The organism is Serratia sp. CY40230, assembly GCF_052168835.1.
Lineage (GTDB): Bacteria > Pseudomonadota > Gammaproteobacteria > Enterobacterales > Enterobacteriaceae > Serratia > Serratia nematodiphila.
This window is the reverse complement of record NZ_JBJNLX010000009.1, coordinates 1-54,995: the sequence shown is the minus strand read 5'-3', so window position 1 is coordinate 54,995 and position 54,995 is coordinate 1. Positions and strand designations below refer to the sequence as shown.

Genomic DNA, 54,995 nt, shown 5'->3' with positions numbered 1-54,995 from the left:
CTCGTGGCGCTGAATGGCCTGATCCAGCCGCTGCCACAGATCGACATTTTTGACCGGTTTTTTGTCGGCGGTTTTCCAACCGCGTTTCTTCCAGTTATGGATCCAGCTGGTGATGCCCTGGCGCACGTACTGGCTGTCGGTGCTGAGCGTCACGGCGCAGGGCACGGTCAGCGCTTCCAGCGCCACGATCGCCGCCATCATTTCCATGCGGTTATTGGTGGTCAGACGGAATCCTTCGCTGAAGGTTTTTTCCGTCTGCTTATAGCGTAGTATCGCGCCGTAGCCACCGGGGCCGGGGTTGCCAAGGCAGGAGCCGTCGGTGAAAATTTCTACCTGTTTGAGCATCTCTGGTAGACTCTTCCTATCAGTTTTATAAAAGCCAAGTCTGACATAAACGAGCGCTGTGAGCACTGCAATATGATCTCTACAACCACCAGACAGATTGTCCTCGATACCGAAACCACCGGTATGAACAAGCTTGGGGTGCACTACGAAGGGCACCGCATCATCGAAATCGGTGCGGTGGAGGTGATTAACCGCCGCCTGACCGGGCGCAACTTCCACGTATACATCAAGCCGGATCGGCTGGTGGATCCGGAAGCCTACGGCGTACACGGCATCAGCGACGACTTCCTGGCCGACAAGCCGACCTTCGATCAGGTTGCCGAGGAATTCCTCGACTTTATCCGCGGCGGCGAGCTGGTGATCCATAACGCGGCGTTCGATATCGGCTTTATGGATCACGAATTCCGCATGTTGCAGCAGGGCATCCCGAAGACCGAGACCTTCTGCACCATCACCGACAGCCTGTTGATGGCGCGTCGCCTGTTCCCGGGCAAGCGCAACAACCTCGATGCCTTGTGCAGCCGTTATGAGATAGACAACAGCAAGCGTACGCTGCACGGCGCATTGCTCGATGCCGAGATCCTGGCGGAAGTTTATCTGGCGATGACCGGCGGTCAGACCTCGATAGCGTTCCAGATGGAGGGGGATACCCAGCAAAATGACGCCGCGCAAGAAATACAACGCATTGTCCGCCCGGCGACGGCGATGAAAGTGGTCTACGCCAGCGACGAAGAAGTGAAGGCGCATGAGGCGCGTCTGGATCTGGTGGCGAAGAAGGGCGGTAGCTGCCTGTGGCGCGGGGCGCCGGCGGAATAACGGCGTTTTTGCGTGAAAAAACCTCACCGGATGAATCTTCGTTGAAAAACTGTGCAAACGGTTCATTTGCGGAGAAAAAGGCGTTGACGGAACCGAGAGGCGTCCGTAATATGCGCCTCGTTCCCCCGCAAGAGGGAATGGCGCGGAGCGGTAGTTCAGTTGGTTAGAATACCTGCCTGTCACGCAGGGGGTCGCGGGTTCGAGCCCCGTCCGTTCCGCCACTATTCAGAAGCCCTGAGTTAGCGATAACTCAGGGCTTCGTCGTTTCCGTTCTCTGAAAAACGGCGCGGCCCAATGAACGGGGCCGGCAGACCGGCCCCTTATTCTCAGAATAACACCGAATAGTTCAAGCCGAAGGTGCGTCCGCGGCCTTTATAGCTGTACAGCTCAGGCGATCCGTAGGTCGGGCTGTACAGGATCGGCGCGCGTTGGCCCCAAACGGTGGTGTATTCCTTGTCCAGCAAGTTTTCCACGCTGAAGCTGATTTTCCCTACCGGCAGGGTATAGCTGCCGAGGAAATCGAGGGTGTTGTAGCCATCGATTTTGCGGCCCTGGGTGGAGTTGGCCTTGGTGTAATCGCCATCGTCCGATACGTCGAAGGTTTGCTGCGACTGTAAACGCAGATTCCAGTCGCCCGGCGCCCAGCCGACATAAGCGGTGACTTTCGATGGGCTGGCGGTATCGACTACCAGCTTCTTCCATTCGCCGTTGACCTTGGTTTCGGAGCGGATAACGTTGAAGTTAGTGCCGGCGCTCCAGTCGCTGTCTTCAAAGAAATAATCCACCGCGCCTTCCAGCCCGTAGATACGGCGCTTATCCGCATTGACGTTGATGGTCATGTCGGTTTTATTGATGGCGATGCTCTTGTCGGACAGCGAATAATAGGCGGCGATCTGCGTGCGCAGGTTATCGCCGGTATAGCGCCAGCCCAGTTCGTAGGAATTGACCTTGATGCCTTCCAGCTTGGAGTCGCCGACGTTAACGCTCTTCAGCAGCCGGTAGTGGCCGCCGTTCAGCGCGTAGGTGCCGTTGCCGTAATACTTGCCCGGATCCGGGATCTCGAAACCCTGAGAGAAGTTGAACCAGGTTTGCTGACGCTCGGTCAGGTGCGCCAGCAGGCCGGCGTTGAACAGCGCATTGTTGTAGTCGGTTTTCCCGCCCGGTATAGCGTCGGCGGACGTCGCGGCGCCGGTGGCGATTGCCTGCTGCTGGTTATAACCGACGAAGTCATCAATCTTGTTTTCGGTGTACTGATAACGCACGCCGCCGCTCAGGGTGAAAATGGGGTTGATGTCGTAGCTGGCCTGCAGGAACGACGCCAGGTTGCTGGTGGTATAGCTCGGGTAGCGGCCGGTGCTGTAAGCGTTCTCCAGCGTCATGCCGCCCGACTGCTGAGCCTTCGCCAGGTTGAAGAACTGCTGGTTGGCGTTGAAGCTTTCATGCTCGGCGTCAATGCCGTAAGTCAGCGTCAGTGCGTCGACAGGTTTGCTGTTTAACGTCAGCTTGCCACCGTAGAAATCGGTTTTTTGCTGCGAAGCGCCAATGCTGCTGACGTAATAGTTCGGTGCTTTGCCCGCCAGCGTCGGGAACGGGTAGAAGGTCAACGTTTCGTCGCGGTAGTAGACCTGCGCCACCAAATCCTGGCCGAGGAAATCAGTGTTGGAATACTGCAGGTTGATGAGATGTCGTTCGGTGCCGGGGATGCGGTCGGAATTTAAGTTACCGCTGTTATATGCCTTGGCGTTGCCGGTCACCGCCGCAAAGTTCTCTCCCAGGAACAGGCCGTGATCGCCGTCGGATTGGCTTTTGTAGTATTGGGTGGTCAGCTGCAGCTGTTGATGATCGTCGATGTTGAGGGTGCCGGTGCCCATCACGTCGAGGCGATTGGAATACTGCAGGCCGGTTTGGGTATTGTCGATCAATACCTCATTGCCTTTGCCGTCATACCAGCCGCCATAGCGCTGGTAAGAAACGGACAGGCGCCCAGAGGCATTGTCGTTGCCGCCGCTGACCGCCGCCGCCACGTTCTCGTCGTGATCGTTATGGCCGCCAAAGCCGGTTTTACCGCCGACCTGCAACTCGACCTGCTGTTCCTGTTGTCCTTTTTTGGTGACGATATTGATCAGGCCGCCGGTGCTGCCGCCGCCGTACAGCGAGGTTGCGCCGGAAATCACCTCGATATGATCGATATTGAACGGATCGATCGAATCCAACTGGCGGCTGTCGCTGCGCGATGAATTCAGGCGCACGCCGTCAATCATCACCATCATCGAGCGGCCGCGCATATTCATGCCATAGTTGGTGCGGCCCTGGCCGCTGACGTCCATGCCGGGGATCAGCTGCGCCAACATGTCCTTGATCTCTTTGCCGCCCTGAACCTGCTGTTCGATCTCCTGGCTTTCGATCACCCAGGTGGTTTGCGCCATTTCCGCCGTGCTGCGGTGTGAACGGCTGGCGGAAACCACCATCTGCTCTTCGGCGCCGGCTTTCTGATCTTCTGCCCAAGCCGTTGGCGCAAGCATCGCCAGCAGACAAGGATTCAAAACCCAAAGGTGTTTGCGTTTCATCGTTATTTATTTCCCAGGTGATATTGTTATTGCGTTATTTTTGAGAATGATTCTTTTATCAATAACGTTTCTTGTTATCAATAAAATCATGATATGATTTTTTGCGATACATTAACGTAATTAATTAGTTTTATTAACATTTTACCCGCTGCACGATCGAGCAACCCACGCCGTCAACACGGCAGCCGATCGGCCATACGTTCAAGCGACAGCCGTTGCCGGAGAATCGAGAACATGTCCGCCAGCTACAGAATTTTTGATATCACCTTGAAAAGCAAAACGCTGATTTCACCTTCGCTGGTGCGCTGCGTGTTTGAAGGTGCGGATATTCATCGGATGAAGTTGGAAGCGCCGGATCAGCGCATCAAACTGCTGTTCCCGACGGCGGACGGCCAGATCCCGCAGTTGGCCAATAGCCCGGACTGGTATGGCGATTACATGGCGATCCCCAAAGAGCGGCGCCCGGTGATGCGCACTTATACGCTGCGTGCGCTGCGCCGTGAGCAGAATCAGATGGACGTCGAGTTCGTGCTGCATGGCGTGAACGGCCCGGCCTCCGCCTGGGCGACTCACGCCGAGCCGGGTGATGCCATTCAGACCGTCGCCCCCAACGCTGACTTCGACGGCGACAGCGGCGGCTACGAATGGGCGCCGCCGGCGCAGTTGCAGCAGGCGCTGTTGATCGCCGATGAAACGGCCGTGCCGGCGGCGATGGGCATTCTGGAGCAATTGGCGCAGCAGACCAATCCGCCGCGCGTGCAGGCATTCTTCGAAGTGCCGCAGGCGGGGGATTGCCTGGATTTGACCCGCTTCCCGTTCGCCGAGGTTTACTGGCTGCCGCGCGATGTGGGCCGCCAGTTGGCGCACGGCACGTTGCTGGTGGAAGCGGTGCGCCAGCGGGTGGATATTCCCGCTTCGGCGTGCGCGCAAGCGCAGTCTTTGGCGGAAAGCAGCCTGAGCGATGAGGTGTTGTGGGAGCGGGCGGCGGGCGGCAACGCTTTCTATGCCTGGGTGGCGGCCGAGTCTTCGGCGGTGAAAACCCTGCGGCGTTACCTGATTGGCGAACGCGATCTGGACCGCGCTACCGTTAACTTTATGGCCTATTGGTGCTGAATGCGCGGCTTTTTACCGCCATCGCCGTGGCGGCGCACTGGCCGGTCGGCATGCTGTTTGTGCGTGGCGCTGGCGATCCAGACCTATTGCCTGATGATCGCCGGCTGGGAGGTAAGATGAGGATATGAGAATTCCTAAGATGACGCGTTACGACGATAGAAGCTCAGGGCGATGGCCAATCCGGCCAGCAGCCCGGCGCAGGTGCGGTTTAGCCAGCGCAGAGCGCAGCCGGAAAATATACGCATAGCATGGTGGCCGCCAAGCGCGTAGAGACTCATCAGAACGATATCGATCAGGGCCGTCACCAGAGCGAGAATGACGTATTGCAGCGCTATGTCGCCCGCTGGTTGGATGAACTGCGGCAGAAAGGCGGAAAAGAACAGCAGTCCTTTGGGGTTGGAGAGTGCGACCAGCAGCGAGCGCATAAACGCGGCGCGGCCGTTGCGGGCACCGGGCATCGCGTTCTGTGCTGCCTGCGGGGTGCCAAGCGGCGCACGCCACAGTTGGCAGGCTAGATAGAACAAATAAGCGGCGCCGGCCCATTTGACCAGCGTGAAAAGCAGTTCGGAAGCTTGCAGTATTGCCCCCAAGCCGCAGCCGACGGCACCGATCAACAGCAGGTCGGACAGCGCCGCACCGGCAATGCCGCAGGCGGCGACGCGTTTACCTTTGGTGGCGCCGTTATTGAGCGCCAACAGCATGGTTGGGCCCGGTGTAATGGTGACCGCCGCGACGGCCACGATATAGAGCAAGAGTGTCGTCATATCCATATCACTTCTCCTTGCGTTATCGGCTAAGGTACCGGGAATTCAGTCAAGACGCAGAAAGCTGTCGGCGTCGCGCCAGGCCGGGAAGGCGCTGCGGTAACTCTGCAGGCTTTCCAGCGACAGCTCGGCGTCCAGCCGCGTGGCCGCGCCGGGCTCCGCATCCGCCAGGATCTCGCCCTGCGGGCTGATGATCAGGCTGTCTCCGCTGTAGTTCAGGCCGTTGGAATCTTCGCCCACCCGGTTGCAGCCCGCCACATACACCTGATTTTCAATCGCCCGCGCCGCCAGCAGCGTTTGCCAATGGCGGCTGCGCGGCGCCGGCCAGTTGGCGACGTACAGCGCCAGATCGTAATCCTGCTGATAGCGCGCCCAGACCGGGAAACGCAGGTCGTAGCAGATCTGCGGCAGGATGCGCCAGCCGCGCCACTCGAAGATTTCACGCCGGTTGCCGGCCTGGTAGTGCAGGTGTTCGCCGGCCATGCGGAACAGATGGCGTTTGTCATAGGCGTGTACCTGGCCGCCCGGCTCCACCAGCAGGAAGCGATTGACCGCCCCCTCGTCAGTTTTCAGCGCCACGCTGCCGCCGATCAACGCGTGGCTTTTCACCGCCCAGCCGTGCAGCCAGTCGATCACCTGCTGTTCGGGCAGGGCGCTCTCGCCAGCATCCATGGCAAAACCGGTGGTGAACATTTCCGGCAAGACGATGAGATCGCGCCCGACGATCGGCGCCAGCAACGCGTCGAAGGCGGCCAGGTTAGCAAGGCCGTCGCGCCAGACCAGCGGTTGCTGCAACAGGGTAATTTTTAAAGTCGACATAACCGCTCCGCAGCTGCATCCAGCGTGGCGTCCTGCTTAGCGAAGCACAGCCGGATCAATTTATGAGGGAAAGGATCGGCACAGAAGACCGACAGCGGAATGGCCGCCACGCCCACGTGCTCAGTTAACCAACGGCAGAACGCCACATCGTCCAGATCGGAGATGGCGCTGTAGTCCGCCAGCAAGAAGTATGTACCGGCGCAGGGTAAAATTTCCAGTCGGCTGCTCGCCAGCGCCTGCACAAAGCGATCGCGCTTGGCGCGATAGAACGCCGGCAGCTGTCGCCAGTGCTCCGGTTCGGTGCGCAGGCTATCCGCCAGCGCCAACTGCGCCGGAGTATTGACCGAAAAGGTCAGGTATTGATGCACCTTGCGCACCTCGGCGCTCAGCGCGGCGGGCGCCACGCAGTAACCCACTTTCCAGCCGGTCATGTGGAAGGTTTTGCCGAAAGAGGAGACCGCGATCGCGCGTTGGCGCAGCTGCGGGTGGGCCAATACGCTGGCGTGGCCGCCTTTGGCGAAGCAGATATGTTCGTAAACCTCGTCGCTGAGCACGTAGATTTCGCGTTCGGCGATGGCGTGCCACAGCTGCTGCAGGTCTTCCGCCTGCCAGGCGGTGGCGGACGGATTGTGCGGCGTGTTGACGATCACCAGGCGGGTGCGCGGCGACAGCGCGGTGGTGAACCGTTGCCAATCCACGGCAAACGCGGGCGGCTGCAGGGCGAGGCGTTTGAGTTCGCCGCCGGCCAGCGTCACCGCCGGCGCGTAGCTGTCGTAGCTCGGATCGAAACAGACCACCTCATCGCCGGGGCGCACCAGCGCGGTGATGGCGGCGAACAGCGCTTCGGTAGCGCCGGCGGTGACGGTCACTTCGGCGGTGGCGTCCGGCTGCCAGCCATACAGCTCGGCAGTTTTGTCGGCGATGGCTTCGCGCAGCGCCGCCACGCCGGTCATCGGTGCATACTGGTTGGCGCCCTGGGCGACATGCCAGGCCAGGCGTGCTTTCAGGTAGTCCGGCCCGTCGAAATCGGGGAAGCCCTGCGACAGGTTGATCGCCTGATGCTGCTGCGCCAGCGCGCTCATCTGGGTGAAGATGGTGGTGCCCAGGGCAGGCAGTTTACTTTCGGGAATCAATGCGGAAGTGCTCATAGCAGGTGAATACTCCAGGCGCTTATATTGCCGTCAATATAACACGATGCTAGTATTTGGCAATCAAGACGCTTAGATGGCTAAATGCGAAAAAGTGCTTAGCCTGTCGCGCAGCCGGCTAAGCCTCACCTGCTGACCGCTATACCGAACGGGAAACGATAACAATGACGGAGAATCCGCAACTTACCGCATTACTGGCGGCCTGCCACTGGATTGGTGGCAAAGGCTGGTGTCCGGCGACCGGCGGCAACATGTCGCTGCGCCTCGACGAACGCCAGTGCCTGGTCACCGAATCCGGCAAAGACAAAGGCAGCCTGAGCGCCGCCGATTTTCTGCAGGTGGATATTGCTGACAATCATGTGCCGAGCGGCCGTACGCCATCGGCGGAAACCGGGCTGCATACGCTGCTCTATCGCTTGTACCCGCACCTTGGCGCGGTGCTGCATACCCATTCCGTCAACGCCACCGTGTTGTCGCGGGTGGAACGCGGCGATGCGTTGGTGCTGCAGGGGTACGAAATGCAAAAGTCGCTCGCTGGCCAGCGCAGCCACCTGGACAGCGTGGCGATCCCCATTTTCGATAACGATCAGGACATCCCCCGGCTGGCGGCGCGCGTCGCGGCCTATGCCGAGGTCACGCCGCTGCAGTACGGTTTTCTGGTGCGCGGCCACGGTCTCTATTGCTGGGGAAGCCAGGTGGCGGAAGCCCGCCGCCATCTCGAAGGGCTGGAATTCCTGTTCCAGTGTGAACTGCAACGTCGCTTGCTGGAGGCGAAATGATCCGCGCTATCGTGACCGATATTGAAGGCACCACCAGCGATATTCGCTTCGTGCATCAGGTGCTGTTTCCCTATGCCCGTGAACGGCTGGCGGATTTTGTTCGCCGTCACGCCACGGAGAGCGAAGTCGCCGCGCCGCTGGCGGCGCTGCGCGCTGAAATTGACCAGCCACAGGCGGATCTCGACGCGCTGATCGCCGCGCTGTACCGCTTTATGGATGAAGACCGCAAATCCACCGCGCTCAAGGCGCTGCAGGGCATCATCTGGCGTAGCGGCTATCGCGAAGGGGATTTCCGCGGGCATCTGTACCCGGAGGTCGCCGGGCAGCTAGCCGCCTGGCAGCGTCAGGGGCTGAAGCTTTACGTCTATTCCTCCGGTTCGGTGGAGGCGCAGAAGCTGCTGTTCGGCCACAGCGACGCCGGCGATCTGCAGCCGCTGTTTAGCGGCTATTTCGACACGCACGTCGGCGCCAAGCGTGAAACCGCGTCGTACCGCAACATTGCGCAGGCTATCGGCATCGCGCCCGACGAACTGCTGTTCCTGTCCGATATCCACCAGGAGCTGGACGCGGCGCAGGCCGCCGGCTGGCATACCTGCCAGCTGATCCGCGATGAGGCGGACGCACAGAGCCGGCATCCGCAGGTCAGCCGTTTTGATCACATCGATTTAGGGGAGTTTGTCTCATGAGTGGATTGACCATTTTCAGTGATACAGCGCCGCAGCAGCCGCTGTGGCAGAGCCGCGACGCGCAGGAAATCCAGCGCCAGCTGGCGCAGATCGGCGTGCGCTTTGAGCGTTGGCAGGCGGATCGCGAGCTGGGCGACAATCCGCAGCCGGAGGCAGTGATCGCCGCCTACCAGCATGAGATCGACCGGCTGGTGGCGGAAAAGGGCTACCAGAGCTGGGACGTGATCAGCATGCGACCGGACCACGAACAGCGCCACGCGCTGCGTGAAAAATTCCTGTCCGAACATACGCACGGCGAAGATGAAGTGCGCTTTTTCGTTGAAGGGGCGGGGCTGTTTTGCCTGCATCTGGACGGCAAGATCTTCCAGATCCTGTGCGAAAAGAACGATCTGATCTCAGTGCCGGCCAACACCCGTCACTGGTTCGATATGGGCTCGGCGCCGCACTTTACCGCGATCCGGGTGTTCGACAACCCGGAAGGCTGGGTGGCGCATTTCACCGGCGACAAGATCGCCGATGCCTATCCGCGTCTGGACTGATCGTTAACCGGCGGGCGTTAACCCAGCGTCCGCCGGAAAATCCCCGCTTCAACCTGTTGCGGCGTGATCACGCCGCTGTCGAACACCCACCCGCTGATGAGTTTTGCCGGCGTGACGTCAAACGCCGGATTGCAGACCGGCGCATCGGCCGGCGCCCACTGGCAGGCGCCGAAGCTGCCTGAAACGCCGGTGACTTCGGCCGCCGCGCGCTGCTCGATCGGGATGGCGGCGCCGTCCGGACAGTGCGGATCGTGGGTGGTATGCGGGGCAGCCACGTAGAATGGAATGTCATGGTAGTGCGCCAGCACCGCCAGGCTGTAAGTGCCAATCTTGTTGGCGACGTCGCCGTTGGCGGCGATGCGATCCGCGCCGACCCACACCGCATCGACCTGGCCCTGCGCCATCAGGCTGGCGGCCATCGAATCGCAGATCAGGCGATAGGGAATGCCCAGCTCGCCCAGTTCCCAGGCGGTCAGACGGCCGCCCTGCAGCAGCGGCCGGGTTTCATCGACCCATACCTGTTGCACCTTGCCCTGCTGGTGGGCGCGCAGCAGCACGCCGATGGCGGTGCCGACGCCGGCGGTGGCCAACCCGCCGGTATTGCAGTGGGTCAGCAGGCGGCTGCCGGGCTTGACCAGCCCAGCGCCGCGATCGGCGATGCGATCGCACAGCAGGCGATCTTCCTCCACCAACCGCAGCGCTTCGTTCACCATCGCCGGCGCCCAGTCAGGCTCCGCCAGCGCCAGCTTCATGCGATCCAGATTGTTCATCAGGTTGACCGCCGTCGGGCGGGCGGCGCGCAGCGTGTGCAGCGCCTGCTCCAGCTCGGCGCGCGGCAGACCGCGTTCCGCCAGCAGCGCCAACAACAGGCTGGCGGACAGCCCGATCAGCGGTGCGCCGCGCACCCGCAGGCTGTGAATGTGCCCGACCAACTCCTCCACGCTGTCGCAAGCGCGCCACCGCTTTTCCTGCGGCAGGGCTTGCTGATCGAGGATCCAAAGGCGGTTGTCCCGCAGGGTCAAACTGGTGGTGTTAAGCGCTTGCATCGGCGGTTAATTCCTTGTTGCGAGGTTATTGCATCTGAAACGCTATTCTGCCAACATGACTTCCAGATGTATAGACGTCCAAATGCTTTTACGTCTAAATAAACAGAATCGCTGGGGGCAGCGAGAGAGAACAGAGGGGTTGGGGAATGTCGCTTTATCGTACGTTTACGGCTGCCGATGCCGTTGAATACGCCCGCCAATACGGGCAGGTGGCCGAACCGCAGGCGCTGGTCAGCGCCGACGAGATCGGCGACGGCAACCTGAACCTGGTGTTCAAGATCCGCGATCGCGAAGGCGTGAGCCGGGTGATCGTCAAACAGGCGTTGCCGTACGTGCGCTGCGTGGGCGAATCCTGGCCGCTGACGCTGGATCGGGCGCGCATCGAAGCGGAAACGCTGTTGATCCACGGCGGTTTCTGTCCGCGACATACGGTAAAAGTCCTGCACCACGATCCCGAGTTGGCGGTGATGGTGCAAGAAGATCTCTCCGATCATCGCATCTGGCGCAGCGAACTGGTGCAGGGGAACTATCATCCGCTGGCGGCCGGTCAGCTGGCGGAATACCTGGCGCAGACGCTGTTCCACACCTCCGATTTTTATCAGCCGGCGCAGCAGAAAAAAGCGGAAGTCAGCCGCTTCACCAACCCCGAGCTGTGCCAGATCACCGAAGATCTGTTCTTTACCGATCCCTATATCGACCATGAGCGCAATCAGTTCGAGGCGGTGCTGTTGCCGCAGGTGCAGGCGCTGCGCGAGGATGCGCCGCTGAAGCTGGCGGTCGCCGGCCTGAAACACCGCTTCCTCAGCAAGGCGGAGGCGTTGTTGCACGGGGATATCCACAGCGGTTCAATTTTCGTGGCGGAAGGGCGATTGAAAGCGATCGACGCTGAATTTGGTTTCTACGGCCCGATCGGTTTTGATGTCGGCACTGCGTTAGGCAACCTGCTGCTCAACTATTGCGGCCAGCCTGGGCTGTTCGGGCCGCGCGACGCCGCCGCCGGGCGCGAGCAGCGTCTGCAGGATGTGCGCGAGCTGTGGCTGATCTTTGCCGATCGTTTCCTGGCGCTGTGCCATCAGCAAAGCCGCGATGCGGCGCTGGCGACGCCGGGTTACGCCGAGCAGTTCCTGCAGCAGGTCTGGACTGATGCGGTAGGGTACTGCGGTACCGAGCTGATTCGGCGCACTATCGGCCTGGCGCACGTCGCCGATCTGGACAGCATCGCCGACGCCGACATGCGCCTCGGCTGTCAGCGTCATGCGCTGGGCTTGGGGCGCGCGCTGATCGTCAATGCGCCGCAGATCGAGCATATCGACGCGCTGTTGGCGCGCATTCGTCAGCAAGGCTGAAGAGCCCGACAGTAATGAGGCAAACCCGGCTGCGGCCGGGTTTTTTTTAATAACTTATTGGCATCAGTAACAGAATAGATAAATTGTTTTTAACTAAAAAGGTATTTTCACTCGCGTCTTATTTGTAAATTTAATTATATTTTATGACCGTTGGTTACATGTCTTTAATATTAACGTCACCCATAAGGATAGTGCTTATTTATCTGGCTTTCATGACGGTAATTAAAATAAAAAACGCCATCCGTTCTTTTTTTGATCGTTTTATTGTGGGAGTGGGAAGATGAAAAAAGACTTTTTATCGATAAAAACTATCACGTCGCCGTTACTTTTTTAGGAAATGGGATAGCTCATGCTTGGGTTTGAATAAAGCAGCGGGTTGATTATCTCAACATTACCTCCTAGATTATTCGAGTGTCGGACAATCGTAAATAAATAACGCAAGGTTATTAACTATAAGTAACCTTTGGCCTCACTTTGTCTGATTATTTCTATCGAGATCGGAGTGCTCCATGCAATTAACGCCAAGAGAAATCGAAAAGCTGATGGTCTATACCCTGGCTGACGTCGCATTAAAACGAAAATCCAGAGGGATAAAGCTTAATTATCCCGAGGCGGTGGCCATTATTACCACCGCGGCGCTGGAGGGCGCCCGCGAGGGAAAAACGCTGGAAGAAGTCATGAACGACACGCGGCAGGTTTTGAGCCGCGATGACGTCATGGACGGCGTGGCGGACTTGATCCCGCATGTGCAGGTCGAGGCGATATTCAGCGACGGCAGCCGCCTGGTGACGGTGCACGATCCTATTCAATAAGCGCCGATGGCCTTCCTGAATCCCATGGACGAATCTTATCAGCACAGGTATTCCGATGAAAAAGCATGACAAAGAAAAGCACGTGCCGCCAGGCGGCTATATCCTGTCCGAAAGTCCCATCACCTTCAATGAAGATCGCGAGACGGTTATTTTAACGGTGCGCAATACCGGCGACAGGCCTATTCAGGTCGGCTCACACTTTCATTTCTTCGAAGCCAACAAAGCGCTGCAGTTCGATCGCGCCGCCGCCTTTGGCAAACGGTTAAATATCACCGCCACGACGGCGATCCGTTTTGAACCCGGCGATGAAATCGAGGTGCCGCTTATTGCCATCGGCGGCAAGCAAACGGTTTATGGTTTTAATAATCTGGTGGACGGTTGGGCGGGCGACAGCCCGGTGGCCGCTGGTGAAAGAGTAAAGAAAACTATAGATGTAAAGCGAGCTATTGAGCTGGGTTATAAAAACCGCGACCAGGCGCCCATCAAGACGGACGAGGAATAAAGCATGCCAACGATCTCCAGGCAGGAATATGCCGGGCTGTTCGGCCCGACCACCGGCGATAAAATTCGCTTGGGCGATACGCAACTGTTTATTGAAATAGAAAAAGATCTGCGCGGTTACGGTGAGGAATCGGTCTACGGCGGCGGTAAGTCGCTGCGCGACGGCATGGGCGCCGATAACCGATTAACCAGCGATAATGTGTTAGATCTGGTCATTACCAATGTGACCATTCTGGACGCCCGGCAAGGGGTGATCAAGGCGGACGTCGGCATTAAAAACGGCCTGATCGCCGGCATTGGCAAAAGCGGTAACCCGGCGATGATGAACGGCGTCACGCCCGGCATGGTGGTGGGGGTCAGCACCGACGCCATCTCGGGCGAACACCTGATCCTGACCGCCGCCGGCATCGATACGCACATTCATTTCATTTCGCCGCAGCAGGCCGCACATGCGCTCTCCAACGGCGTGACGACCTTCTTCGGCGGCGGCGTCGGGCCGACCGACGGTTCCAACGGCACCACGGTGACCGCCGGGCCCTGGCATATCCACCGCATGCTGCGCGCCTTCGAGAACATGCCGGTCAACGTGGGAATGCTCGGCAAGGGGCACGCTTCGCACGCTGCGCCGCTGGTCGAACAGATCGCCGCCGGCGTGGCCGGGCTGAAGGTGCATGAGGACTGGGGCGCCACCAACTCCGCGCTGCGCCACGCGCTGCGGGTGGCCGACGACATGGATATTCAGGTGGCGGTGCATACCGACAGCCTGAACGAGGGCGGCTACGTCGAGGACACCATCGACGCCTTCGAAGGGCGCACTATCCACACCTTCCACACCGAAGGCGCCGGCGGCGGGCACTCGCCGGATATCATCAAGGTTGCCGCGCAGATGAACGTCTTGCCGAGCTCCACCAACCCCACGCTGCCGTTCGGCATCAACAGTCAGGCCGAACTGTTCGACATGATCATGGTGTGCCACAACCTCAACCCCAATGTGCCGGCCGACGTGGCGTTTTCTGAAAGCCGGGTGCGGCCGGAAACCATCGCCGCGGAAAACGTGCTGCACGACATGGGCGTGCTGTCGATGTTTTCCAGCGACTCCCAGGCGATGGGGCGGGTTGGCGAAAACTGGCTGCGGGTGATGCAGACGGCGCACGCGATGAAAGCCGCGCGCGGCAAGCTGCCGGAAGATGCGGCGGAACACGATAACTTCCGCGTGCTGCGCTACGTGGCGAAGATCACCATCAACCCGGCGATCGCGCAGGGCATCAGCCACGTGCTGGGTTCGGTCGAGGTCGGCAAGATGGCCGATCTGGTGTTGTGGGAGCCGCGCTTCTTCGGCGCCAAGCCGAAGCTGGTGATCAAGGGCGGGATGATTAACTGGGCGGTGATGGGCGATCCCAACGCGTCGTTGCCAACGCCGCAGCCCACGTTCTACCGACCGATGTTCGGCGCCATGGGCAAATCGCTGCAGGAAACCTGCGTCACCTTCGTCTCCGGCGCGGCGTTGCACGACGGCATCAAAGAAAAACTGGGGCTGGAGCGGCAGGTGATGGCAGTGCATAACTGCCGCGCGATCTCCAAGCAGGACATGGTGCGCAATGCGGAAACGCCGCACATCGAGGTGGACCCCGAAACCTTCGCCGTCAAGGTCAACGGCGAACACGCCACGGTGAAACCGATCGCCACCGCCGTGCTTAATCAACGCTACTTCTTCAGCTAGGAACCGCCGCTCATGATCGTGATTGAAAAGATACTCGGCAATATCAAACGGGATGCCGACTGGCGTGAGCGCTTGCAACACGCCTCGCTGGACGTGCTGGCGCTTTCGCAGTGGGAGGCGCAGAAAAGCCGCTGCCGCAAAACCACCCGCGATGGTCAGGATCTCGGCATTTCCCTCGATCGTCACCAGGTGCTGGCCGACGGCGATGTGCTGCTTTGGGACGAAGCGAACCGCAGCGCGGTGGTGGTGCAGATGAACCTGCGCGACGTGATGGTGATCCACCTGCAGTCGCTGTTGGCGACCGATATGGCGACGGTGCTGAAGACCGCGTTCGAATTGGGGCATGCGCTGGGCAATCAGCACTGGAAGTCAGTCATCAAGGGCGATCGCATCTTTATTCCGCTCACGGTGGCGACCAAGGTGATGGATTCGGTGATGAAAACCCACGGCTTTCATGCGCTGCCTTATTCGTTCGTGAAGGGTGAAAGCATTTTGCCGCATCTGACCCAGCCGGAAGCGCGCCTGCTGTTCGGCGGCGCGGAGGATTCCGCCACCCATGTGCATGTCGATAGCCCGTTTCTCGGCCAGCATGTGATCACGCTGAAATGAACGCCGTTCAGCTGATTCGCATCCTGCAATTTGCCGATTCGGTGCTGCCGGTGGGGGCGTTTGCCTTTTCCAATGGCGTCGAGTCGGCGATCCAGGCCGGCATCGTGCGCGATGTCGACACGCTGAAATCGTTCACCCGCACCGCTTTGCAACAGGCGGCGGGCGGCGACGGCCGGGCGGTCGCGGCGGCCTGCCGGGCGCTGCAGGGGGGCGATCGCGAGGCGGTTATCGGGCACGACTGGGCGCTGTTCAACCGCAAGCTGAATGAAGAAGGCCGCAGCATGGTGGTGAGGATGGGAAAGAAGCTGGCGGAAATGACAGCGGCCATTTGTGATGAGCCCCAGGTGGTCTGGTGGCTTGAGCAGATCAAAACCGGCCGCGCCGCCGGCACCTATCCGGTGACGCAGGCGGTAGTGATGACGGCGCTGGGCGCGGGGCCGCGCGAGGTGGCGGTGATGCACCAGTACGGCGTGGCGATGACCATTCTCAGCGCCGCCATGCGCCTGATGCGCGTCACCCATATCGACACCCAACGCATCCTGTTTCAACTCAACCGGGACATCGACGTTTTTTGTGACGAAGCCGAACGCGGCGGCGTTGAACAAATGGCCTCTTACGCACCGGTGACCGACGTCCTGGCCGCGCTGCATGTCGGCGCATTTACCCGACTGTTCAGCAACTAATGACAAAGGAACGAGCAGAGTGAAGAAAATTACCCGCATTGGCATCGGCGGCCCGGTAGGCTCGGGCAAGACCGCGATTATCGAAGTCATTACGCCGCGCCTGATCGAACGGGGCATCAGCCCGTTAATCATCACCAACGACATCGTCACTACCGAAGACGCCAAACAGGTCAAGCGCACGCTCAAGGGGATCCTCGACGAGGAGAAAATTCTGGGCGTGGAAACCGGCGCCTGCCCGCATACCGCGGTGCGCGAGGATCCGAGCATGAATATCGCCGCGGTGGAGGAGATGGAGGCCCGTTTCCCGGACAGCGACGTGGTGATGATCGAGAGCGGCGGCGATAACCTGACGTTGACCTTCAGCCCGGCGCTGGCGGACTTCTACATCTACGTTATCGACGTCGCCGAAGGGGAAAAGATCCCGCGCAAAAACGGCCCGGGCCTGGTGCAGGCCGACATTCTGGTGATCAACAAAATCGATTTGGCGCCGTACGTCGGCGCCAGCCTGGCGGTGATGGAGCACGATACGCGCGTGGTGCGCGGCGAGCGGCCTTATATCCTCACCAACTGCAAAACCGGCGAAGGCATCGACGAACTGGTGGACATGATCATGCGTGATTTCCTGTTCACCCACGCGCCGTCGGCGGCGGTATGACGGCGGTCAGCGAAGCGGCGAGGCGCGTTGCGCAGCTCGGCGCCGACGCGCCGGAGTTGGCCGACTATCAGGATGAGCCGCCGCAGATGGCCAGCGGCGGCGTGGGCAAAACCGGCTATCTGCGGCTGGGGTTCGCGCTGAACGGGCATCGCAGCGTGCTGCGGCAAATGGAGCGGCGGGTGCCGTTTCTGGTGCAGCGGGCGCTGTATTGGGACGAGGCGCTGCCGCAGATGCCGTGCGTATTCGTCATCTCCACCTCGGGCTGCATCTTGCAGGGCGATCGCCTGACGCTCGAGGTGCAGGTTGCTCCCCGGGCCTGCGGGCATGTCACCACTCAATCGGCGACCAAGATCCACGCCATGGAAAATAACTACGCGGCGCAGATGCAGACGCTGACGCTCGAAGAGGGCAGCTATCTGGAGATGATGCCCGATCCGGTGATCCCTCACTGCGGCTCGCGCTTCATTACCGATACCCGCATTACGCTGCACCCCACGGCGACGCTGCTCTATGGCGAGATCCTGATGTCGGGGCGCAAACACCATCAGGCGGATCGCGGTTTCAGATTCGACGTTTACTCTTCGCGCATCAGCGCCTGTTGCCCTGAGGGCAACACGCTGTTTGTCGAGCGCTATGTGCTGGAACCGCATAAACACCCGCTGAACGGGGTCGGCGTGATGGGGCCGTTCGATGTGTTCGGCAATGTGATCCTGCTGACGCCGCCCGAGCATCATCAGCGGATCCTCGATCGCATCGCGCCCCGCTATGACGAGGCTGAGGGGATCGCCAGCGGCGTCAGCCGGTTGCCCAATGAGTGCGGGCTGATCTTTAAGGCATTGGGCAAAGAGGCGCGCCAGGTGAAGGCGGCGATTCGCGCTTTCTGGCGCGTCGCCCGGGAGGAAATTCTGGGCGTGACGCTGCCCGAGCCTTTTATCTGGCGCTAGTCTGCAGCGGGAAGCGGTCATGACGACAAAGTGGAGTTGGGCGGCGTTGTGCGCCCGCAGCCGAATAGCGGCGGTGACGGATGCGGTGCTGCGCGGCTGTTCGCAGGTGATGTTTCAAAATAACCCGTTGACCGGATTATTGTTTTTCATCGCCATTTTCGTGGGCGCCTGGGAAGAGGGGCTGCCGCAGGTGGCCTTTGGCTGCCTGCTGGGCACGGCGGCGGCGACGCTCAGCGCGGCGTGGTTGGTGGACGATCGCGCAGCGTTACGCACCGGTCTCTATGGCTACAACGGCTGCCTGGTCGGCGCCGCGCTGCCGACCTTTTTGCTGCCCTCTGTCTGGCTGTGGATCGGCGTGATCTTCAGCAGCGCGATCTCGGTGATCGTCACCGTCGGCCTCAATCGGCTGCTGCGTACCTGGAAGATCGCGGCGCTGACCGCGCCTTTCGTGCTGACCACCTGGACGGTGCTGCTGGCCAGCTACCCGTTCAGCCATCTGCGGCATGTGCGGTTGCCGCCGGCGGCCATCCCGGCCGACGGCGCGATGTTCAACCCGCATCCCGAGCTGGCGGAGGTGTTGAGCGGCGCGTTGCACGGCGTCTCCCAGGTCTTTTTGTGCAGCAGCGTGAGCGGCGGCGTGCTGCTGTTGCTCGGGCTGGCGGTTTCGTCGCCGCGCGCGATGGCGCTGGGTTTTTTCGGCGCCTTGCTGGCGGTGATCACCGCGCTGGCAATTGGCGCCGATCCGCAGGCGGTCTTCGCCGGGCTATATGCTTTCAGCGCGGTGCTGACGGCGGTGGCGCTGGGTTCCGTCTTCAACCCGCCCGGCCGGCGGGTGCTTATCTATACGCTGCTCGGCGTGATTTTCACGGTGCTGGTGCAGGGGGCTTTCAATACCTTGCTGGCATTCGCTGGGGATGCCGTCGTTGACCATGCCGTTCGTGATCGCGTCCTGGCTGTTTTTGAGCGCCAATCCGGCGGTGATCGCGGCGCTAATCCATTGATTTCAACATAACGAGAAAACGGGAGTGTGGGTATGGCGGTAATTTCCGAAGGATTGCATGGCGCGGCCCGGCGGCGGGCGGTATCCCTGCTGCTGGGGCTGGTGGCGGTCAACGTCGTTGTCTGGCTGCTGGCGCTGGCGGTGTTCAAAGACAATGCGGCGCTGATGGGCACCGCCTTGCTGGCCTACAGTTTTGGTCTGCGCCATGCGGTGGATGCCGATCACATCGCCGCGATCGACAACGTGACCCGCAAGCTGATGCAACATGGCAAAACGCCGGTGGCGGTCGGCACCTTCTTCTCGCTCGGCCACTCGACCATCGTGGTGCTGGCCTCGGCCGCCATTGCCGCCACGGCGATGATGTTCAGCCGACAGATGGGCTGGTTTCACGAAACCGGCGGTTTGATCGGCACGCTGGTGTCCGCGCTGTTTCTGCTGACGGTGGCCTTTATCAACCTGCTGGTGCTGATCTCCGTGTGGCGCGCTTTCAGGCAGGTGAAGTCGGGCGAGCTGCCTGCGCATCAATCGCTGGATCTGTTGATGAGCGGCGGCGGTGCGCTGGCACGCTGCTTCCGCCCGCTGTTCAGGCTGGTGAATCAGAGCTGGCACATGTACCTGGTGGGCTTCTTGTTTGGCCTGGGCTTCGACACCGCCACTGAGGTCGGGTTGCTGGGGATTTCGGCCGCCGGCGCCGGCCACGGCATGAACCTGTGGAGCATCATGCTGTTCCCGGCGCTGTTTGCCGCCGGCATGGCGCTGATCGACTCTATCGACAACTTCGTGATGATTGGCGCTTACGGCTGGGCGTTCTCCAAACCGATCCGCAAACTGTACTACAACATGACCATCACGGCGGCGTCGGTGATCATCGCGGTGTTTATCGGCGGCATCGAAGCGCTCGGACTTATCGCCGACAAGCTGGAGCTGTCCGGCCCTCTGTGGGACGCCGTGGCGCGGCTCAACGATCATCTGGGGGAGATGGGTTATTGGGTGATCGCCGTGTTCATTTTCTGCTGGCTGGTGTCGGTGGTGAATTACCGCCTGCACGGCTATGACAAGCTGACGGTCAGCGGCTGAAAAGGCGGGTGCTCGTGGATCCTGCCTGACATCATCAGCCAACGGGCGGGGCGAACCCCGCCGTTGGGTTGCCTTACCGTTCGGATTCGTAAGCCAAAGTGGCCGCAACCTCCGAGTCTCCCAACCTGATGCGCAGTTCGCACAGCGAACCGCGGGTGAGCCAGATGAACGCGATCAGCGTCATACAGACGATCACCAGCTTAAGCACGACCCGTTTTTGCTGCATTTTTGACCTCCCTATCCTTGCCTTGCGGCGGGTAAGAGGCTAACCTGATGTTGCTGGGCATCAGAGTGGCCTCGGGTTGATAATATCGACTCGGGGCCTTTCTCTTTCTCTCCTTTGCCAAGGCGCCGGACAGAAAGATCCAGAGCACCCGCTGCGCAGTCTACCCGAACTTCCTTCCCGTTAAATCCGCCGCTGCGCCAACCTGCGGCGCGGTGCGCAGTTTGTCATGAAAGCAAAAGAAAAAGGGGCGATGATGATCGCCCCTTGGATACGTGAAGTGAACCTTAAGCCGCTTCGGTCTGCTGCTGGCGCTTAGACTGCGCCGCCGGCTTCTCCGGCTTGGCGGCCGCCAGCGCGTCCGGCGCGAAGTCGTCCACGTTGATGGAGCGCAGGCGGCTCTCTTCGGCTTTCACCAGGATCTTCGCCTCGTCGGCGCTGATCTTGCCTTCTTCCAGCGCGCGCTCCGCCAAACGATCCAGACGGGTGAACGGCAGGTTTTTGCCGACCGCCTTGCACAGGCGTTCGTGAATCGGCTCGGCGGCCATCACGTCGGCCAGCGCCGCTTCCAGCAGGCCGATTGGGTTATGCTCGCTCGGCGTCAGGTACTGGCCGCGCCCCAGACGGCTGCGGGTGGCGGAAGGCACCTGCAGGATCTTGGCCAGCTGATGATCCAGGCGATCGGACGGTGCGGTATGCACGCGGCCGAACGGGAAGACCACGAAGCGCAGCGCGCCGGCGATAAAGCGGTTCGGGAAGTTGCGCAGCAGATCATCCAGCGCCTGTTCGGCTTTATGCAGGCTGTCTTGTACGCCCCAATGCACCAGCGGCAGATCTTCTTTCTGACGGCCTTCGTCGTCAAAGCGTTTCAGCACGGCGGAAGCCAGGTACATCTGGCTGAGGATATCCCCCAGGCGAGCGGAGATGCGCTCGCGGCGCTTCAGGCTGCCGCCCAGAACGCCCATGGAAACGTCCGACAGCAACGCCAGGTTGGCGCTCAGGCGGTTCAACTGCTGATAGTAACGACGGGTCGCGTCCTTGGTCGGCGTGGCGCTGGTGCGGCCGTTGGTCAGGCCCAGCCAGAAGCTGCGTACCTTGTTGCTGCCGACGTGGCCCAGGTGGCCGAACAGCGATTTATCGAAGGCGTTCAGATCGTTGTTCTGCGCCGCCGCCATTTCATCCAGCACATAAGGATGGCAGCGGATCGCGCCCTGGCCGAAGATCATCATGGTGCGGGTCAGGATGTTCGCGCCTTCCACCGTGATGGCGATCGGTGCGCCCTGATAAGCGCGAGCCAGGAAGTTGGATTCGCCCAGCATGATGCCTTTACCGCCGGCGATGTCCATGGCGTCAACGATCGACTGCTGGCCGCGGTGCGTACAGTGGTATTTGACGATGGCCGACAGCACGGCCGGTTTCTCGCCCTGCACCAGTGCATAGGTGATCAGCGAAGCGGCGGCGTCCATCACATAGGTATTGCCGGCGATGCGCGCCAACGGTTCTTCGATCCCTTCCATCTTGCCGATGGAGATCTTGAACTGACGGCGAATGTGCGCGTAGGCGCCGGTCGCCAGGGCGATGGATTTCAGGCTGCCGGTGGAGTTGGACGGCAGGGTGATGCCGCGACCGACCGACAGACATTCAACCAGCATGCGCCAGCCCTGGCCGGCCATTTTCGGGCCGCCGATGATGTAATCGATCGGCACGAACACGTCGGTGCCGCGGGTCGGGCCGTTCTGGAACGGCACGTTCAGCGGGAAGTGGCGGTTGCCGATTTCCACGCCCGGCGTGCTGGTCGGGATCAGCGCACAGGTGATGCCCGGGGATTCGTTGTCGCTCAGCAGGCGGTTCGGGTCATGCAGTTTGAATGCCAAACCCAGCACGGTGGCGACCGGCGCCAGCGTGATGTAGCGCTTGTTCCAGGTCAGGCGCATGCCCAGCACCTGCTTGCCTTGCCATTCGCCCATGCACACGGTGCCCACGTCCGGGATCGCGCCGGCATCGGAACCCGCTTCCGGGCTGGTCAGCGCGAAGCAAGGGATCTCGTCGCCGCGCGCCAGGCCCGGCAGGTAGTGGTTTTTCTGTTCTTCGGTACCGTAGTGCTGCAGCAGTTCGCCCGGGCCGAGGGAGTTTGGCACGCCGACGGTGATCGCCAGGATGCCGGAAACGCCGGCCAGTTTTTGCAGCACCATCGCCTGAGCGTAAGGGGAGAATTCCAGGCCGCCGTACTCTTTCTTGATGATCATCGCGAAGAAGCGGTGTTCTTTCAGGTACGCCCAGAGTTCAGGCGGCAGATCGGCCAGTTCATGGGTGATCTGGAAGTCGTTGGCCATGCGGCAGGCTTCTTCCACCGGGCCGTCGATAAACGCCTGCTCTTCTTCCGTCAGGCGCGGTTTCGGGTAGCTGTGCAGCTTGTTCCAGTCCGGCGCACCGCGGAACAGATCGCCTTCCCACCAGGTGGTGCCCGCGTCGATCGCTTCCTTCTCGGTGGTGGACATCGGCGGCATCACCTTGCGGAAGGCGCGCAGCGCCGGCGCGGAGAGCAGAGAGCGACGCACAGAGGAAAGGTTCAGCGGCAGCAGCACGATCGCCAGCGGCAGCAACAGCCAGAAGCTCCACAGGCCGATCGCGCCCATGGCGGCGGTGTACGCCACCAGGATCAGGCTGCTGAGGGTAAGGTTCACTCGGTGGTAGAACACCACGCCGAGGAGCGCCAGTAAAACGACAATACTAAGAACCATCATAAGAAGCTCCGAAGTAGTAAGAGGTCTGACCTGTTGTGTGTATGTAATAGGTTTTAGTACAAGGCAGAATTTTTATCAATGCGTTTACAGTTTAATTACAACTCAGGTCACAAACTGACAGCACCAATCATCAAAAACCTCTCCGCTTCCTTAACCGGCGCGCTGTTTGGCTGAGAATGCTTCTCGCTGTTTCCGCGATCCGGTACACTGCGGAGCGGAAGATTTGACGATAACAAGAGGTTCCTCATGTACCACGACCTTATTCGCAGTGAACTGAACGAAGCGGCTGATACCCTGGCGAAATTTATCAATGACGACGCCAACATCGACGCCATCCAACGCGCGGCGGTGCTGCTGGCGGATTCCTTCAAAGCCGGCGGTAAAGTGATTTCCTGCGGCAACGGCGGTTCCCATTGCGACGCGATGCACTTCGCCGAAGAGCTGACCGGCCGCTACCGCGAAAACCGCCCGGGCTACCCGGCGATTGCCATCTCGGACGTGAGCCACCTGTCCTGCGTCAGCAACGACTTCGGCTATGAGTATGTGTTCTCGCGCTATGTGGAAGCGGTGGGCCGCGAAGGCGACGTGCTGCTGGGCATTTCCACCTCCGGCAACTCCGGCAACATCATCAAGGCCATCGACGCGGCGCGCGCCAAGGGGATGAAAGTGATCACCCTGACCGGCAAGGACGGCGGCAAGATGGCGGGTTCCGCCGATGTGGAAATTCGCGTGCCGCACTTCGGCTACGCCGATCGCATTCAGGAGATCCACATTAAAGCGATTCACATCTTGATTCAGCTGATCGAAAAAGAGATGGTTAAGGCGTAATAGCCTTCGGGGGGCTGCAGCTCCCCATGAATAAGACTGCGGGCGCCGCATATATGCCGTGCCCGCACAGCCTGTGTCAGTGTGGTTAAGGAGTGCTGGCGATGTGTGAACTGCTCGGGATGAGCGCAAACGTACCGACCGATATCTGCTTCAGCTTTACCGGCCTGGTACAGCGCGGCGGCCGCACCGGGCCGCATAAGGATGGCTGGGGCATTACCTTCTATGAAGGGAACGGCTGCCGTACATTCAAGGATCCGCAGCCGAGCTTCAACTCGCCGATCGCCCGCCTGGTGCAGGACTACCCGATCAAGTCTTGCGCGGTGGTGTCCCATATTCGCCAGGCCAACCGCGGCGAAGTGGCGCTGGAAAACACCCATCCGTTCACCCGTGAACTGTGGGGCCGCAACTGGACCTACGCGCACAACGGCCAATTGAAAGGCTATCGCCAGCTGGATACCGGCACGTTCCGCCCGGTCGGCCAGACCGACAGCGAATATGCGTTCTGCTGGCTGCTGCACCAGCTGGCGCTGAAATATCCGCGCACCCCGAGCCAGTGGCCGGCGGTATTCCGCTACATTGGCCTGTTGGCGAGCCAGCTGCGCAAGAAAGGGGTATTCAATATGCTGTTGTCGGACGGGCGCTTCGTGATGGCGTATTGCTCCACCAACCTGTATTGGATCACGCGCCGCGCGCCGTTCGGCAAGGCGACGCTGCTTGATCAGGACGTGGAGATTGATTTTCAGCAGCAGACCACACCGAACGATGTGGTCACGGTGATCGCCACCCAACCGCTGACCGCCAACGAAACCTGGCACAAGATTGAGCCAGGCGAGTTCGCGTTATTTCACTTCGGTGAGCGGCTTGTTCTGAGCGAAGGGGTTGGTGTTGGGCGTCGGGCTGGCTGACGCGTACTGCGTCATCATACCGCCGCTGCTCATCAACGGTTGACCCAAGACGTACTGGCCATTGACCACGCCCATTGTCGGCGGTTGGCGGTTCTTCGCGAAGTAATCGTAGCCCGGCTTCAGCTGGCGCCAGAAGGCGATATAGCTGGATGACGCATGGCGTTTCAGGTTCTGTTCGGTCATGCGGAACGGATAGATGCTGATGTCGACGCGGCTTTGGCCATAGGCGAAGGCGGCTTCGACGTAGCGATAGATTTCATCCATATAGGTGTTGGTCATCGCGTAACAGCCGATCGATTTACATTCGCCGTGGATCATCAGATAAGCGCCGGAATAGCCCTGCGACTTATCGTAATCGTTAGGGAAACCGATATTGATCGCCCGATAATACTTGCTGTCGGGTTTCAGATGGCGCGCGTCAACGCTATAAAAGCCTTCAGGACTTTTAAAGTCGCCTTCACGACGTTTAGGACCCAGCCCGCCGGAGAAATTACAGATCGGGAACGTGTTGACCAGGCGGAATTCATTGCCCATTCTGGCATACAATTCCAGCTTGCGTTCCTCTTTGAAGATCTGAATATAGACCGGCGAACCCAATAATTGCTGTTTAACTACCGGCGCTTCGGGTACCTGCTCGCTGGCGCTGCAGGCCGTGATCATCGGCATAGAAACAAGCATCGCAAACAACAGCGCGATTTTGCTCATTATAATTCCTGCTTATATTTATCTGCCGGCGCAATCAACCTGGCCAGCATGCCACTGATTATTGTTTTTACTGCTGCAAAACACCGCCAGATTACCAGCGCGTTTATTTTTAGCAATACGTGATATGTATAAAAAAACGACAAAGCTCGATAAAAGTGAAATGACCGGCAGATTTTAACGATAAGTAGTGAAAAACAGGCGAAATTTAATTGCGTTTGCTTGACCCAAGTCACGACGGAACGCAGAACAATGTTGCGAACAATGTTAATATTCCCTCTTCAATTTAACGCGCGGTAGCGATTGAAGCGGCAGGGGTCATGGCATATAACCCGGCCGTTTTGGTGGTTATTTGGCTACAGGCCGTTAACACATCGATTATCACGCAAACAACGGAAAGGGGGGAATCAAGGGAATGCGCGTTACCCCATATATTCACTGCGAGAAAGTTCATGTTGGGCGTGCCGCCATGCGCACTGCCCGGCAATCCTGGCATCGTCCGCACCCGCCTCTGGGGCCGGTCAGACGTGTAAACCAAACTACATCGTATAAATCCTATGATTAAGATCAGAAAAGGGTTAGATCTGCCGATAGCCGGGGCTCCGGTTCAGGCGATCCAAGACGGCCCGAACATTCAGCATGTCGCCCTGCTTGGGGAAGAGTATGTCGGAATGCGCCCCTCCATGCTGGTGCAGGAAGGCGATACCGTTAAGAAAGGCCAGGCGTTGTTCGAAGACAAGAAAAACCCCGGGGTTTTCTTCACGGCTCCCGCCAGCGGCCGCATCGCCGCGATTAACCGCGGCGAGCGGCGCGTATTGCAATCGGTGGTGATTGCGCTGGAAAACGGCGGCGACGATCAGCTCGAGTTCGCGCACTACCCGCTGGGTGAACTGGCCCAGCTGCCGCGCGAGCAGGTCGAGAGCGAACTGATCGCCAGCGGCCTGTGGACCGCGCTGCGCACCCGCCCGTTCAGCAAGACGCCGGCTCCCGGCAGCGAACCGCGCGCCATTTTCGTCACCGCCATGGACACCCAGCCGTTGGCCGCCGATCCGCAGGTGATCATCGCCGAGCAGCAGGCGGCGTTCAACGCCGGGCTGGTGGTGTTGGCGCGCCTGACGGCGGGCAAGGTGCACGTGTGCCATGCCGCCGGCGCTTCGGTTGGCCAGCAGAGCGGCCCGCAGATCGCCTACAGTGAATTTGCCGGCCCGCATCCCGCCGGGCTGGCGGGCACCCACATTCACTTCCTCGAACCGGTCAGCCTGAAGAAAACCGTTTGGCACATCGGCTACCAGGACGCGATCGCCATCGGCACCCTGTTCACCACCGGCAAGCTCGATACCCGCCGTGTGGTGGCGCTGGCCGGGCCGCAGGTGGCGCAGCCGGCGCTGCTGCGCACCCGCCTGGGGGCCAGCCTCGATGAGCTGACCGCCGGCCGCCTGAAAGGCGGCGAGAATCGGGTGATCTCCGGTTCGGTGCTGAACGGCATGCACGCCGCCGGGCCGAACGCCTGGCTCGGCCGCTTCCACTCGCAGGTGTCGGTGCTGGAAGAAGGGCGCGACAAAGAGCTGTTCGGTTGGATCGTGCCCTCGCCGAACAAGTTCTCCATTACCCGCACCACGCTGGGCCACTTCCTGAAGAACAAACTGTTCGCCTTCTCAACCACCACCAACGGCGGCGAGCGCGCCATGGTGCCGATCGGCAACTACGAGCGGGTGATGCCGCTGGATATTTTGCCGACGCTGCTGCTGCGCGATCTGCTGGCGGGCGACAGCGACAGCGCGCAGGCGCTGGGTTGTCTGGAGCTGGACGAGGAAGATCTGGCGCTGTGCACCTTCGTTTGCCCTGGCAAGTATGAGTACGCGCCGGTGCTGCGCGAGGTGCTGACCAAGATTGAGCAGGAAGGATAACCGATGGGCCTGAAGAATTATTTCGAGAAGATAGAGCATCACTTCACGCCGGGCGGCAAACTGGAAAAGTGGTACCCGTTGTATGAAGCGACCACCACGGTGTTTTACACCCCCGGCACGGTGACGCGCGGCGCTTCGCACGTGCGCGACGCCATCGATTTGAAACGCATGATGATCCTGGTGTGGCTGGCGGTGTTCCCGGCGATGTTCTGGGGCATGTACAACGTCGGCCAGCAGGCCATCCCGGCGCTGCACCATCTGTACAGCGGCGACGCGCTGCAACAGGTGCTGGCGGGCGACTGGCATTATCGCCTGGCGCAGTGGCTCGGCGCCTCGCTGGCGGCCGACGCCGGCTGGGTCAGCAAGATGGTGCTGGGCGCCTGTTACTTCCTGCCGATCTACGCCGTGGTGTTCGTCGTCGGCGGCTTCTGGGAAGTGCTGTTCGCCATTATCCGCAAGCATGAGGTCAACGAAGGCTTCTTCGTCACGTCCATCCTGTTCGCGCTGATCGTGCCGCCGACCCTGCCGCTGTGGCAGGCCGCGCTGGGCATCACCTTCGGCGTGGTGGTGGCCAAAGAGATCTTCGGCGGCACCGGGCGCAACTTCCTCAACCCGGCGTTGGCCGGCCGCGCCTTCCTGTTCTTCGCCTATCCGGCGCAGATCTCCGGCGATCTGGTGTGGACTTCCGCGGACGGTTTCTCCGGCGCGACACCGCTGGCGCAGTGGAGCGCGGGCGGGGCGCACAGCCTGAGCAACGTCGCCACCGGCCAGTCCATCAGCTGGATGGACGCTTTCCTCGGCAATATTCCCGGCTCGATCGGTGAGGTGTCCACGCTGATGATCCTGATCGGCGGGGCGATTATCCTGTTCGGCCGCGTGGCCTCCTGGCGCATCGTCGCCGGCGTAATGCTCGGCATGGTGGCTTCCGCCCTGTTGTTCAATGCCATCGGTTCGGACACCAACCCGATGTTCGCCATGCCGTGGTACTGGCATCTGGTGCTGGGCGGCTTCGCCTTCGGCATGATCTTTATGGCGACCGACCCGGTTTCCGCCTCCTTCACCAATAAGGGGAAATGGTGGTACGGCATTCTGATCGGCGTGATGTGCGTGCTGATTAGAGTAGTCAACCCCGCCTATCCGGAAGGCATGATGCTGGCGATCCTGTTCGCCAACCTGTTCGCGCCGCTGTTCGATTACCTGGTGGTGCAGGCCAACATCAAGCGGAGAAAAGCCCGTGGCGAATGAAGCGAAAAATGACGGCATCGGTAAAACGCTGCTGGTAGTGCTGCTGCTGTGTCTGGTGTGTTCAGTGGTGGTGGCGGGCTCCGCCGTCGGCCTGAAGTCCAAACAGCAGGAGCAAAAGCTGCTCGACAAGCAGCGCAATATTCTCGACGTAGCCGGCCTGTTGCAGCCGAAAATGGAGAGCGAGCAGGTCAAGCGCCTGTACAGCGAGCGCATCGAACCGCGCCTGGTGGATCTGAACAGCGGCGAGTTTGTCGCCGGCAAGGCGGCGGCGTTCGATCTGGGCGCCGCGCTGCGCGACGACGCCAAAAGCGTGGCGCTGGCGGCGGGCGACGATCCGGCCGGCATTAAGCGCCGCAGCAACCAGGCGGAAATCTATCTAGTGCGCGATGAAAGCGGCCAGGTGAACAAGATTGTGCTGCCGGTATACGGCACCGGCCTATGGTCGATGATGTACGCCTTCGTGGCGCTGGATAACGACGGCAACACGGTCAAGGGCATCACCTACTACGACCAGGGGGAAACCCCGGGGCTGGGCGGTGAGGTCGAGAACCCGTCCTGGCGCCAGCAGTGGGTCGGCAAGCAGCTGTTCGACGATAACGGCCAGCCGGCGATCCGCGTGGTGAAAGGCGGCGCGCGTCAGGGGGACGTACACGGGGTGGATGGCCTGTCCGGCGCCACGCTGACCTCCAACGGCGTGCAGCATACGTTTGATTTCTGGTTGGGCGAGCACGGCTTCGGCCCGTTCCTGAAAAAAGTTCGTGAAGGGGCGTTGAAAAATGGCTGATTCCAAAGAGATAAAGCGGGTCCTGCTGGGGCCGCTGTTCGACAATAACCCGATCGCCCTGCAGGTGCTGGGCGTCTGTTCGGCGCTGGCGGTGACCACCAAGCTGGAGACGGCGGTGGTGATGACCATTGCGGTGACGCTGGTGACCGCGTTCTCCAGCTTCTTCATCTCGCTGATCCGTCACCATATTCCCAACAGCGTGCGCATCATCGTGCAGATGGCGATCATCGCCTCGCTGGTGATCGTGGTCGATCAGCTGCTGCGCGCCTATGCGTTCGAGATCTCCAAGCAGCTGTCGGTGTTCGTTGGCCTTATCATCACCAACTGCATCGTGATGGGGCGCGCCGAGGCCTACGCCATGAAGTCGCCGCCGATCGAGAGCTTTATGGACGGCATCGGCAACGGGCTGGGCTACGGGGTGATCCTGGTGCTGGTCGGTTTCCTGCGCGAGCTGATCGGCTCCGGCAAGCTGTTTGGCGTGCCGGTGCTGGAAACGGTGCAGAACGGCGGTTGGTATCAGCCGAACGGCCTGTTCCTGCTGGCGCCGAGCGCGTTCTTCATCATCGGCCTGCTGATCTGGGTGCTGCGCACCCTGAAGCCGGCGCAGATCGAAAAGGAGTAAAGGCCGATGGAACACTATATCAGCCTGTTTGTGCGCGCGGTGTTCGTCGAGAACATGGCGCTGGCGTTCTTCCTCGGGATGTGTACCTTCCTGGCGGTCTCGAAGAAGGTCTCGACCGCCTTTGGCCTGGGCATCGCTGTGACCATCGTGCTCGGCATTTCGGTGCCGGTGAACAACCTGGTCTACAACCTGATCCTGCGCGACGGTGCGCTGGTGGAAGGCGTCGATCTGAGCTTCCTCAACTTCATCACCTTCATCGGCGTGATCGCGGCGCTGGTGCAGATTTTGGAGATGATCCTCGATCGCTTCTTCCCGTCGCTGTATAACGCGCTCGGCATCTTCCTGCCGCTCATCACCGTGAACTGCGCCATCTTCGGCGGCGTGTCCTTCATGGTGCAGCGCGACTACAACTTCGCCGAATCGGTGGTGTACGGCATCGGTTCCGGCACCGGCTGGATGCTGGCGATCGTCGCCATGGCGGGGATCCGCGAAAAACTCAAGTATGCCAACGTGCCGGCAGGGCTGCGCGGTCTGGGCATTACCTTTATCACCACCGGACTGATGGCGCTGGGCTTCATGTCCTTCTCCGGTGTTCAGTTGTAAAGGCGGGAAGAATTTATGGAAATTATTTTAGGCGTAGCGATGTTCACCGCCATCGTGATGGTGCTGGTGTTGCTGATCCTGTTCGCCAAATCGAAGCTGGTGAACACCGGCGACATCGCGGTGGAAATCAACGGCGATCTGGATAAGAGCTTCCATGCGCCGGCGGGCGACAAGCTGCTCAACGTGCTCTCCAGCCAGGGGATCTTCGTCTCCTCGGCCTGCGGCGGCGGCGGCTCCTGCGGTCAGTGCCGGGTGGTGATCAAAGAGGGCGGCGGCGATATCCTGCCGACCGAGCTCTCGCACATCAACAAGCGCGAAGCGAAAGAGGGTTGCCGCCTGGCGTGCCAGGTGAACGTGAAGCAGAACCTGAAGATCGAGCTGCCGGAAGAGATCTTCGGCGTGAAGAAATGGGAATGCGAAGTTATCTCCAACGATAACAAAGCCACCTTTATCAAAGAGCTGAAGCTGAAGATCCCCGATGGGGAAGACGTGCCGTTCCGCGCGGGCGGTTTCATCCAGATCGAAGCGCCGGCGCACGACATCAGCTACGCCGACTTCGACGTGCCGCAGGAGTATCGCGGCGACTGGGACAAGTTCAACCTGTTCCGCTACCGTTCGACGGTGAACGACACCACGGTGCGCGCCTACTCGATGGCCAACTACCCGGAAGAGAAGGGCATCATCATGCTCAACGTGCGTATTGCCACGCCGCCGCCGAACAATCCGGACGTGCCGCCGGGCATCATGTCTTCCTATATCTGGTCGCTGAAGCCGGGCGACAAGGTGACCATCTCCGGGCCGTTCGGCGAGTTCTTCGCCAAGGACACCGACGCCGAAATGATCTTTATCGGCGGCGGCGCGGGCATGGCGCCGATGCGCTCGCACATCTTCGATCAGCTCAAGCGTCTGAACTCGAAGCGCAAGATCACTTTCTGGTACGGCGCGCGTTCGCTGCGCGAGATGTTCTATGAAGACGACTTCAACCAGCTGCAGGCGGAGAACGACAACTTCACCTGGCACGTGGCGCTGTCGGATCCGCAGCCGGAAGATAACTGGACCGGCTACACCGGCTTTATCCATAATGTTCTGCTGGAGAACTACCTGAAGAACCACCCGGCGCCGGAAGACTGCGAGTTTTACATGTGCGGGCCGCCGATGATGAACGCCGCGGTGATCAAGATGCTCAAAGATCTGGGCGTCGAAGACGAAAATATCATGCTGGATGACTTTGGTGGCTAAATTGCGCGCATTGGCGACGAAGAACTGGCTGACGGGCGTGGCGCTGAGCGCCACCCTGCTGCTGACCGGCTGCGGGCCGGAACAGGTGGATCTGTCGGGTAAAACCATGGGCACCTCGTATTCGATCCGTTACGTGACCGGCGACGATACGCCGTCGGCGCGCGAGATGCAGGCGGAGATCGACAAACGGCTGGAACAGGTGAACGATCAGATGTCCACCTACCGGCCGGATTCCGAGCTAAGCCGCTTCAACGCCAGCCGCGACATTGACCGGCCGTTCCCGGTTTCGCCGGCCACCGCCGAAGTGGTGCGCGAAGCGCTGCGCATCAACCGCGTCACCGATGGCGCGCTGGACGTGACCGTCGGGCCGCTGGTCAACCTATGGGGTTTCGGCCCGGAAGGGCGGCCGGACAAAGTGCCGAGCGAGGTGGAACTGGAGCACCGCCGCGCCTGGACCGGCGCCGACAAGCTGTCGGTGCAGGGCAGCGCGCTGGTGAAAAGCATCCCCGAGCTGTATGTCGATCTGTCGTCGATCGCCAAAGGATATGGCGTGGACGTGGTGGCGGAGTATCTGCAATCGCAACACGTGAAAGACTACATGGTGGATATCGGCGGTGAAGTTCGTACCCGCGGGCGCAACGGCGAGCAAAAGCCGTGGCGCATTGCCATCGAGCGCCCGACCGCCAGCGCGCAGCAGCAGGCGCAGCTGGTGATCCAGCCGGGGGAGATGTCGATCGCCACCTCGGGTGACTATCGCAACTACTTCGAACAGGACGGGGTGCGCTATTCGCACACCATCGATCCGGTCACCGGGCGGCCGATCCATCATCGGCTGGTGTCGATCACCGTGCTGAGCCCGACCTGCATGACCGCCGACGGCCTGTCCACCGGCCTGAACGTGATGGGGCCAGAGCGCGGCATGGCGCTGGCCAACCTGCTCGGTATCCCGGTGTTCATGATCGTGAAAACCGCCGACGGGTTTGAGGAGCGTTATTCGGACGCGTTCAAACCCTATCTGAAAAAGCGTTCGTGAGGTTGCTATGTTGACGGTATTCGCCGCTACCTTCGTGTTGTTCCTGCTGATCGTCGGCGGGATGTCGCTGGGTTACGTGTTCAAACGCAAAAGCCTGCAGGGCAGCTGCGGCGGCATCACCGCGCTGGGCATGGAGAAAGTCTGCGACTGCCCGGAGCCTTGCGATGCGCGCAAAAAGCGCGAAGCCAAAGCGGCGCAGCGGCGCGAGCAGTTGGACAAGCACCGCATTCTGTAGCGAAGCGAAAACCCGGCCTTGGCCGGGTTTTTTTATTTCGCCTTGCGGAAGCTTTTCGCCTCGGCCGGCGAGTTGACCATCACGCCGTCGGCCCCCAGCGCCAGCGCCTGCTGATACTCCTGCGGCGTGTTGACGCCGAACAGAATGATGTGCGCCGGGCCCTGCGAGCGGAAACAGTCCATCGATTCTTTATCCCAGGTCAGAAACGCCTTCGAGCGCCCTTCGCCGAGGGTGTACTTCTCTACCACTTCCACCTCACGCTTCAGCTCCTGCCCGTACCAGCGCGGCTGCCGGTTGTCCGGTTTGACATCGCACTGGTGCGCCATGGTGACGTTGGCCAGCAGCGTGCGGGTCTCGTCGCGGCTTTCAAAGCGCGGGATGGCCGGCGGCAGCGCCTGCAGGTATTTGGCGTCGGTTGAGTAGACGCGGGTGCGGTTCAGGCTGTCGGTGCTTTCCAGCGTCGCCTGCAGCGCCTGGCCAAACTGCGCCGGATCGGCGTCCGGGGATTTGATGTCCAGATAGAAGGTGACGTGCGGGAACGCCTTTAGCACCTCGTCCAGCCGCGGAATGCCGATGCCCTGGCCGCGGAACGGGTGCGTATCCCCCCTGGCGAAGGCCCAGCCGGCGTCGGTCTCGGCCAGCTGCGCGGCGGTATAGGCAGAGACCGGGCCCTGCCGGTTGGTCAGCGCCTTCAGATCCGAGGGGCGATACAGCACGATGACGCCGTCTTTGGATTCTTGCAGGGTGATCCAAATGGCGTCGGCGCCGTTTTTCAGCGCGGTTTCGATGGCGATGCGGGTGTTCTCCGGCGCATCGGCGGTGCCGCCGCGGTGGGCGACGATCGCCGGCGCGTGACCGGCAGCGCTGGCCGCCAGCGCGCTCAGCGACAGCGCGGAAGCCAGCAGCCAATGAGAAAATCTGATCATGTAGGGTACCTTGTCGTTATCGTTGTGGTGAGCCGCACGGGATAGCGGAAATCATACTATTGAAAAATTAAGCTTTTTTAACAACGCGGAAATATCTGGCGGAAACGGCGCTTTCATCGAACCCTGCGGCCTTGAGCTTTCGGTATCTAACTGTATACTTATACAGTGTTACTGGAGGGTGCGATGCGTAAAATCATTCATGTCGATATGGACTGCTTCTTCGCAGCGGTGGAAATGCGCGACGATCCCAGCCTGCGCGATATCCCGTTGGCGATTGGCGGCAGCGCCGATCGGCGCGGGGTGATCAGCACCGCCAACTACCCGGCGCGGCGCTACGGCGTGCACAGCGCCATGTCCACGGCGATGGCGCTCAAGCTGTGCCCGCATCTCACCCTGCTGCCGGGGCGCATGGCGGCCTATAAAGAGGCTTCGCTGCACATCCGTGAAATCTTCGCCCGCTATACTCCGTTGATCGAGCCACTGTCGCTCGATGAAGCCTATCTCGACGTGACCGACAGCCCGCAATGCAACGGCTCGGCGACGCTGATCGCCCAGGAGATCCGCCAGGCGATCGCCGACGAGCTGAACCTGACCGCGTCGGCCGGCGTCGCGCCGATCAAGTTTCTCGCCAAGATCGCCTCCGAGATGAACAAGCCGAACGGGCAATACGTGATCACCCCGGCGCAGGTGCCGGCGTTTTTGCAGCAGCTGCCGCTCAGCAAGATCCCCGGCGTCGGCAAGGTGACCGCCAAACGGCTGGAGGAAGTGGGGCTTATCACCTGCGCCGACGTGCAGCAATACGATTTGGCGCAGCTGCTCAAGCGCTTCGGCAAGTTCGGCCGGGTGCTGTGGGAGCGGTGCCAGGGCATCGATCGGCGCGAAATCTCGGCGGAGCGGCTGCGTAAATCGGTGGGCGTGGAGCGCACGCTGGCGGAGGACATTCACGACTGGGAAGATTGCGAAACGCTGATTATCGACAAACTCTACCCCGAGCTGGAGATGCGGCTGCGTAAGGTGAAGCCGGATCTGCACATCGCCCGGCAGGGCGTGAAGCTGAAGTTTCAGGATTTTCAGCAAACCACCCAGGAGCACGTGTTCCCGGTGCTGAACCGGCAGGATTTGCTGGCGGTGGCGCGGCAGGCGTGGCGCGAACGGCGTGAAGGGCGCGGCGTGCGGCTGGTGGGGCTGCACGTGACGCTGCTCGATCCGCAGCTGGAGCGGCAGCTGGCGCTGCCTTGGGAATAAAAAAGCCGGCGATCGCCGGCTTTTTGCGTTAAGCGCGCAGATTACGCGCGCTCAGGGATCGCTTTCAGCAGCGAGGTCAGCAGCTTCCAGTACAGACCGACGCTTTCGATATGCACCTGCTCATCCGGCGAGTGCGGGCCGGTGATGGTTGGCCCGATCGATACCATGTCCATGTTTGGATACGGCTTTTTGAACAGACCGCATTCCAGGCCGGCGTGGATCACCATGATGTTCGGCGTCTTGTTGAACAGATCCTGATACAGCTCGCGCACCAGGTGCATCACCGGCGAGTCAGCGTCCGGCTGCCAGCCCGGGTAGCCGCCCTTCGGCGCCACCTTGGCGCCGGCCAGCTGGCCCAGCGCGGTCAGCATCTCGACCACGTAATCTTTGCCGCTGTCGATCAGAGAGCGGATCAGGCAGATGATTTCCGCTTCGTTTTCGCTGGTGGTGACCACGCCGACGTTCAGCGAGGTTTCCACTACGCCTTTGACCGCGTCGCTCATGCGGATCACGCCGTTCGGCGTGCCGTTCAGCAGCGCCAGGAAGCGTTGCTGGCTGTCGGCGCTCAGCGCCTGCGAAGCGCTGGTGGCCGGCTCCAGCAGCACGGTGATGTTCTTCTCTTTGGCGGAGAGTTCGTTCTGCAGCACCGCCAGGAACTCCTGGCTCAGCGCTTTCAGCGCGTCGGCTTTGTCCGCCGGCACCGCAACCACCGCGGAGGCTTCACGCGGGATGGCGTTGCGCAGGGTGCCGCCGTTCAGATCCAGCACGCGCAGGTTCAGCGCCGCCGCATGGGCGAACAGGAAGCGCGCCAGCAGTTTGTTGGCGTTGCCCAGACCGACGTGGATCTCAGCGCCGGAGTGGCCGCCTTTCAGGCCCTTGAGGGTCAGCTTCAGGGTTTGATAACCGGCCGGCACCGCTTCGCGCTGCAGCGGCAGGGTGGTGATGAAGTCGATACCGCCGGCGCAACCCATGTAGATTTCGCCTTCTTCTTCGGAATCGGTATTGATCAGGATGTCTGCCTGCAGCCAGTTCGGCTGCAGCCCGAAGGCACCGTCCATGCCGGCTTCTTCGGTCATGGTCAGCAGCACTTCCAGCGGGCCGTGCTCAACGCTGTCGTCGGCCAGCACCGCCAGGGCGGAGGCCATGCCGATGCCGTTGTCGGCACCCAGCGTGGTGCCGCGCGCTTTCACCCACTCGCCGGCGATATAAGGCTGGATCGGATCCTTGGCGAAGTCGTGCACGGTGTCGTTATTCTTTTGCGGCACCATGTCCAGGTGCGCCTGCAGCGCCACCGGCTTGCGGTTTTCCATGCCTTTGGTGGCCGGTTTGCGCAGCAGGATATTGCCGACCTGATCGCGCTCGGCGTGCAGGTTCTTCTCTTTGGCCCAGGTGAGGATGTGCTGCGCCAGCGCTTCTTCATGATAAGAAGGGTGCGGGATAGAACAGATCTTGGCGAAAATATCCCACAGCGGCTGTGGCGAAAGCTGAGACAATTCAGACACTATAAGTCTCCTGTGACGGCAGGCTCCGACAGGACGGGCGTGCCGCGCGGTTGAGGTGAGCGGGTATCTGTGCGTCGTGGCACGATCGTTAGAGAATATCACTTTATTTCCGGCGGCGCGCGCCCCGTATTGTGCGGTTTAAGCGCTTGATCACACGGCTTTGCGGCGGGAACGTTCGCTTTTTCAGCATCAATCACCGAAAAGCCGCGCGGCGGAAATCGCGAGGTTTTCCTCGGTACAGCTGGAATTCAACGCGGCCAGTCTCTATAATCTCGCGCAACCTTTTTTCCCCTGAACTATAAAGTAAGCCGCTTCACCAGCCGGCTGGGACACGATTCTATGAGCGAAAAATACGTTGTTACCTGGGATATGCTGCAAATACATGCACGCAAGCTGGCGCACCGCCTGCTGCCTGCCGACAAATGGACCGGCATCATTGCCGTCAGTCGCGGCGGCCTGGTGCCGGCGGGCCTGCTGGCGCGCGAACTGGGCATTCGCTATGTGGATACCGTCTGCATTTCCAGCTACGACCATGACAACCAGCGCGAAATGAAAGTGCTCAAGCGCGCCGAAGGCGACGGTGAAGGCTTCATCGTGGTGGACGATCTGGTGGATACCGGCGGCACCGCAAAAGCGATCCGCGACATGTACCCGAAAGCGCATTTCGTCACCATCTTCGCCAAGCCGGCGGGCCGTCCGCTGGTGGACGACTATGTGATCGACATCCCGCAGGACACCTGGATCGAACAGCCGTGGGACATGGGCGTCAGCTTCGTTCCCCCTATCGGCGGTCGCTAAGCCCAGCCAGTTCCAAGCCAACGCCCGGTTATGCCGGGCGTTTGTTTAAGGATAAACGTGATGGCGTTGTCAGGCTTACCGAAGGCAAGATATAAAAAATAAGGAAAATTAATTTATTGATTTTCGGCCGTTGACCACAAGGAGGAAAAACCACGCTTTTTCCTTCTTTGTCAGCCGCCTGACGCCCGGTTATGCCGGGCGTTTGCGTTATCTTGGTTTATCCCGCCAGAGTTAGGTACACTACCTCCAGTTAAGTAGGCCTGTTGCGGCCTATCGCCAGATTTACGGAGGCTGTTGTTACCATGGCACAGGCCAACCTTTCTGAAATTCTTTTCAAGCCCAAATTCAAACACCCTGAAACCTCGACGCTGGTGCTGCGCGCGCGCAACAAAGTGAGCGCCGCCATGCATTCCGCATTGGAAGGCGATACCACCGGCAGCTGGTACCGCATGCTGAACCCGCTGCTGTGGGCCTGGCGCGGCGTCAGCCCGATCGAAATCCACGAAGTGCTGGCGCGCATCGCCGCCTCCGACGCCGAGCGCAGCAACCCGCAGCGGCTGGATACCGTGGTGGGCTACCGCAACGGCAACTGGATTTACGAGTGGATCCATCAGGGCATGCAGTGGCAACAGCGGGCGACGGAGCAGCAGGATCCGCTGCTCGGCGGCGAGTACTGGCTGAAGGCCGCGAGCCTGTACAGCATCGCCGGCTACCCGCACCTGAAGGGCGACGAACTGGCCGAACAGGCGGAGATGCTGGCTAACCGCGCGTACGAAGAGGCGGCGCTGCTGCTGCCGTATCAGCTGAAAGAGCTGGAGTTTCGCATCGAAGGCGGCGGCAGCGTCACCGGGTTCCTGCACATGCCGGAGAAGGGCGAGGCGCCGTTCCCGACGGTGCTGATGTGCGGCAGCCTCGATACGCTGCAGACCGACTATCATCGCCTGTTCCGCGACTACCTGGCGCCGCACGGCATCGCCATGCTGACGCTCGACATGCCGTCGATCGGTTCTTCCTGCAAATGGAAGCTGACGCAGGACTCCAGCTACCTGCACCAGCAGGTGCTGATCCAGCTGGCCTCGGTGCCGTGGGTGGACCATCAGCGGGTGAGCGCCTTCGGCTTCCGCTTCGGCGCCAACGTGGCGGTGCGATTGGCCTACCTGGAGCCGCAGCGGCTGCGCGGCGTGGCCTGCCTGGGGCCGGTGGTGCATCGCCTGCTGTGCGACAGCAGCACCCAGTTGAACGTGCCGGACATGTATATGGACGTGCTGGCCAGCCGCATGGGCATGGCTAACGCCTCGGACAACGTGCTGAAGGTGGAGCTGAACAGCTACTCGCTGAAAATGCAGGGGCTGCTGGGGCGCCGCTGCCCGACGCCGATGATCTCCGGCTACTGGGAGCGCGATACGCTCAGCCCGAAAGAAGAGTCGCAGCTGATCGTCACCTCTTCGGTGAGCGGCAAGCTGATCGCCATCCCGCGCACCCCGGTTTACGACAGCTTCCACCGGGCGTTGCTGCAGATGTCCGGTTGGCTGAAGGATAAAATGCGTTAATTAGTTGCTAAATTTTAACAATTTGTTAAAAAGAGTGGTCTACATTGAGGAGGTTAGAGAATGACGTTACCGAGTGGTCACCCTAAAAGCCGACTAATGAAACGTTTTGCCAGCTTGGGGCCGTACCTGCGTGAAGGGCAATGTGAGAACGACCGGTTTTTCTTTGATTGTTTGGCCGTCTGCGTCAATGTAAAGCCCGCTCCGGAGAAGCGTGAGTTCTGGGGCTGGTGGATGGAGCTGCAGGCGGAAGAGGCGCGCTTCACCTATTCGTACCAATTCGGCCTGTTCGACAAGGAAGGCAACTGGACGACGCAAAACATTAAGGATGATGAAGTGAACGCCAAGCTGGAAGACACCCTGCGCGACTTCCATCGCCGCCTGGGCGAGCTGCTGGCGACCATGGAGCTGGGGCTGGAACCCGCGGATGATTTCAAAGAAAAACTGATCAAACTCTCCGCCTGACCCCGTTTGACCACGTATTGTGCTGATTTCGCGTTGTGCCTGTTGGCATAACGCGTCTCTCCTGTTACAAAGACCTTTGCACTCTTCTTCTCATCATTATACACGGCAGAAATACTATGAACGGCAGCCAGACATTGGTTGTGAAATTGGGCACCAGCGTGTTGACCGGCGGATCGCTGCGTCTGAACCGCGCCCACATCGTCGAATTGGTGCGCCAGTGCGCGCAGCAACACGCCGCGGGCCACCGCATCGTCATCGTCACCTCCGGCGCCATCGCCGCCGGGCGCGAGCACCTGGGCTATCCCGAGCTGCCCGCCACCATCGCCTCCAAACAGCTGCTGGCGGCGGTGGGGCAGAGCCGGCTGATCCAGCTGTGGGAACAGCTGTTCTCCATTTACGGCATCCACGTCGGGCAGATGCTGCTGACGCGCGCCGATCTGGAAGACCGCGAGCGCTTCCTCAACGCGCGCGACACCATGACGGCGCTGCTGGACAACCGCATCGTGCCGGTAATCAATGAGAACGACGCCGTCGCCACCGCCGAAATCAAAGTGGGCGACAACGATAACCTGTCGGCGCTGGCGGCCATTCTGGCCGGGGCCGACAAACTGCTGCTGCTGACCGATCAGCAGGGCCTCTACACCGCCGATCCGCGCAACAACCCGCAGGCCGAACTGATCCGTGAAGTGCACGGCATCGACGACGCGCTGCGCGCCATCGCCGGCGACAGCGTCTCCGGTCTGGGCACCGGCGGCATGGGCACCAAGCTGCAGGCGGCCGACGTGGCCTGCCGCGCCGGCATCGACGTGGTGATCGCCGCGGGCAGCAAGCCGGGCGTGGTGGCGGACGTGATCGAAGGCAAACCGGTGGGCACCCGTTTCCACGCGCTGGAAACCCCGCTGGAAAACCGCAAGCGCTGGATCTTCGGCGCGCCGCCGGCCGGTGAGATCACCGTCGACGACGGCGCGGTGGAAGCGATGATGGCGCGCGGCAGCTCGCTGCTGCCGAAAGGCATCCGCGAAGTGAAAGGCGACTTCTCGCGCGGTGAAGTGATCCGCATCCGCAACCTGGCGGGGCGCGATCTGGCGCACGGTGTCAGCCGCTACAACAGCGATGCGATGCGCATGATCGCCGGGCACCACTCGCAGGAAATCACTGAAATCCTCGGTTATGAATACGGTCCGGTGGCAGTGCACCGCGACGATATGATTGTCAGTTAAGGAGTGAGCATGCTGGAGCAGATGGGGAAGGCCGCTAAGCAGGCCTCCTGGCAGCTGGCGGTGCTGAGCACGGCGAAGAAGAATCAGGTGCTGTCGGTGATGGCCGACAGGCTGGAAGCCAACAGCGAAGCGATCCTGTTGGCGAACGAACAAGACATGGCGCAGGCGCGCGCCACCGGCATGAGCGAAGCGCTGCTCGATCGCCTGCTGTTGACCCCGGCGCGGCTGGCGGCGATCGCCAACGACGTGCGCCAGGTGTGCCGCCTGAACGATCCGGTCGGCCACGTGTTGGACGGTAACCTGCTGGACAGCGGGCTGAAGCTGGAGCGCCGCCGGGTGCCGCTCGGCGTGATCGGCGTGATTTACGAGGCGCGCCCGAACGTCACCATCGACGTCGCCAGCCTGTGCCTGAAAACCGGCAACGCGGTGATCCTGCGCGGCGGTAAAGAGACGCACAACACCAACCAGGCGACGGTAAAAGTGATCCAGCAGGCGCTGGAACAGTGCGGCCTGCCGGCGGCGGCGGTGCAGGCGATCGACAGCCCGGATCGTGCGCTGGTGAACGAACTGCTGCGCCTGGATCGCTATGTCGACATGCTGATCCCGCGCGGAGGCGCCGGTCTGCACAAGCTGTGCCGCGAGCAATCGACCATCCCGGTGATCACCGGCGGCATCGGCGTGTGCCATACCTACGTGGATGCCGACGTTGATTTCGACAAGGCGCTGACGGTGATTGAAAACGCCAAGATCCAGCGCCCGAGCGCCTGTAACTCGCTGGAGACGCTGCTGGTGAACCGCAGCATCGCCGCCGAGTTCCTGCCGGCGCTGAGCGCCAAAATGGCGGCGGTGGGCGTGACGCTGCACGCGGCGGAAAATGCGCTGCCGCTGCTGCAGGGCGGCCCGGCGACGGTGGTGCCGGTGAATGCGGAGGATTACGACGACGAATGGCTGTCGCTGGATCTGAACGTGCTGCTGGTGGACGATATCGATCAGGCCATCGACCACATCCGCACCCACGGCACCAACCACTCCGACGCGATCCTCACCCGTTCGCTGAGCAGCGCCGAGCACTTCGTGCGCGCGGTGGACTCCTCGGCGGTGTACGTCAACGCCAGCACCCGCTTCACCGACGGCGGCCAGTTCGGCCTGGGCGCAGAAGTGGCGGTGAGCACCCAGAAACTGCACGCCCGCGGGCCGATGGGCCTGGACGCGCTGACCACCTACAAGTGGATCGGCTACGGCGACGATCTGGTGCGCAGCTAAGGCCGGATTGCGGTCATAAAGAGGTCAGGGCGCAGCGTGCTGCGCCCTGATTGTTTTTGGGGAAGGTTGAGTGTGCCGCAGTGTGGTTGCTTGCAAAACGACCAAACGCCCCGGCGGCTATTGACTCATTTCGCGCGCAGGTCTACCTTGTTCAACGCACATCCGGCTTGCCCCGCAGGCTTGGCTCGATGCCGATATAGCTCAGTTGGTAGAGCAGCGCATTCGTAATGCGAAGGTCGTAGGTTCGACTCCTATTATCGGCACCACCTCACTTTTTAACTTTCCCTTTCGTACACACCGTCACCGACTCTGCCGTAACGCTAAAGCCTATTAATCTGGTGCATGATGCAATACCTGGGCTTGTGTACCATAAACCGCACAACACACAAACGTCGTAAACGGGAATATGCGTTGCTACGTTGGGACCTCACCGTCTTTTTCTTCTCTGAGAATAAAGGCATTGACGCGATTAATTCATTTAAACAAGTGAGGTTGTTATGTGTGAAGATTTAATTTCAAGAACGAAGTGTTTTGTCTTTAATGGTCAAAGATACAGAGTCTTTATCTCTCACCGCAGGGGGATTGGCGGTAATTTGAACCCGCTGTATCTTTTGGATGCTAACTCCCAGTTTTCGGTCGTGACGGAACGTAACAACAGAAAACGCGATGGGGATATTCTTTATATCGGCATTGGCTATCAAGACGGGGTGGATATCTTGAAGGCAAGAACCCGTGATTATACGGTTCCCTCAGGAGAGAAAGAGTTTGCGGAGGGGGGCGGAGCGGCAGCGTTTTATCAATTTATTGCCGCATGCGTTAAACCATGGATCGAAGCGCATTATCCTGTCAACGTAGACCAGCAAACGCTGGCAGGCCACTCGCACGGTGGTCATTTTGTGTTGTATACCCTGTTTAATCATCCTGATGCATTTCAAAATTATTTAGCGGCCAGCCCATCCATTTGGTGGGGCAATGGGGCGTTGATTCCTGACGGCAAGTTAACCATTGATGAGCATGTCAATCAGGTCACGCTGATGGTGGGAGAGTATGAAGAAAAACTTCATCCCCAAAGTAATGAAACAGAGAAAATGCAGATCCTTAGAATGAACGCCACGCCTAAGCTGCGAGCCAGAAATCTGGCGGAGAAGTTGATCGGTAATGAACAGCGCTGTAGCTTTGTTTTTTGCACCGGGCGGCGCCATCCCGGCGTTATTAAGGATTATGCACAGGTGGCAAACCTGATCGCTGGGCATCGTCCCCAGTATGACGGGCTTTAGAATAGACATCGCGTTATTCAAGATCGATTTTATCGCTGTTAGTCCGGGTTGACGCTGCGAATCCTATCAATGCGAGTCACCTAGATTGCCAGTGGGAAGTCACCAGGGAAAATAAAATAGTCGACAGGGATATGGCCCCCTAAGAGGCAACACGCTTAGCGCGGCGTCAACGGCTGGCGTGATAGTCATGAATGCATGCGAATTATTTACTTTAAAAACAAAAAGATATTAAAGTGTTGAGCCTGCGCCACAGGAGTATTCCTCCTCTTGCCGTACGTCTTTTGCCTGCCTTTCCCCGGTTAAACAACCGTTTAATTAATCACTGTTATAATTACCCCTGTTGAGCCTTGATGGGTGAATGTTTTCCTCCTCAAGCATTGCGATGCGGCGCTCTGTGGAGCGGCATCCGTTTTTGGACATGCCGGTGGTTCGGTGAGAAGTTAGGAGAAGTGCACTATGAGCAGAAAAGACAAGCTCGCGGCGGCCCTGCTGGCCATCTTCCTGGGTGGGCTGGGCATTCACAAGTTTTACCTGGGCATGAAGTGGTGGGGACTGTTCTACCTGCTGTTCTGCTGGACGGGGATCCCGGCGATTGTCGGCTTTATCGAAGGTATTATTTATCTGTTCCAATCGGAAGAGAAATTCAACCAGAAATACAATCCTGGTCTGATTTAATGCTTTTCTAACGGCGCCTCCTGTTAAGGAAAGCGCCGTTTTTCATTCCGTTACTGTTTCTTCATCATCATCTTGCCGCGCATCTCTTTGCTCATCATTTTATTCGAGCTGGAGATGACGCAGTTATATTGCTTGCCTTGGTTAATGACCATAAAGGTGCTGACCGGATCTTTAAAATTCTTGTCGATGGTGAAATAAATATACGCCTGTGGCAGCGCAGCTGGTTTAAAGGCGCCGAAGGCATACACATCCGCCAGGCCCAGCGCGGAGAGATCGACCGTCAGCTCCATCGGTTTCATGGAATCCGGCGATGGGAACATCGATTTGGCCGACATCATCATGGTGCTGCTGTTGATGGTGTAATCGGTTTTAACCTTCATGCCCATATATTTCGATTCCGGCATGGAGAGTTCTTTTTTGCAGGCGGCGTCGTGCTGCTGCGCCGGGCTGCCGTTTTCCATCACGGCGTGCACATGTTCCAGCGTCACTTCCGCGTTGCCGGTGGTAGGTTGCGCATCGGCCGCGTAAGCCGCGCCGCTGAAGGCGGCCACAGAGGTAAAGATAATGCCCGTAACGATTTTCATTGTCGGTCTCCGGAATGCTAATAATGATATTAATTGCGGTGTGTAGCCTATTGGCTTGATAAAACGCAAAGTGACCCGTTCCATGGAGATAAAGCCTCCTCGGAATATTGTTGATAAAATATTTCCTCGCCCGCTAAAAAACGGACTTTTTTAATTGCTGTCAGTGTCTTTGTCCAACTGCATATAAATAGTCTGTCTAAACATAGTCAATGTTTGGAATATGCACAAATTATTGCAGTTTTTTTTCTTTGTTTGTGCCTTTTGCTTTTAGGCTGAGAGAAATATCCCATGCGATACAGTGTGTTGTGTTTTTAACGTGAGATTTTATATGAGGCGTTATTTATGTGAGTGGTATGATCACATAAACGATGCGATAAGTGATTATATATTGCCAGGCTTATTATTGACGTTATTAAAGAATAACGCGGCGAGAGCCGCGTTTATCGATCGTTCAATAACGGCGGTATTTCCTGGTAAAAAAAGTCGATCAGCGCTTTTACCGCTGGTGGCACTCCGCGGCGCGAGGGATAAAGCAGCACCAGCTCGCCGTTTTGCGGATGCCACCCGCGCAGCACCTCTTGCAAATCGCCACGCGCAAGCGCCTGGCGGCAGGCGTAATAGGGAATGCCGCAGATGCCTTGCCCATCAAGGGCGGCGCGCAGGATCACCTGCAAATTATCGCTGCTTAAGCGGGGTGAGAAGGGCACGGTGACCACGGCGTTTTGCGGCCCGTAGAGCCGCCAGCTCGGTGCCCCCTGTTGTGGCGGGTAAAGCAAACAGGGCATATCGCTCAGCTGTTGTGGTGTTGACGGCGCGCCGTGTCGCGCCAGCCATGCCGGGCTGGCGGCCAACAGCCATTTGGCGGTGCCGAGTCGCCGCTGGATAAGCCCTGCGGCCTCGTTGGCGATGCCAAGCCCGCGGACAGTGAAGTCCAATCCTTCCTCCAACAGATCTATCCGCCGGGCGGTGACGTGCGTTTCTACGTTCACTTTGGGAAAGCGCGCCATAAATGCCGGCAGGAGCGGAGCGATCACTTCGTCCGCCAACAGCGGCGACGCGCTGAAGCGCACGGTGCCGTTCGGTTCCGCCAGCGTGCGCAGCGCCGTCTGCTGCGCCTGATGCGCTTGCTGCATCATGGCGACGCAGTGCAGATAGACCTCGCGGCCCACCTCTGTGAGCTGAATACGCCGCGAGGTTCTTTGCAGCAACCGCAGGTTGAGTTGATGTTCCAACTGCGCCACCTGGCGGCTCAGGCGAGAGGTCGGGATGCCCAGCGCTGTGCCGGCAGCGGTAAAACCTTTGTGCTCAACCACCTGAGTGAAAAAATACATGGCGTTGAGATCGAGTGGAAACACCTTCATCACACACTCCATCATGATCATTTTTGCAATGATAGCTTCTATTATCGCCTATTTAACCCTGATCGATGCAGTTTTATCCTGCAGGCACACCATTGTTGAAACGAGGATAAACATCATGAAAAACCTTTACCGCACTTTGGCTCTGGCCATCGCCATGGCCGGGGCGGCGCAACCGGCCTTCGCGGCGCCGGCAGCGCCACAGCCGCATACTCAGGCACAGCCGGCGTCCGGCCCCTTGCAGCTGTTGGATCGCCACAACTCGGTGCTGCTGTTGGTTGACCATCAGATCGGTCTGATCACCGGCGTGCGCGACATGGAGAGCGCAACGCTGAAACATAACGTCGTGGCGCTCGCCAAGGCGGCCCAGGTGATGGGCATTCCGGTGATCGTGACCTCGACCGGCGCCAACGGTCCTTTCGGGCCGATCATTCCGGAACTTAAGGCTGCGTTGCCGGGGGTGAACATTATCGATCGCCACAGCGTCAACGCCTGGGACGACGCGAACGTGCGCAAAGCGGTTGAGGCCACCGGCCGCAAAAAGATCGTGATCGCCGGCGTATCGCTGGAAGTGTGCGCCGGCTTCCCGGCGATCACGGCCAAAGCGGCAGGATACGACACCTATGTGGTGATCGACGCTTCCGGCACGTTCAATCAGTCCAAGCATGAGGCGGGCATGGCGCGGCTGGTACAGGCCGGGGTGATACCGACGGATTACGGCACGGTGGGCGTGGAATGGTTGGGAGATAACGGCGATGCCAAAGCCGGCGAGCTGTACGGCGCGCTGGATATGCCGGCCACGACGCTGGTGAATCAGCTGTTCCAGGCCAAAGGCAAATAGAGCCTGGAGTGATAGCGATATTTTTTTCAATCCTTCCAACCGCCTGCGCTAGAATCAGGCGGTTTTCTCTTGGAAAAGGATATCGCCATGGCCGCCTGGACCCTTTTGATCGTCGGTTGGGTTTTGATTTGGCAGGATCACCCGATTGTCGGCGTGCTGTGCATCGCGCTGTTTGCCGTGCTGCAATGGGCGAAGTATGCCGCTAAAGGCGCGCAAGACCCCGAAGAGGCGGCAGAGTGGCGCAAGACCGACTGGCGTTCGCAGCCGATTGAAATGGCGCACGCCGGTGACTGTGACCGGCAGATAGGCGGCGTGGGGGAGTTGGGCATGGGCGGCCCCAGTTTTTGGACGCTGCTGCTGCGCGACGGGGCGATGGTGCATGGCGCCTGTGCCGAGCCGCAGGACGTGGACGGCGGCAGGTTGCGCCTGATCCCGACCCGCAGCCGCGAGGGAAAGGGGCTGACGGTGTACGAGCCTGCCGCCCGGGGGATGTACGCGCTGCCTGCGCTGACCGATCGTGAGCAGGGAGCCTTGGCCGCCGGTTCCGCCGAGGCGCTGGCGCGGCTGCGGGCGAAGTGTCGGCAGGTGGAGGCCACGCCGTTGCGGCAGGTGCGCGGTCTGTGGGTGCCGCAGTGGATAGAGGAACCGGCGGATCGTCTGGAGATCACCTTGCCCAGCGGCCGCGCGCTGGCGGCGCGTTTGATGTTGCCGCCCGATCTGCGCTATGCAGACGATCCCGCCGCGTTGCTGCACGCACCGCCTTATGCGTTGTGGCTGGATAACCGGCCGACCGATCGCTTCGTGTGCGATCTCGAACGCGTGGCGGAATCCCCGGCGGGTGATGCCTTCAGCGTCGGCGGTTGCCAGTTCCGCGGCGAGCATATCGTGGATGGCCTGTACCACCTCTATTTCGCCGGCGAGTGGTTCTGCCTGCTCTCTTATGCGCACAAACCTGCAGGTGGGCGTGGTTCAGACACCACCTTTTTCGTTGAACGGGTCGAGCCGCAAGACGGCGGCGTGTTCGTGATTGAATGGGATGCCTACAGCGTGGGGCCCGACGGGCGTGAGCCGCGCGTGCCGGCCCCGCCGGTCTTGGTTATCGCGGTGAGCTGGCAGGAAGCGCCGCTGCAGCTGCCCACGGCCAATAACCGCGTGACCGTGCGCCTGCCCAACGCTACGGCGTAATGCAACATGGTGAGCTCGCCGGCCTGCAAGGCGCGCGTTAATGCTCACATTTTGATTCGCTTAAGGGCGTTTCTTCCTGATCTTGCCGGGAGACTCGCCAAAATAGGTTTTACACACGCGATTGAAGTGTGAAACATCGACAAAGCCTGCCCGTTTGGCGATATCTGCGATGGAGAGTTCGTCAAATTCTTCGGTATTGAGCATACGTAATGCGGAGTTGGCGCGGTAGTTGATTAACGCCTGGCCGAAACTGGTGCCTTGATTGGCCATCACGCGGTGTAATGTTCTGGTTGAAATGCCGACCTCTCGCGCGATATCCGTTGCGGTCAGAACTAAATTCATGTGTCTTTGATGCAGACTTTCCACGATTTTCTGATAATTTCTATCGCGGCTAAATTTGCGGGACAAGGCATCCTCGCTAACCAAATCGTGATAGAGCAGCGAGAGCAGCATGCCGATTTGATCCAATATCATTGGCGGTTGAAAGTCGATTGTGCTCAGATAAGGCGGAGAAATCTGTTCCAGATAGGCGGCTAATACTTTCCCCCAGCCTGAAAGTTCGCTCAGGTTTTGTTCGATCATTTTTTCGGGATTGGCGACCCAGGTGTTGAGCCATTCAGCAGGCAACGCCAGCGTGCGATTAAGGAAACCCTCCGGCAAAAGTGAAATATATTCCTTACGCGTATCGAGCAAGATTGCGCTTCCCGCAGGCACGGTGATCTCTTGGCCGTATCGATTGATAAATCGCCATGTGGCGCCGGCATACACGAGGTGGTATTCGTCGCTGGCGCTACGTAGAATATTCTTTCTGTCGCGCTGTGAGCGTTTGGCTGAACCATTAATGTCAGTAATGGAGAATTGTCCGGCCTTGAGCGTTGACAGATGGCACCAGAAGCGGGAGTGATCGTCGATGGTGGTTGTAACGCTGATCAGGCTTTGTTTCAGCAGGCGATCAAATTCACTCAGCCGCTCTTCTGCAAGCATGCCGGCAGTTGACCAGTTAAATAAGGAGGACTTGTCCTTTCGCATTGCACCGCTCTCCATTTTACGTTGTCCGTTAACGTTTATTTTTCTCACATTGCCTAAAAATGACTGTCTGACTGGGAATGTTCCTATTGTCTTCTATTAAAGTTGCAGCCCTTTTCCTCTGTGCCGTAAGTCATCATCCTATAATGATAAGAGATAGGTTCCTTCTTAAGATGTAAATATCATAAATTATAGTTGATTGCATCGCTTGAACGGGGATTTATCAGATGATGTTTCTGATGTCATTAAATTCTCTTATGTAATACAAAGGGGATTGTTTTAAGGGGCTTAAGTAAACCGCCGTGATGATAATTTTTTCAACCGGAATTTGCTTTGGATGCCACTCAATTGGCTGTGAGTGACAGGTTGCGGGGTAATTTGACAGCACATTCTTTTTCTGCCATTGGTTATTTGTGCAATGAAGTTAATTAAATGAGGAGGGAGAAGATGTCTGACGAATTTAACGGAAAGATCAGCGAGCGCGTCGTTCGAGAAATTATTATTTGGATTGATAATAACTTAGGTGGGGATTTGAGTATTGATGCCATATCCAGAAAGTCAGGTTATTCTAAATGGCATCTGCAGCGAGTGTTTAAAATGCGAGCCGGTATCAATCTGGGCGGTTATGTCAGGGAGAGAAGGGCGCTCTTTGCGTACTATGCTTTGACGGAAACAGATATACCAATAATTGATATTGCTTTTATGTTAGGTTTCAATAGTCAGCAGGCATTTAGCCGAGTGATTGATAAAACATTCACGCTTTCACCTGGTGTTATTCGTCGGCTAAGCAGAAACGGCACGGTTTCTTTTCCGGCATTGATTAATAACAGCTATTGTTCAACGACCTCCATGAATCCCGCCATGCGGGTCTCTGTCATGGAGGGAATGCGTAAATTATTAATATAGTTAAATTCTAATTTTAATTGGCGTCTGGTGATTGCCCCTTTTGCTTTTGATGCCTTGTCACTTTGAGCAAAAAAAATGGCACGTTTAACCCTATTAAAAAGGCCGCTCTCCATTAGACTGAAAACAGTGGAATGCACATGGCGATCATGGAAAGGTAAGAATTTTATTTTTAAATGTTTTTTCAGTTTTCACCGGGTTTTAAGAGCTGAGAGCCCCCCTGGTTATATAAGGAAACGTTGATTTCTTTTAAGATTTTTTTACAAGACAAGCCAATTTTGTTTCAGGGGGGAGGTAAATGATTGATGGAGTGGCTTATTTAATCAGCCTTTTGTTAATATTCCGATTTTGTGTCTTCAATTTGCTTCTCTGCTGAAAGAGACTAAAATTTATTCTATGCTTTTTCATCTTTCAGCTGGTCTTAGCGCTGTAGTTCTATACCCGGTCCGTTCAGTCCATTTAAAGGAGTGAGATATGTCAAAGAAATATGTTCGCCTTGATAAAAATGATGCCGCTGTGCTATTGGTCGACCATCAAACGGGGTTGCTTTCTCTTGTTCGTGATATCGATCCCGATAAATTTAAAAATAATGTCCTGGCTGTGGCTAATTTAGCAAAGTATTTCAAGCTGCCTACGGTGTTAACAACCAGTTTTGAAGTTGGCCCGAACGGCCCGTTAGTGCCGGAGCTAAAAGAGATCCATCCTGATGCTCCGTTTATTCCTCGCCCTGGGAATATCAACGCTTGGGATAATGAAGATTTTGTTAAAGCCGTCAAAGCTACCGGTAAAAAGCAATTGATTATCGCCGGGGTCGTTACGGAGGTTTGCGTCGCATTCCCTGCGCTGTCGGCGCTGGAAGAAGGCTTTGATGTATTCGTCGTGACTGATGCATCAGGCACCTTCAATGAACTTACGCGTGACTCCGCATGGGACAGAATGTCTCAGGCTGGCGCGCAGTTAATGACCTGGTTTGGCGTTGCCTGTGAATTGCACCGTGATTGGCGTAATGATATTGAAGGATTGGGCGCGCTGTTCTCAGCACATATCCCAGATTACAGAAATCTGATTACCAGCTTTAATAAAATGAGCGAGAAGTAATCTTCTAACGCTCTTTTTTGCATATATTTGGCATGATGCATGTGTTGCATTGCATCATGCTAGTGTTTTTTCCCTTATCGCAGAGCTCTGTGATTGAGCTTAAATCGACAGGCCTTTTTTCTTTATATTCATCCATAAAAGTTTCTGGGCATAGGATGGGAAATTATGAATAACAAATTCAGTGTGATGTTCAACGCGATTGCCATATCTCTGATGACCTGCGGTATGGCCTATGCGGCGGATGCTTCTCACTCGCCGAAAGGGGAACAAGCGGTTGTTCAAACGGCAGAACCTTTCAAGGCCCATGTTTTGATTAATGGGCTTGATGCGCCCTGGGACATGATTTGGGGGCCGGATGGCGACCTCTGGGTGACGGAGCGCAAGGCTGCGTCAATCGTTCGTATCAACCCGCAAACGGGTGAAAAGCAGGTGGCGATCAAGATTGACGGCGTGCATGTCGGGCCGCAGCATGAAGGGGTATTGGGGCTGGCGCTGTCCCCGAACTTCATGAAGCCGGGAGGGGATAACTATGTCTACGCCTCCTATACCTATATGAATGGCAATGACGAGCACGCAAAAATCGTCCGTTTCGAGTATGACGAGAAAACCAAAAAACTGGGGAATGAGAAAGAAATTCTGGCGGGTTTCCCAGCTGGCAACGATCATAACGGCGGGCGCCTGCGTTTTGGGCCTGACGGCAAGTTGTATTACACGATCGGCGAGCAGGGCCACAACCAGGGTGCCAATTTCTGCAAGAAAATTGACGCTCAGCGAATCCCGACCGAAGCCGAGCTGGCTAAAAAAGATTATTCCTCTTACGCCGGTAAAGTCATTCGCTTAAATGTCGACGGCACTGTTCCAAGTGATAATCCGGTGATTCACGGGATAAAAAGCCATCTTTTCACCTACGGTCACCGTAATCCGCAAGGTCTCGTTTTCGTCGGCAATACGCTGTACGCCACAGAACAAGGGCCTTCATCCGACGATGAATTGAATATCCTCGAAGCCGGCGGCAACTATGGCTGGCCTCATGTCGCAGGCTATCGCGACGATCAAGCATATGTTTACGCGAACTACTCCGAGGCTAAAAATTGCCCGTCTCTGCAATGGGATCCGAACCATATCCCGGCGGGCGTACCGATCCAGAAAGAGACCGAATGGAGCGCACCTGATTTCAAAGCGCCGTTGAAAACCTTCTTTACCGTAAGAGAAGGGTTTACTTATAACAACGCCAGTTGTCAGGGCGATTCATCCTATATGTGTTGGCCGACAATCGCGCCTTCCAGCATTGCGTATTATCCTGAGAATGGCGTGATAAAAGCTTGGCGCAACTCGGTTATTATCACTTCCATGAAAATGGGGGCATTGTACCGAGTGCCGTTAAATGCGGATAAGAAGGATGTGCAGGGGGATGTGATTAAATATTTCCACACCGCGAATCGTTACCGTACGGTGTTGGTGAGCCCTGATACGCGGAAAATCTATGTAGCGACAGATAATTTTGGCAACGTTATGGATGAAACCAACCATCCTACGCACGATCACAGCAACCCCGGTTCGATTCTGGTCTTTGAATATACCGGGCAGTAGTAGTGAATAAGGGAGATATCTGATGATATCTCCCTGACTTGAGCCGGAATAGCACGGATTTTTTGGCTTAGCTGCCGTTACTTTACATAAAGAGGGTAAACATCATGCTGTTATGGCAAAAACCTGAGTTTGTTGACCTGCGTCTGGGGCTGGAAGTGACGCTGTACATTTCCAACCGTTAATCGCCCGTCTGCCCGCCTTTCGCGCGGGCATTTCTTTCCCTCTTTTTCTGGTTCAGACATGCAGATAAAAGTTCTCGGCTCCGCGGCGGGCGGCGGCTTTCCCCAGTGGAATTGCAACTGCGACAACTGCCGGGGCGTTCGCAGCCACAGCATCAGCGCCATGCGCCGCACGCAGTCTTCCATCGCCGTCAGCGACGACGGTAAAAACTGGGTGCTGTGCAACGTTTCACCGGATATTTGCCATCAGCTGCTGGCCTCGCCCGAATTGAACAATCCCGACGTGCTGCGCGGCACCGGTATCGGCGCGATCGTGCTGACCGACAGCCAGATCGATCACAGCGCGGGCTTGCTCAATTTGCGTGAGGGGTGCCCGCACCACGTCTGGTGCACGCCTGAAGTGCATGACGATCTCAGCACCGGCTTCCCGGTGTTTCCCATGCTCTCTCACTGGAGCGGCGGGTTGATTCACCACCCGGTGACGCCCGGCGAACCGTTCCGCACGGCGGTCTGCCCAAACGTGCGCTTCACCGCCATTCCGCTGCTCAGCAACGCGCCGCCCTATTCGCCGTACCGCGATCGCCCGCTGCCGGGCCACAATGTGGCGCTGTTCATCGAAGATATCGCGCGCGGGGTCGGCCTGCTGTATGCGCCGGGCCTCGGTGAACCGGACGAAGCACTGATGCCCTGGCTGCGCCGCGCCGACTGCCTGCTGATCGACGGCACGCTGTGGCGCGACAACGAGCTGGCCAACGCCGGCGTGGGGCGCAATACCGGCAAAGACATGGGGCACCTGGCGCTGGCGGAAGAGCACGGGCTGGCGGCCCTGCTCAGCGCCTTGCCCGCCAAACGCAAGATCCTGATCCACATTAACAATACCAACCCGATCCTCAATGAAGACTCGGCAGAGCGGCAAAGTCTGACCGCCGCCGGCATCGAAGTGAGCTGGGACGGCATGAACATCGAACTGTAGGGAATCGCCATGACGCAACCACTCCCACTGACTCCGCAGGAATTTGAAGCGGCGCTGCGCGCCAAAGGCGCTTATTACCACATTCACCACCCGTATCACATCGCGATGCACAACGGCGAAGCGACGCGTGAGCAGATCCAGGGCTGGGTGGCCAACCGCTTCTACTACCAGACCAGCATTCCGATCAAGGATGCGGCGATCATGGCCAACTGCCCGCAGCCGGACACCCGCCGTAAATGGGTGCAGCGCATCCTGGATCATGACGGCTACGGCGGCAGCGAAGGCGGCATCGAGGCCTGGCTGCGCCTCGGCGAGGCCGTCGGCCTGCAGCGCGACGCCCTGCTTTCTGAACAGCTGGTGCTGCCCGGCGTGCGCTTTGCGGTGGACGCCTACGTCAACTTCGCGCGCCGCGCCTGCTGGCAGGAAGCCGCCTGCAGCTCGCTGACCGAACTGTTCGCGCCGCAGATCCACCAGTCGCGCCTCGACAGCTGGCCGCAACACTACCCGTGGATCGACGCCGCCGGTTACGACTATTTCCGCAGCCGCCTCGGCCAGGCCAACCGCGACGTGGAACACGGCCTGGCGCTGGCGCTGGACTATTGCGATACCGTTGAAAAGCAGCAGCGCATGCTGGAGATCCTGCAGTTCAAGCTGGACATTCTGTGGAGCATGCTGGACGCCATGAGCATGGCCTACACCCTGAACCGCCCGCCTTACCACAGCGTGACCGCCGCGCGGGTCTGGCACAACCAGAGGCTGGTGTAATGACGCTGAACCCTGAACATACCCCGGTCTTCCGCCGTGGCTACCGCCTGCAATGGGAGCCGGTGCAAAACAGCCACGTGATCCTCTACCCGGAAGGCATGGCCAAACTGAACGACAGCGCCGCCGCCATCTTGCAGCTGGTCGACGGCCACACCACGCTGAACGGCATCATTGCCCAGCTGAACGCCCGCTTCCCCGGCGCCGACGGCTTGGCGGACGACGTGCTGGAGTTTTTCCAGCGCGCCTACGAACAAAAATGGGTGACCTTCCGTGACTGAACCATGTGCGCCGGCGGTGAATCCGCCCCTCTGGCTGCTGGCGGAGCTGACCTACCGCTGCCCGCTGCAGTGTCCGTACTGCTCCAACCCGCTCGATTTTGCCGCGCAGGAAAAAGAGCTGACCACCGCGCAGTGGATCGAGGTGTTTCGCCAGGCGCGGGCGATGGGCAGCGTGCAGCTCGGCTTCTCCGGCGGCGAGCCGCTGGTGCGTAAAGACCTGCCCGAGCTGATCGCCGCCGCGCGCGATCTCGGGTTTTA

The 54,995-nt window shown here is 59.1% G+C and carries 56 protein-coding genes, 2 tRNA genes and 1 pseudogene (1 of these 59 running past the window's edge); 45 read left to right on the top strand and 14 right to left on the bottom strand.

Annotated features, from left to right (window positions below; translation table 11 throughout):
* Positions 1 to 345, bottom strand: partial view of a ribonuclease HI gene (gene rnhA, locus ACJ8IJ_RS23405; protein WP_442518943.1) — the 5' portion only. The gene continues 123 nt to the left of window position 1, outside the view; only the first 345 of its 468 coding nucleotides appear in the window; its start codon is at positions 343 to 345; its stop codon lies off the left edge, out of view.
* A gap of 72 nt (positions 346 to 417) precedes the next feature.
* Here rnhA and dnaQ point away from each other — a divergent pair, with 72 nt between their 5' ends.
* Both dnaQ and ACJ8IJ_RS23395 read left to right on the top strand, forming a co-directional pair.
* Complete coding sequence (dnaQ, locus tag ACJ8IJ_RS23400; RefSeq protein WP_004930195.1) at positions 418 to 1,161, top strand: DNA polymerase III subunit epsilon; 744 nt, start codon at positions 418 to 420, stop codon at positions 1,159 to 1,161.
* Between the two features lie 144 nt (positions 1,162 to 1,305).
* A tRNA-Asp gene (locus ACJ8IJ_RS23395) sits at positions 1,306 to 1,382 on the top strand.
* Positions 1,383 to 1,487: 105 nt separating this feature from the next.
* Here ACJ8IJ_RS23395 and ACJ8IJ_RS23390 read toward each other — a convergent pair.
* Positions 1,488 to 3,728, bottom strand: a complete 2,241-nt coding sequence (locus ACJ8IJ_RS23390; RefSeq protein ID WP_049189025.1) for a TonB-dependent siderophore receptor — start codon at positions 3,726 to 3,728, stop codon at positions 1,488 to 1,490.
* A 234-nt stretch (positions 3,729 to 3,962) separates the two neighbouring features.
* Here ACJ8IJ_RS23390 and ACJ8IJ_RS23385 point away from each other — a divergent pair, with 234 nt between their 5' ends.
* Positions 3,963 to 4,841: a siderophore-interacting protein gene (locus ACJ8IJ_RS23385; protein ID WP_442518944.1), complete on the top strand. Its 879-nt coding sequence runs from the start codon at positions 3,963 to 3,965 to the stop codon at positions 4,839 to 4,841.
* 134 nt (positions 4,842 to 4,975) lie between these two features.
* On the opposite strand, the gene ACJ8IJ_RS23380 is transcribed toward ACJ8IJ_RS23385, so the two are convergent.
* From ACJ8IJ_RS23380 to ACJ8IJ_RS23370, 3 genes are read right to left on the bottom strand one after another with little or no spacing between them, the layout of a single operon-like run.
* Positions 4,976 to 5,611 carry a LysE family translocator gene (locus ACJ8IJ_RS23380; RefSeq protein ID WP_442518945.1) on the bottom strand — a complete coding sequence of 212 codons (636 nt, stop codon included), beginning with the start codon at positions 5,609 to 5,611 and terminating at the stop codon, positions 4,976 to 4,978.
* 39 nt (positions 5,612 to 5,650) lie between these two features.
* A complete protein-coding gene (locus ACJ8IJ_RS23375; RefSeq protein WP_442518946.1) occupies positions 5,651 to 6,424 on the bottom strand; it encodes an amidohydrolase in 774 nt (257 codons plus the stop codon).
* A complete protein-coding gene (locus ACJ8IJ_RS23370; RefSeq protein ID WP_442518956.1) occupies positions 6,412 to 7,557 on the bottom strand; it encodes a pyridoxal phosphate-dependent aminotransferase in 1,146 nt (381 codons plus the stop codon). Before ACJ8IJ_RS23370 ends, ACJ8IJ_RS23375 begins: the two co-directional genes overlap by 13 nt.
* Positions 7,558 to 7,736: 179 nt before the next feature.
* Here ACJ8IJ_RS23370 and ACJ8IJ_RS23365 point away from each other — a divergent pair, with 179 nt between their 5' ends.
* From ACJ8IJ_RS23365 to ACJ8IJ_RS23355, 3 genes are read left to right on the top strand one after another with little or no spacing between them, the layout of a single operon-like run.
* Positions 7,737 to 8,351, top strand: coding sequence for a methylthioribulose 1-phosphate dehydratase (locus ACJ8IJ_RS23365; RefSeq protein WP_004930206.1), 615 nt, complete (start codon positions 7,737 to 7,739; stop codon positions 8,349 to 8,351).
* Entirely contained in the window at positions 8,348 to 9,037 is a 690-nt protein-coding gene (gene mtnC / locus ACJ8IJ_RS23360; protein WP_048326840.1) for an acireductone synthase, read from the top strand. The genes ACJ8IJ_RS23365 and mtnC overlap by 4 nt, the downstream gene beginning before the upstream one ends.
* Positions 9,034 to 9,576 carry a 1,2-dihydroxy-3-keto-5-methylthiopentene dioxygenase gene (locus ACJ8IJ_RS23355; RefSeq protein ID WP_049189023.1) on the top strand — a complete coding sequence of 181 codons (543 nt, stop codon included), beginning with the start codon at positions 9,034 to 9,036 and terminating at the stop codon, positions 9,574 to 9,576. Before mtnC ends, ACJ8IJ_RS23355 begins: the two co-directional genes overlap by 4 nt.
* Positions 9,577 to 9,593: 17 nt before the next feature.
* Here ACJ8IJ_RS23355 and mtnA read toward each other — a convergent pair whose 3' ends face one another.
* The gene (mtnA, locus tag ACJ8IJ_RS23350) at positions 9,594 to 10,622 is read right to left on the bottom strand and encodes an S-methyl-5-thioribose-1-phosphate isomerase (RefSeq protein WP_442518947.1); all 1,029 of its coding nucleotides are present in this window, start codon (positions 10,620 to 10,622) and stop codon (positions 9,594 to 9,596) included.
* A gap of 146 nt (positions 10,623 to 10,768) precedes the next feature.
* On the opposite strand from mtnA, the gene mtnK reads away from it, so the two are divergent.
* The 10 genes and pseudogenes from mtnK (at position 10,769) to ACJ8IJ_RS23300 (ending at position 19,969) form a co-directional block, all read left to right on the top strand.
* Entirely contained in the window at positions 10,769 to 11,968 is a 1,200-nt protein-coding gene (gene mtnK / locus ACJ8IJ_RS23345; RefSeq protein WP_442518948.1) for an S-methyl-5-thioribose kinase, read from the top strand.
* Between the two features lie 509 nt (positions 11,969 to 12,477).
* Complete coding sequence (locus ACJ8IJ_RS23340) at positions 12,478 to 12,780, top strand: urease subunit gamma (protein WP_025160087.1); 303 nt, start codon at positions 12,478 to 12,480, stop codon at positions 12,778 to 12,780.
* Positions 12,781 to 12,835: 55 nt separating this feature from the next.
* Positions 12,836 to 13,282 (top strand): urease subunit beta, encoded by a 447-nt coding sequence (locus tag ACJ8IJ_RS23335; protein WP_197753974.1) that lies wholly within the window; start codon positions 12,836 to 12,838, stop codon positions 13,280 to 13,282.
* Between the two features lie 3 nt (positions 13,283 to 13,285).
* Complete coding sequence (locus tag ACJ8IJ_RS23330) at positions 13,286 to 15,001, top strand: urease subunit alpha (protein WP_042783732.1); 1,716 nt, start codon at positions 13,286 to 13,288, stop codon at positions 14,999 to 15,001.
* Between the two features lie 12 nt (positions 15,002 to 15,013).
* A complete protein-coding gene (gene ureE, locus ACJ8IJ_RS23325) occupies positions 15,014 to 15,610 on the top strand; it encodes a hypothetical protein (RefSeq protein ID WP_049189018.1) in 597 nt (198 codons plus the stop codon).
* On the top strand, positions 15,607 to 16,293 hold the full coding sequence (locus ACJ8IJ_RS23320; RefSeq protein WP_042783734.1) for an urease accessory protein UreF: 687 nt from the start codon (positions 15,607 to 15,609) through the stop codon (positions 16,291 to 16,293). Before ureE ends, ACJ8IJ_RS23320 begins: the two co-directional genes overlap by 4 nt.
* On the top strand, positions 16,259 to 16,948 hold the full coding sequence (gene ureG / locus ACJ8IJ_RS23315; protein WP_049189017.1) for an urease accessory protein UreG: 690 nt from the start codon (positions 16,259 to 16,261) through the stop codon (positions 16,946 to 16,948). The genes ACJ8IJ_RS23320 and ureG overlap by 35 nt, the downstream gene beginning before the upstream one ends.
* Positions 16,945 to 17,892, top strand: coding sequence for an urease accessory protein UreD (locus tag ACJ8IJ_RS23310; RefSeq protein ID WP_442518949.1), 948 nt, complete (start codon positions 16,945 to 16,947; stop codon positions 17,890 to 17,892). The genes ureG and ACJ8IJ_RS23310 overlap by 4 nt, the downstream gene beginning before the upstream one ends.
* 19 nt (positions 17,893 to 17,911) lie before the next feature.
* A pseudogene (yut, locus tag ACJ8IJ_RS23305) lies at positions 17,912 to 18,893 on the top strand (urea transporter).
* Between the two features lie 32 nt (positions 18,894 to 18,925).
* Complete coding sequence (locus ACJ8IJ_RS23300) at positions 18,926 to 19,969, top strand: HoxN/HupN/NixA family nickel/cobalt transporter (RefSeq protein ID WP_442518950.1); 1,044 nt, start codon at positions 18,926 to 18,928, stop codon at positions 19,967 to 19,969.
* A gap of 73 nt (positions 19,970 to 20,042) precedes the next feature.
* On the opposite strand, the gene ACJ8IJ_RS23295 is transcribed toward ACJ8IJ_RS23300, so the two are convergent.
* Positions 20,043 to 20,195, bottom strand: coding sequence for a Hok/Gef family protein (locus ACJ8IJ_RS23295; RefSeq protein ID WP_004930217.1), 153 nt, complete (start codon positions 20,193 to 20,195; stop codon positions 20,043 to 20,045).
* A 284-nt stretch (positions 20,196 to 20,479) separates the two neighbouring features.
* Entirely contained in the window at positions 20,480 to 22,936 is a 2,457-nt protein-coding gene (gene fadE / locus ACJ8IJ_RS23290; protein ID WP_044031891.1) for an acyl-CoA dehydrogenase FadE, read from the bottom strand.
* 246 nt (positions 22,937 to 23,182) lie between these two features.
* Between fadE and lpcA the strand changes: the two genes are divergently transcribed.
* Together lpcA and ACJ8IJ_RS23280 are read left to right on the top strand one after the other, a co-directional pair.
* On the top strand, positions 23,183 to 23,764 hold the full coding sequence (gene lpcA, locus ACJ8IJ_RS23285; RefSeq protein ID WP_004930220.1) for a D-sedoheptulose 7-phosphate isomerase: 582 nt from the start codon (positions 23,183 to 23,185) through the stop codon (positions 23,762 to 23,764).
* 101 nt (positions 23,765 to 23,865) lie between these two features.
* Positions 23,866 to 24,669: a class II glutamine amidotransferase gene (locus ACJ8IJ_RS23280; protein ID WP_004930222.1), complete on the top strand. Its 804-nt coding sequence runs from the start codon at positions 23,866 to 23,868 to the stop codon at positions 24,667 to 24,669.
* Here ACJ8IJ_RS23280 and dpaA read toward each other — a convergent pair.
* On the bottom strand, positions 24,604 to 25,374 hold the full coding sequence (gene dpaA, locus ACJ8IJ_RS23275) for a peptidoglycan meso-diaminopimelic acid protein amidase (protein WP_004930225.1): 771 nt from the start codon (positions 25,372 to 25,374) through the stop codon (positions 24,604 to 24,606). The genes ACJ8IJ_RS23280 and dpaA overlap by 66 nt on opposite strands.
* A 554-nt stretch (positions 25,375 to 25,928) precedes the next feature.
* Here dpaA and ACJ8IJ_RS23270 point away from each other — a divergent pair.
* From ACJ8IJ_RS23270 to nqrM, 8 genes are read left to right on the top strand one after another with little or no spacing between them, the layout of a single operon-like run.
* Entirely contained in the window at positions 25,929 to 27,278 is a 1,350-nt protein-coding gene (locus ACJ8IJ_RS23270; protein ID WP_074053627.1) for a Na(+)-translocating NADH-quinone reductase subunit A, read from the top strand.
* Between the two features lie 3 nt (positions 27,279 to 27,281).
* On the top strand, positions 27,282 to 28,523 hold the full coding sequence (locus ACJ8IJ_RS23265) for an NADH:ubiquinone reductase (Na(+)-transporting) subunit B (RefSeq protein WP_060432499.1): 1,242 nt from the start codon (positions 27,282 to 27,284) through the stop codon (positions 28,521 to 28,523).
* Positions 28,513 to 29,307 carry a Na(+)-translocating NADH-quinone reductase subunit C gene (locus tag ACJ8IJ_RS23260; protein WP_015376731.1) on the top strand — a complete coding sequence of 265 codons (795 nt, stop codon included), beginning with the start codon at positions 28,513 to 28,515 and terminating at the stop codon, positions 29,305 to 29,307. Before ACJ8IJ_RS23265 ends, ACJ8IJ_RS23260 begins: the two co-directional genes overlap by 11 nt.
* Positions 29,300 to 29,929 carry an NADH:ubiquinone reductase (Na(+)-transporting) subunit D gene (locus ACJ8IJ_RS23255; protein WP_004930232.1) on the top strand — a complete coding sequence of 210 codons (630 nt, stop codon included), beginning with the start codon at positions 29,300 to 29,302 and terminating at the stop codon, positions 29,927 to 29,929. The genes ACJ8IJ_RS23260 and ACJ8IJ_RS23255 overlap by 8 nt, the downstream gene beginning before the upstream one ends.
* A gap of 6 nt (positions 29,930 to 29,935) precedes the next feature.
* The gene (nqrE, locus tag ACJ8IJ_RS23250) at positions 29,936 to 30,532 is read left to right on the top strand and encodes an NADH:ubiquinone reductase (Na(+)-transporting) subunit E (RefSeq protein ID WP_015376732.1); all 597 of its coding nucleotides are present in this window, start codon (positions 29,936 to 29,938) and stop codon (positions 30,530 to 30,532) included.
* Positions 30,533 to 30,547: 15 nt separating this feature from the next.
* Entirely contained in the window at positions 30,548 to 31,771 is a 1,224-nt protein-coding gene (gene nqrF, locus ACJ8IJ_RS23245) for an NADH:ubiquinone reductase (Na(+)-transporting) subunit F (RefSeq protein WP_004930238.1), read from the top strand.
* Positions 31,755 to 32,804 carry an FAD:protein FMN transferase gene (locus ACJ8IJ_RS23240; protein ID WP_049189010.1) on the top strand — a complete coding sequence of 350 codons (1,050 nt, stop codon included), beginning with the start codon at positions 31,755 to 31,757 and terminating at the stop codon, positions 32,802 to 32,804. Before nqrF ends, ACJ8IJ_RS23240 begins: the two co-directional genes overlap by 17 nt.
* A 7-nt stretch (positions 32,805 to 32,811) precedes the next feature.
* Positions 32,812 to 33,039: a (Na+)-NQR maturation NqrM gene (gene nqrM, locus ACJ8IJ_RS23235; RefSeq protein WP_004930244.1), complete on the top strand. Its 228-nt coding sequence runs from the start codon at positions 32,812 to 32,814 to the stop codon at positions 33,037 to 33,039.
* 32 nt (positions 33,040 to 33,071) lie between these two features.
* Here the strand turns inward: nqrM and ACJ8IJ_RS23230 are convergent, their stop codons facing one another.
* Positions 33,072 to 33,965, bottom strand: a complete 894-nt coding sequence (locus ACJ8IJ_RS23230; protein ID WP_442518951.1) for a glycerophosphodiester phosphodiesterase family protein — start codon at positions 33,963 to 33,965, stop codon at positions 33,072 to 33,074.
* Positions 33,966 to 34,148: 183 nt separating this feature from the next.
* Here ACJ8IJ_RS23230 and dinB point away from each other — a divergent pair, with 183 nt between their 5' ends.
* Positions 34,149 to 35,210: a DNA polymerase IV gene (gene dinB / locus ACJ8IJ_RS23225; protein WP_033634092.1), complete on the top strand. Its 1,062-nt coding sequence runs from the start codon at positions 34,149 to 34,151 to the stop codon at positions 35,208 to 35,210.
* A gap of 41 nt (positions 35,211 to 35,251) precedes the next feature.
* On the opposite strand, the gene pepD is transcribed toward dinB, so the two are convergent.
* On the bottom strand, positions 35,252 to 36,712 hold the full coding sequence (pepD, locus tag ACJ8IJ_RS23220; protein WP_033641310.1) for a beta-Ala-His dipeptidase: 1,461 nt from the start codon (positions 36,710 to 36,712) through the stop codon (positions 35,252 to 35,254).
* Between the two features lie 339 nt (positions 36,713 to 37,051).
* Between pepD and gpt the strand changes: the two genes are divergently transcribed.
* From gpt to ACJ8IJ_RS23180, 8 genes are all read left to right on the top strand, one after another.
* The gene (gene gpt, locus ACJ8IJ_RS23215; RefSeq protein ID WP_004930253.1) at positions 37,052 to 37,510 is read left to right on the top strand and encodes a xanthine phosphoribosyltransferase; all 459 of its coding nucleotides are present in this window, start codon (positions 37,052 to 37,054) and stop codon (positions 37,508 to 37,510) included.
* Between the two features lie 302 nt (positions 37,511 to 37,812).
* Entirely contained in the window at positions 37,813 to 39,060 is a 1,248-nt protein-coding gene (gene frsA, locus ACJ8IJ_RS23210) for an esterase FrsA (protein ID WP_049241373.1), read from the top strand.
* Positions 39,061 to 39,120: 60 nt separating this feature from the next.
* Positions 39,121 to 39,522, top strand: coding sequence for a sigma factor-binding protein Crl (crl, locus tag ACJ8IJ_RS23205; protein WP_033651027.1), 402 nt, complete (start codon positions 39,121 to 39,123; stop codon positions 39,520 to 39,522).
* Positions 39,523 to 39,638: 116 nt separating this feature from the next.
* On the top strand, positions 39,639 to 40,742 hold the full coding sequence (gene proB, locus ACJ8IJ_RS23200; RefSeq protein ID WP_033634090.1) for a glutamate 5-kinase: 1,104 nt from the start codon (positions 39,639 to 39,641) through the stop codon (positions 40,740 to 40,742).
* A 9-nt stretch (positions 40,743 to 40,751) separates the two neighbouring features.
* Complete coding sequence (gene proA, locus ACJ8IJ_RS23195) at positions 40,752 to 42,005, top strand: glutamate-5-semialdehyde dehydrogenase (protein ID WP_019454296.1); 1,254 nt, start codon at positions 40,752 to 40,754, stop codon at positions 42,003 to 42,005.
* A gap of 190 nt (positions 42,006 to 42,195) precedes the next feature.
* Positions 42,196 to 42,271: transfer RNA gene (locus ACJ8IJ_RS23190), tRNA-Thr, on the top strand.
* 231 nt (positions 42,272 to 42,502) lie between these two features.
* Entirely contained in the window at positions 42,503 to 43,282 is a 780-nt protein-coding gene (locus tag ACJ8IJ_RS23185) for an alpha/beta hydrolase (RefSeq protein ID WP_004930264.1), read from the top strand.
* A 456-nt stretch (positions 43,283 to 43,738) separates the two neighbouring features.
* Positions 43,739 to 43,957: a TM2 domain-containing protein gene (locus ACJ8IJ_RS23180; RefSeq protein WP_015376761.1), complete on the top strand. Its 219-nt coding sequence runs from the start codon at positions 43,739 to 43,741 to the stop codon at positions 43,955 to 43,957.
* 50 nt (positions 43,958 to 44,007) lie between these two features.
* Here ACJ8IJ_RS23180 and ACJ8IJ_RS23175 read toward each other — a convergent pair whose 3' ends face one another.
* Both ACJ8IJ_RS23175 and ACJ8IJ_RS23170 read right to left on the bottom strand, forming a co-directional pair.
* The gene (locus ACJ8IJ_RS23175; protein ID WP_131165473.1) at positions 44,008 to 44,541 is read right to left on the bottom strand and encodes a hypothetical protein; all 534 of its coding nucleotides are present in this window, start codon (positions 44,539 to 44,541) and stop codon (positions 44,008 to 44,010) included.
* Between the two features lie 440 nt (positions 44,542 to 44,981).
* Positions 44,982 to 45,902: a LysR substrate-binding domain-containing protein gene (locus tag ACJ8IJ_RS23170; RefSeq protein ID WP_442518952.1), complete on the bottom strand. Its 921-nt coding sequence runs from the start codon at positions 45,900 to 45,902 to the stop codon at positions 44,982 to 44,984.
* A 115-nt stretch (positions 45,903 to 46,017) separates the two neighbouring features.
* Between ACJ8IJ_RS23170 and ACJ8IJ_RS23165 the strand changes: the two genes are divergently transcribed.
* Together ACJ8IJ_RS23165 and ACJ8IJ_RS23160 are read left to right on the top strand one after the other, a co-directional pair.
* Positions 46,018 to 46,740, top strand: a complete 723-nt coding sequence (locus tag ACJ8IJ_RS23165; RefSeq protein ID WP_004930270.1) for an isochorismatase family protein — start codon at positions 46,018 to 46,020, stop codon at positions 46,738 to 46,740.
* 87 nt (positions 46,741 to 46,827) lie between these two features.
* Positions 46,828 to 47,925 carry a hypothetical protein gene (locus ACJ8IJ_RS23160; protein WP_442518953.1) on the top strand — a complete coding sequence of 366 codons (1,098 nt, stop codon included), beginning with the start codon at positions 46,828 to 46,830 and terminating at the stop codon, positions 47,923 to 47,925.
* Positions 47,926 to 47,985: 60 nt separating this feature from the next.
* Here the strand turns inward: ACJ8IJ_RS23160 and ACJ8IJ_RS23155 are convergent, their stop codons facing one another.
* Positions 47,986 to 48,954 (bottom strand): helix-turn-helix domain-containing protein, encoded by a 969-nt coding sequence (locus tag ACJ8IJ_RS23155; RefSeq protein ID WP_004930273.1) that lies wholly within the window; start codon positions 48,952 to 48,954, stop codon positions 47,986 to 47,988.
* A 444-nt stretch (positions 48,955 to 49,398) separates the two neighbouring features.
* On the opposite strand from ACJ8IJ_RS23155, the gene ACJ8IJ_RS23150 reads away from it, so the two are divergent.
* The 8 genes from ACJ8IJ_RS23150 to ACJ8IJ_RS23115 all read left to right on the top strand — a co-directional run.
* Positions 49,399 to 49,857, top strand: coding sequence for a helix-turn-helix domain-containing protein (locus ACJ8IJ_RS23150; protein WP_004930275.1), 459 nt, complete (start codon positions 49,399 to 49,401; stop codon positions 49,855 to 49,857).
* A gap of 471 nt (positions 49,858 to 50,328) precedes the next feature.
* Entirely contained in the window at positions 50,329 to 50,952 is a 624-nt protein-coding gene (gene ycaC / locus ACJ8IJ_RS23145; protein WP_015376766.1) for an isochorismate family cysteine hydrolase YcaC, read from the top strand.
* Positions 50,953 to 51,117: 165 nt separating this feature from the next.
* Positions 51,118 to 52,542 carry a glucose/sorbosone family PQQ-dependent dehydrogenase gene (locus tag ACJ8IJ_RS23140; RefSeq protein WP_004930281.1) on the top strand — a complete coding sequence of 475 codons (1,425 nt, stop codon included), beginning with the start codon at positions 51,118 to 51,120 and terminating at the stop codon, positions 52,540 to 52,542.
* A gap of 104 nt (positions 52,543 to 52,646) precedes the next feature.
* Positions 52,647 to 52,724 (top strand): pyrroloquinoline quinone precursor peptide PqqA, encoded by a 78-nt coding sequence (gene pqqA / locus ACJ8IJ_RS23135; protein WP_004930284.1) that lies wholly within the window; start codon positions 52,647 to 52,649, stop codon positions 52,722 to 52,724.
* A gap of 58 nt (positions 52,725 to 52,782) precedes the next feature.
* Complete coding sequence (gene pqqB, locus ACJ8IJ_RS23130) at positions 52,783 to 53,694, top strand: pyrroloquinoline quinone biosynthesis protein PqqB (RefSeq protein WP_442518954.1); 912 nt, start codon at positions 52,783 to 52,785, stop codon at positions 53,692 to 53,694.
* Positions 53,695 to 53,703: 9 nt separating this feature from the next.
* The gene (gene pqqC / locus ACJ8IJ_RS23125) at positions 53,704 to 54,459 is read left to right on the top strand and encodes a pyrroloquinoline-quinone synthase PqqC (RefSeq protein ID WP_346595384.1); all 756 of its coding nucleotides are present in this window, start codon (positions 53,704 to 53,706) and stop codon (positions 54,457 to 54,459) included.
* Positions 54,459 to 54,737, top strand: a complete 279-nt coding sequence (gene pqqD, locus ACJ8IJ_RS23120) for a pyrroloquinoline quinone biosynthesis peptide chaperone PqqD (protein WP_166445108.1) — start codon at positions 54,459 to 54,461, stop codon at positions 54,735 to 54,737. Before pqqC ends, pqqD begins: the two co-directional genes overlap by 1 nt.
* On the top strand, positions 54,730 to 54,995 hold a 266-nt coding region (locus tag ACJ8IJ_RS23115; RefSeq protein WP_442518955.1), incomplete at its 3' end, for a radical SAM protein. The genes pqqD and ACJ8IJ_RS23115, both read left to right, overlap by 8 nt.

Bases quoted from the DNA above. Each gene is read 5' to 3' on its own strand.
- dnaQ (WP_004930195.1), top strand. From the start codon at position 418: ATGATCTCTACAACCACCAGACAGATTGTCCTCGATACCGAAACCACC.
- ACJ8IJ_RS23390 (WP_049189025.1), bottom strand. From the start codon at position 3,728: ATGAAACGCAAACACCTTTGGGTTTTGAATCCTTGTCTGCTGGCGATG.
- ACJ8IJ_RS23385 (WP_442518944.1), top strand. From the start codon at position 3,963: ATGTCCGCCAGCTACAGAATTTTTGATATCACCTTGAAAAGCAAAACG.
- ACJ8IJ_RS23380 (WP_442518945.1), bottom strand. From the start codon at position 5,611: ATGGATATGACGACACTCTTGCTCTATATCGTGGCCGTCGCGGCGGTC.
- ACJ8IJ_RS23375 (WP_442518946.1), bottom strand. From the start codon at position 6,424: ATGTCGACTTTAAAAATTACCCTGTTGCAGCAACCGCTGGTCTGGCGC.
- ACJ8IJ_RS23365 (WP_004930206.1), top strand. From the start codon at position 7,737: ATGACGGAGAATCCGCAACTTACCGCATTACTGGCGGCCTGCCACTGG.
- mtnC (WP_048326840.1), top strand. From the start codon at position 8,348: ATGATCCGCGCTATCGTGACCGATATTGAAGGCACCACCAGCGATATT.
- ACJ8IJ_RS23355 (WP_049189023.1), top strand. From the start codon at position 9,034: ATGAGTGGATTGACCATTTTCAGTGATACAGCGCCGCAGCAGCCGCTG.
- mtnA (WP_442518947.1), bottom strand. From the start codon at position 10,622: ATGCAAGCGCTTAACACCACCAGTTTGACCCTGCGGGACAACCGCCTT.
- mtnK (WP_442518948.1), top strand. From the start codon at position 10,769: ATGTCGCTTTATCGTACGTTTACGGCTGCCGATGCCGTTGAATACGCC.
- ACJ8IJ_RS23340 (WP_025160087.1), top strand. From the start codon at position 12,478: ATGCAATTAACGCCAAGAGAAATCGAAAAGCTGATGGTCTATACCCTG.
- ACJ8IJ_RS23335 (WP_197753974.1), top strand. From the start codon at position 12,836: ATGAAAAAGCATGACAAAGAAAAGCACGTGCCGCCAGGCGGCTATATC.
- ACJ8IJ_RS23330 (WP_042783732.1), top strand. From the start codon at position 13,286: ATGCCAACGATCTCCAGGCAGGAATATGCCGGGCTGTTCGGCCCGACC.
- ureE (WP_049189018.1), top strand. From the start codon at position 15,014: ATGATCGTGATTGAAAAGATACTCGGCAATATCAAACGGGATGCCGAC.
- ACJ8IJ_RS23320 (WP_042783734.1), top strand. From the start codon at position 15,607: ATGAACGCCGTTCAGCTGATTCGCATCCTGCAATTTGCCGATTCGGTG.
- ureG (WP_049189017.1), top strand. From the start codon at position 16,259: ATGTCGGCGCATTTACCCGACTGTTCAGCAACTAATGACAAAGGAACG.
- ACJ8IJ_RS23310 (WP_442518949.1), top strand. From the start codon at position 16,945: ATGACGGCGGTCAGCGAAGCGGCGAGGCGCGTTGCGCAGCTCGGCGCC.
- ACJ8IJ_RS23300 (WP_442518950.1), top strand. From the start codon at position 18,926: ATGGCGGTAATTTCCGAAGGATTGCATGGCGCGGCCCGGCGGCGGGCG.
- ACJ8IJ_RS23295 (WP_004930217.1), bottom strand. From the start codon at position 20,195: ATGCAGCAAAAACGGGTCGTGCTTAAGCTGGTGATCGTCTGTATGACG.
- fadE (WP_044031891.1), bottom strand. From the start codon at position 22,936: ATGATGGTTCTTAGTATTGTCGTTTTACTGGCGCTCCTCGGCGTGGTG.
- lpcA (WP_004930220.1), top strand. From the start codon at position 23,183: ATGTACCACGACCTTATTCGCAGTGAACTGAACGAAGCGGCTGATACC.
- ACJ8IJ_RS23280 (WP_004930222.1), top strand. From the start codon at position 23,866: ATGTGTGAACTGCTCGGGATGAGCGCAAACGTACCGACCGATATCTGC.
- dpaA (WP_004930225.1), bottom strand. From the start codon at position 25,374: ATGAGCAAAATCGCGCTGTTGTTTGCGATGCTTGTTTCTATGCCGATG.
- ACJ8IJ_RS23270 (WP_074053627.1), top strand. From the start codon at position 25,929: ATGATTAAGATCAGAAAAGGGTTAGATCTGCCGATAGCCGGGGCTCCG.
- ACJ8IJ_RS23265 (WP_060432499.1), top strand. From the start codon at position 27,282: ATGGGCCTGAAGAATTATTTCGAGAAGATAGAGCATCACTTCACGCCG.
- ACJ8IJ_RS23255 (WP_004930232.1), top strand. From the start codon at position 29,300: ATGGCTGATTCCAAAGAGATAAAGCGGGTCCTGCTGGGGCCGCTGTTC.
- nqrE (WP_015376732.1), top strand. From the start codon at position 29,936: ATGGAACACTATATCAGCCTGTTTGTGCGCGCGGTGTTCGTCGAGAAC.
- nqrF (WP_004930238.1), top strand. From the start codon at position 30,548: ATGGAAATTATTTTAGGCGTAGCGATGTTCACCGCCATCGTGATGGTG.
- ACJ8IJ_RS23240 (WP_049189010.1), top strand. From the start codon at position 31,755: ATGACTTTGGTGGCTAAATTGCGCGCATTGGCGACGAAGAACTGGCTG.
- nqrM (WP_004930244.1), top strand. From the start codon at position 32,812: ATGTTGACGGTATTCGCCGCTACCTTCGTGTTGTTCCTGCTGATCGTC.
- ACJ8IJ_RS23230 (WP_442518951.1), bottom strand. From the start codon at position 33,965: ATGATCAGATTTTCTCATTGGCTGCTGGCTTCCGCGCTGTCGCTGAGC.
- dinB (WP_033634092.1), top strand. From the start codon at position 34,149: ATGCGTAAAATCATTCATGTCGATATGGACTGCTTCTTCGCAGCGGTG.
- gpt (WP_004930253.1), top strand. From the start codon at position 37,052: ATGAGCGAAAAATACGTTGTTACCTGGGATATGCTGCAAATACATGCA.
- frsA (WP_049241373.1), top strand. From the start codon at position 37,813: ATGGCACAGGCCAACCTTTCTGAAATTCTTTTCAAGCCCAAATTCAAA.
- crl (WP_033651027.1), top strand. From the start codon at position 39,121: ATGACGTTACCGAGTGGTCACCCTAAAAGCCGACTAATGAAACGTTTT.
- proB (WP_033634090.1), top strand. From the start codon at position 39,639: ATGAACGGCAGCCAGACATTGGTTGTGAAATTGGGCACCAGCGTGTTG.
- proA (WP_019454296.1), top strand. From the start codon at position 40,752: ATGCTGGAGCAGATGGGGAAGGCCGCTAAGCAGGCCTCCTGGCAGCTG.
- ACJ8IJ_RS23185 (WP_004930264.1), top strand. From the start codon at position 42,503: ATGTGTGAAGATTTAATTTCAAGAACGAAGTGTTTTGTCTTTAATGGT.
- ACJ8IJ_RS23180 (WP_015376761.1), top strand. From the start codon at position 43,739: ATGAGCAGAAAAGACAAGCTCGCGGCGGCCCTGCTGGCCATCTTCCTG.
- ACJ8IJ_RS23175 (WP_131165473.1), bottom strand. From the start codon at position 44,541: ATGAAAATCGTTACGGGCATTATCTTTACCTCTGTGGCCGCCTTCAGC.
- ACJ8IJ_RS23170 (WP_442518952.1), bottom strand. From the start codon at position 45,902: ATGAAGGTGTTTCCACTCGATCTCAACGCCATGTATTTTTTCACTCAG.
- ACJ8IJ_RS23165 (WP_004930270.1), top strand. From the start codon at position 46,018: ATGAAAAACCTTTACCGCACTTTGGCTCTGGCCATCGCCATGGCCGGG.
- ACJ8IJ_RS23160 (WP_442518953.1), top strand. From the start codon at position 46,828: ATGGCCGCCTGGACCCTTTTGATCGTCGGTTGGGTTTTGATTTGGCAG.
- ACJ8IJ_RS23155 (WP_004930273.1), bottom strand. From the start codon at position 48,954: ATGCGAAAGGACAAGTCCTCCTTATTTAACTGGTCAACTGCCGGCATG.
- ACJ8IJ_RS23150 (WP_004930275.1), top strand. From the start codon at position 49,399: ATGTCTGACGAATTTAACGGAAAGATCAGCGAGCGCGTCGTTCGAGAA.
- ycaC (WP_015376766.1), top strand. From the start codon at position 50,329: ATGTCAAAGAAATATGTTCGCCTTGATAAAAATGATGCCGCTGTGCTA.
- ACJ8IJ_RS23140 (WP_004930281.1), top strand. From the start codon at position 51,118: ATGAATAACAAATTCAGTGTGATGTTCAACGCGATTGCCATATCTCTG.
- pqqA (WP_004930284.1), top strand. From the start codon at position 52,647: ATGCTGTTATGGCAAAAACCTGAGTTTGTTGACCTGCGTCTGGGGCTG.
- pqqB (WP_442518954.1), top strand. From the start codon at position 52,783: ATGCAGATAAAAGTTCTCGGCTCCGCGGCGGGCGGCGGCTTTCCCCAG.
- pqqC (WP_346595384.1), top strand. From the start codon at position 53,704: ATGACGCAACCACTCCCACTGACTCCGCAGGAATTTGAAGCGGCGCTG.
- pqqD (WP_166445108.1), top strand. From the start codon at position 54,459: ATGACGCTGAACCCTGAACATACCCCGGTCTTCCGCCGTGGCTACCGC.